The organism is Collimonas sp. OK307 (genome assembly GCF_900113705.1).
Lineage (GTDB): Bacteria > Pseudomonadota > Gammaproteobacteria > Burkholderiales > Burkholderiaceae_D > Collimonas.
Genome location: NZ_FOQI01000023.1, coordinates 1 through 57,671 on the forward strand (window position 1 = coordinate 1; position 57,671 = coordinate 57,671).

The following is a 57,671-nucleotide window of genomic DNA, read 5'->3' on the forward strand; positions in this document are numbered from 1 at the left end:
TAGGTTCTGCCTTTCCGCCGGTAGCTATGATGTCCGTGTATCTCTGAGGACTGAGAGAGATAACCAGCTACGTGCCTTTTGGCTCCAGCCTATCAGCGCCTTTGGCTGGTTCGTGGTGACGACGTTTATCAGCAATTCACTTATGTTAACCAATACCACCAAGCCTAGCGTGAGAGCCGCATTTGCGCTTGCAGCCCTCCATGCATTGTCCTGACCGCTTCAGACCAGATAGTTACCCGTCTTGCCTGGGTCAGTAGGCTACCGTTGACGGCACAACGGGCTTTGTCACCACGATGTTCAGCGGGCAAAGCAATTACCTCATCAGCACCATGTCGCACCAGTCCCCCCCACGCCTGCCCGCCGCGTTAAATGCACTGCTTTTAACGCAGTTCGCAAAAACGCCAGGCTTCCAGGCCACGCGGGATTCGCGGGGAAAATGGTTGCATTAACGTGACGGAAAGTGATGCACTTTTGATCTGAACGCCTGCGACTGGACCAGGCACTACCCCGAGATGTTACCACCTGGGAAATCTCCACCAGAGTCTTGATTTGTATGTCGCGCGGCAAATTAAATAACGGACAATTGGAAAGCTGGATGAAAGTTACACCATTATAGAATTCGTCAACGTTGATAAGTAATTGAGGAAGATCACCGCCGCTATGTTTGGCAGCAGATCACAATCCTCAAATGATGGAGACAAAAATTAATGCATATTTTTTACGGCTCAATGAATTTTGCCGTAATACCGGCGACACCAGCGCGTACCGTCTTGATTGCATCGGCTCCAGTCATGGCTGCCGACTCGTCAAAAAAATCACCTTCATGATTGCGGCATCGCCGAGATAATTCATTTGTCGGCAAAACTGACTGCTCAGCCTCCAATCCGAATGTTCAACGCTCGTGATTGAACACCCGCAAGACAGATGCTGCGCAAACGGGCATGCATAACATGCCTGCCAGCATTGCAACTTAGCCGTAAGGCCACGACCATATGTGTTCATCATGGTTTTAGCACTTAAATTCGCCTCATCGCGGGCCGGGCGTTAAATCTAAAATTAGAATCAAAGGAGAAAGAAATGAAAGCTATACCTGCTGAACAGCTTATGCCGATCACGGAAAAAACATCCGAAAAATTCTGGCCACATGGCTGGTGGAAATTGATGGAAATGCGCATTGGCGTTATACCGTTGCCGGTGTACCTGTTGTTGCTGGCATTGATAACAGGATTTGTCGTCACCGGCAAAGTGCCGTCCGATATCTCGGTATCGATTGCGTTGCTGGCAGTGGGCGGCTTTTCTTGCGCAGAATTGGGCAAGCGACTTCCTGTCATGCGCAACATAGGTGCCGCAGCAATTTTTGCGACCTTCATTCCTTCCTACCTGGCATTCCAGCATCTTTTGCCTGCCATGGTTTTAAAGAACGTAGTCGACTTCACCAAGTCGACCAATTTTCTTTATTTATTCATTGCCTCGATCATTGTCGGCAGTATCTTGAGCATGGATAGAGCGGTTCTCATCAAAGGTTTCATCAAGATTTTTGTGCCGCTTGCCGCCGGTTCGGTCGCAGCGGCTGTTGTCGGCACGGCCGTCGGCACTCTGCTGGGCTTGGGCACCTACCATACCTTCTTTTACATCGTTGTTCCGATCATGGCCGGCGGTGTGGGTGAAGGCGCCATTCCCTTATCCATTGGTTACTCCGGAATATTGCACCAGGCTCAAGGTGATGTCTTTGCGCTGGTCTTGCCCCCTGTAATGCTCGGGAGCCTGACCGCAATCATGCTGGCCGGCGCGTTGAATTTTGTGGGTAAGAAATACCCGCACCTCACTGGCGAGGGTCGGCTACAACCGGGCGAGCATGACGAAATGCATCCTGTGACGGAAGCAGGGCCGGGCCATACGGATGTTGGTAATATTGCGGCCGCAGGCATCACGGCGATCTCGCTGTATATGTTTGGATTGATGTGCTATAAGCTGTTCGACTTTCCGGCGCCGGTCGCCATGCTGTTCATTGCCGTGATTTTCAAGCTGTCACGCGCTGTCTCGCCGCAATTGCAGCAGGGCTCTGTCGTTGTCTACAAATTCTTTTCCACGGCTGTAACTTATCCGTTGCTGTTCGCCATCGGCGTATCCATGACGCCCTGGGACAAACTGGTGTCCGCATTCAACGTGCTCAATCTCATCACCATCGTTTCGACGGTTGCGACGTTGATAGCGACAGGCTTCATGGTCGGGCGATGGCTCAATATGTATCCGATTGAAACGGCAATTGTAAATGCTTGTCACAGCGGCCAGGGCGGGACCGGCGACGTGGCTATTTTGACCGCTGCGAATCGTATGCAAATGATGCCGTTTGCACAGATTGCGACACGCATTGGCGGCGCGATTACCGTAACGCTCACCTTGATTGCCATGTCCCAGCTGAAATAAGTGTCCGAGGCAAATTTCTCAGGTGATTGCATTCAAGGTTGCCGCCAGTCTGCTCTGTTGATGGAAACGGCGCAGAAAATTGCCCGGCAATCGCATTGGTCAAGCTATTCGATTAAAGAGTTCTTTAAAAATATCTCATGAAAAACACAATAACTACCCAAATTCCAGCCACGCTGATCCCCGGCGACGGCATCGGCCCTGAAGTGGTCGAGGCTACGGTCCAAGTGTTGGCCGCTTTGGGATCTCCTTTCTCCTGGGATATACAACAAGCGGGCGTGGCCGGCGTCAATGCCAGCGGCGACCCGCTGCCGGAAGCAACCCTGGCCAGCATCCGCAAGACCAAGCTGGCCCTCAAAGGCCCGCTGACCACACCGATAGGCGAAGGCTTCCGCTCCTCCAACGTCCGTCTGCGCGAAGAATTCCAGCTATATGCCAATGTCCGGCCGGCTAGGACGATTGTGCCTGGCCGCTTTGAAGACATCGACGTCGTGCTGATCCGGGAAAACATCGGCGGCTTCTATGTAGCGCACGAATACTATATTCCGGTCGGCGACGATCCGCGCGCAGTTGCCGTCTCTACCGGTATCAACACGCGCGAAGCCTGCAAGAAGATTGCGCGCTTTGCCTTTGAATACGCGGTAAAGAACGGCCGCAAGAAAATCACCGTAGTACACAAGGCCAACATCCTCAAGGCGCTGACCGGCATCTTCCTCGAAGCCGCCCGGGAAGTCGCGCGCGAGTATGAAGGTAAAGTGCAGATGAACGACATGATCGTCGATGCCTGCGCGATGCAACTGGTGCTCAACCCGTGGCAGTTCGACATGCTCTTATGCACCAATCTGTTCGGCGATATTCTTTCGGATCAGCTGGCAGGACTGGTGGGCGGACTGGGCATGGCGCCCGGCGCGAATGTCGGCGATGACGTCGCAATCTTCGAAGCAGTGCACGGATCGGCGCCGGACATTGCAGGCAAGGGCATCGCCAATCCGATTTCCCTGCTGCTGGCAGCGGGGCAGATGCTGGATCATGTCGGCCACGATGACCTGGCCCTGCGACTGCGCACCGCGATCACCGACACGTTGAACAAGGACAAAATTGCGACGGGCGATCTCAAGGGCACTGCATCCACTCAGGAGTTTACCGATGCGATTGTGCGTCGGCTTGAGTTGATCTAGTTTGCGATCCATCTAACTGTGCAGCGGCGGAATGTGCCACCTTCAAGTTGGCACGATCGAGGTTTCTATTTTTAATATGCCTGGGGAACAAAAATGCCAACGGAACGTTTCGAGTTCTTAGGGGCTGAAAGGCAAAAACTTGCCGCTCGCCTCGATATTCCAGCGGGAGAAACACGCGCGTACGCTTTGTTCGCCCATTGTTTCACCGGCGGCAAAGACATTCTCGCCGCTAGCCGGATTGGACAGGCACTCGCCACGCGCGGCATAGCGGTGTTGCGCTTCGACTTTACCGGCCTGGGTGCAAGTGAGGGAGAGTTTTCCAATACCAATTTCTCCTCGAACCTGGCCGACCTGACCGCAGCTGCAAATTATTTGCGGCAGACATATCGAGCACCGTCCATGCTGATCGGGCATAGTCTGGGCGGCTCGGCGGTCCTTGCCGCAGCTTCGAAGATACCGGAGGTGCGCGGTGTCGTTACCATCGGAGCGCCAAGTGATCCAGCACATGTCAAGAAGCAGTTCCGTGGATATCTGGACGAGATTCAGACTAACGGTGAAGCCGTAGTCAAGCTCAGTGGGCGATCATTCAGGATCAAGAGGCAGTTTCTGATCGATGCAGAGAAACAGCGATTGCTGCACAATATTTCGGAGTTTAATGGAGCGTTGCTGGTAATGCATTCACCGCAAGATGAGACAGTCGCGGTGCAGAATGCGAGCCATATTTTCAGCGTTGCGAAACACCCGAAAAGCTTCGTATCCTTAGATGATGCAGATCATCTTCTTACCCGGAAAAGCGATGCTTTGTATGCAGCAAACGTCATTGCGGCATGGGGTGAGCGTTACATCATCGATGACGTTAAAAAGGTCCAGCGAAGTTAATCCCTTGATTTTCTTGGCGATCGGGGTGGAATCTAAATACTGACATAAGAACCCGTCGGCTGCGCGCACTGGTTTATTTTTCTGAATATGCGCGTACCCGCACCGAGCTAAAACAGCTTGACCCCATATCCGTTGTTGAACTCCTGATTCACCGAGGGCAGAGTTTTTTATTCTTTGCCCCCGGCGGCGACATCAATCAGAAGCGAGTGCGCATGCCCATCGCGAATTCGGTCTGATTGTTGAAACCGTTGGCCGATCCTACACGATAGCCGTCGCTAAGTTTCATATAGTCGGCAGCCAGATACAGTTCGGTACGTTTCGACAGATGGTAGAAAACGGAACCGTACAGTGTTTTCTTTTTGCCGCTACCGGCCGCGGTGGCGCCGCTGGCATCAGCATAGGCATTCAAGGTGTTGGTGCCGGCCGCGTTGTAGGCGGCATTGTTGGCTTTCATCACTTGATAACCGAGTTCATAGTCGAACGAACCTTGAGGCGTGAACTTGGCCGATACGGTATATGCATTGTCCTTACGCTTGCCGAGCGCGCCTTGCTCTGCCGTGTAATGGAAGTAACCGGCGTTCAAACGCACCAGATCGAAAATGTAGCTGCCGCCCAGTGAATAGGATTTGTGCTTTTCGAGACTGCTGTCGATTCCGTTGCCGACGTCAGCCTGATTGATGAAACCGGAAACGAGGAAGTTGGAACCGTTGTAGCCGATCGCCGCGGACTTGGTGGTATTGCGTGCGAACTGGCCAGCGGTCTCGCCGAACTGATAGCCAAGGCCGGCGACCACGCCGTTACTGAATACTTTTTTCCACGTCACGCCATTGTCGTAGCGTGTGCCGGTAGCGCTGCCCGAGTAGAAAATCAGTTGCTTGAAGTTGTTGTTGTTGGTGTAGCCGCCTTCTTCCAGGCCGAGCTTGGAACCGTATGCGTCGCCGTAGATCTGGGAAAAATCACGTGCCAGAGTATTTTGGCGGCCCAGAACGACCTGGCCGAAAGTCGTGTCTTGCAAACCGACCCAGGCGTCGCGGTTGAACAATACGCCCGGTGTATCCATTTCGCCGGTGCCGACTACGAATTCAGCTTCCAGTTTGAAAATTGCCTTGAGTCCGCTGCCGAGGTCTTCTGCACCACGGAAACCGATGCGATTGCCGCTAAACCAGGCTACCGGGATGCCGGTCAGGCGGTCGCCGGCCTTGTCAGCATGATTGACGGTGCTGATGGTGGCATCGATCAGGCCGTATACGGTGACATTGGATTGCGCGGATGCTGTATTGATACAGCCGATCGTCCCCAGAACAGCTAGCGCTAATAGCGACTTTTTCATTTTTATCTCCTGACACTTATATGTTGAATTCATCGGTCAATCTCGATTGACCGTCAAGAGATAATAATCCCAAGTTTGCGAACCGCCGTCGGCATATATGCATTTGTTGCTTTTTGGGTACAGTTGAAGAGTTTGAATTTTTGTTCTGAAAATGAGGTGCGCACTTTGTTGGTTGTCGTAGGAATTCGCGACAACATAGGAAATGACTGTTGACGTATCCAAAATTGGCCTAAAGCCGCATGAAATCACCATTGTTGTGAGTTTTTGTGGTGCGTTTCGGCACATAAGCTTCGACATCGCGAAGGACGCACGCAGACGGAAAAATCTCAGCCAGCCTTGTCAACTTATCGAGGTGCACAATCGTTCCTGCCTTGACATGCATTTACATTAATCGTCTGACTTAGGTCCAAAATTCTGTCGGCAGCCGGACTTTGCATATGTTCGCCGTCTCCAACAAGGAACGCCACGGCATCACTCAAGTGCTTCTCGATACTTGATGACATATTGAAGATGCGATCACTCATCCACACGGAGTTGGAAAAATTGACTTTCACATTCAAAAGCATCAATAGTTTGATTGGCGTCGCGATAGTGATCACGCTTGGTGCTGCATCCGCAAGGGCAGATTCCTTTACGCATCCTGGCGCCTTGCACACCCAGGCTGATCTTGAGCGGATGAAAACCAAAGTCGCGCAAAGCGCACAGCCTTGGCTGGATGGATGGAATATTCTTATCAAGAATCCTCACGCATCATTAAGCTGGACGCCTCGTCCCGTTGATGTCGTTTATCGAGGCAAGGACGGCGCCGGTCATCCAGAGAATTACAGCGTTCTGTTTAATGATGCTGCGGCAGCATACGCGCTTGCTTTGCGCTGGAAGATCAGTGGCGACGATGCCTATGCCGACAAAGCTGTTTCCATTCTGGACGTATGGTCGGCACCGCTGACTGGGATCAGCGGGAGCTCGGACAAATTCCTGGCGTCCGGAATCTATGGTTATCAGCTCGCCAATGCGGCAGAGATCCTGCGCGCATACAAGAAGTGGCCCGAGAATAATTTCAACCGTTTCAAAATGATGATGCTCAACGTCTTCTATCCGATGAACCATGATTTCCTGACGAGGCATAACGGCGCAAAAATAGACCACTACTGGGCCAACTGGGACCTCGCCAACATGGACTCCATGATTGCCATCGGCATACTCACTGATCGCAGAGACATATATAACGAGGCGCTCGAATACTTCAAGCATGGTGAGGGCAATGGCGCCATCAATCACCTAGTATGGAAAATATATCCGGAGGGGTTAGGGCAGACGCAGGAGAGCGGGCGTGACCAGGGCCACAATACGCTGAACGTTTCCTTGCTGGGCGCGTTTTGCCAGATGGCGTGGAATCAGCGTGACGACCTTTTCGGTTATGAAGACAACCGCGTTCTGAAGGGTATTGAATACATTGCCAAATACAACCTGGGCGAGGACGTCCCTTACACACCGTACCGTAACAGCGACGTGACCCAGGACGTCATTGCAAGCGCTGGTCGCGGCGACAGCCGTCCGGTTTGGGAATTGTTCTACAATCACTATGTGGTTCTCAAGGGGCAAGATGCGCCGTATACAAAGGCGTTCGCGGAGAAAGTGCGCCCCGAAGGCGGTGGCGGCAATTACGGCCCTAACAGCGGCGGCTTCGATCAGCTCGGTTATGGCACTCTGACTTATACGTTGAGATGAATCGAAATACGCTCCGCAAAAATTATACGATCCACGTAATCATTGGGATTTGAGCCGCAATCTTGATGATGTTTGCGGAGCGGAAACCGGCTGCAAAGCCACGTCATATATAGAAAACTAGAGAAGCTTGGGAAGCTTGCTGTTGCGATCTTTTGGTATGAATGACATTTTACTTTTTGCGTAAATTTAATACTCTCTTCCAAAACGCCACCTCGAACAGAATACCTATTGCAAAGAGAATTGCTGCCCCCGATTCTAAACCAAGAACGTACATGACTACGGCGCCAGCTAAGCATCCTAGAGTAATGAAGTGTTTCATTGGCAGATCCTCTCTGTTTGGTTCGCGAAATACGGCATAGTTGACTTCAAGTCTAGCAAACATTTTGTTGTGATTGTGTAATTGATTCTTCGACCAGATACCTACGGTGCGGCGGCAATTCCTGAATCTTCGCTGCAAGACTGATCAGTTCTGGTAGCTGCCGCTTTGCGCATTTTGTGGCGACATCTTTTACGACTAGCAGACCAACAGGTCATTCAGCTTGCGGCGTATATCTAGCGACGCCTAATTTTTGCCGATGATAACGGCAATGTGGCGGTAATTCTTGAATCTTCGCAGCCAGATTGAATAATTCCGGCGGTAGCTTGTTGATGTGCATCCAAATTTTGCCCACTTTGCAGTATGACCGGGACAACTCAGCAAGCAAACGAACAAACCAGCGGCCTGGCCTCAACTTCCACAGCGATTCCGTATTTTTACCGCAGTTTGCAGCAAGCTGACCACATTTAATTTCCAATTTGCAATTTTTCTGCCATTTCGGTTATATTTACGTGGCAAAAATTATAATTAACCAGGGGAAATACATGCTTAAAGGCATCATTATAATGATGGCGCTAGCCATTGGTTTAGCCGGTTGCGCTGCGCCACAGTACATTCCGTTAAGCCAGGAAAACGCAAAGAAGATCCAAACCGTCAACGTACGCAGCCTGGTGGTCCAGGACGAGGTGCTTGCCAAGGCCGATCCGTCGACAGTTTCCGCCGCCCTTGGTGGAGGATTGATTCCGGCATTGATCGATGCATCTGTTACAAATGCAAGGCAGGCGCGTTTGCAGACGGCGATGGACGCAATGTACGAATCCCTGGAGGATTACGACTTTCGTACGATTTATTGGCCGGAGCTGACGCGGCAACTGCATGAACAGTATCCGTTCAAGGTGATGAATGTTGTTACGACTGCGCGCGCAATGCCCGCCAAAGATGTTCTGCAGCACGTCCAGAATCTGAAGGATGGCGAAGCTGAGCTGTTCATTTCGACAGATTATTATCTGTCGACGGATCTGCGCTCATTGAACATCATTACTGCTTGCAGTTTGTGGACAAATGGTGCGCAGGAGCCGGTCTATAAAAATTCCCTGAAGTATCAGTCGGCCGCGTTGGGAAGCGGCGGAGAGCAATCCGCGAAAGCCTGGGCTGCCGACGGCGGCAAGCCTTTTTTTGACAAATTGAAAGAGGGCATAGACGAAACGCTGGCCATGCTGTCGATCGATGTCAAAAACAATGTTACCGCTACAGCCAAGACCGACAAGATGGATGTTAAATTCAATTTTGGCGAGAATGCATCGGCTAAGCAGAAAGCCGTCAACGGCACGCTCGTGGACAAGCGAGGTGAACGCGTCATCATCCGCGGCGCCAGCGGTAGTCTGTATTCACTTTTGCCTTGATTAGGAGACTACCTGATGAAAAAGATCACTTGCATCGCGCTCATGTTCGCGGCCCTGGCTGCCCGGTCCGCACTGGCTGCCGAAGGTGAACGGCAGCCTTTGAGCATGACTTATGATCCTGTCGCTGCCGATGTACGGCCGGTTCCGGTAGCGCATACCTGTATGCTCAAAGTGCTTCCTGTTGCTGATGAACGTTTAAACAAGGACACCTTGGGAGTCAATTTGACCAATCCCCTGATCAGCGGCGATGCTGCCGGCTGGGCGACTGCCGGCCTGCAGAATTTGAGCGACTTTGGTTTTCGGATCGAGAAAACCGGCGCCACGGACGGACAGGCTCGCATTACGCTGTCACCGAAGATTATCCGCGCTTATACCTGGCAAATCGGCTTGAAGCTGTTCGGTACGGTTGTGATTAAAATGGATTACACGCGGCCCGACGGCAAGATAGAAAGCAAGACATACCGTGCTTCAGGCGACAAGACCAACATGTGGGGAGCGGATGCCGAATACGTTACTACGCTCAACTATGCACTGAATAATTTGTTGAAGAAGGTTGCGGTCGATCTGGATAAGCAATGCGGCCTGACAGCTTGATTTGACAGGTTTTCATTTGCGTTAAAAAAAAACCGTTAACTTGTGTTGACGGTTTTTTTAATAGACCAGCCAGTTGCTGAGCCTTTGTCAAAGCAGCTCCATCACAATTTCTAGATTAATTGGAGCGTACTTCCTGGGATTTTTGGGCCGTCAATTGAAAGAAATTGCCAAGAATACCTAAAAATTTCAGATGCCGCCCTCCCAGGTTAGAGTCGTAAGTGCTAAACAGAACATAATTATTTCTCACCGTGCTGCTAGTGATCAGGCTGCTAGCCACTCCGCCAAATAACGTTCCCAGTGTTCGAGTTACGTCATCCCGTTTATTGGCTTCTTGAGTGATTAGCTGATGAATGTACTGCTCGTAGCTGTCTAGTTTGGGATTTGTGAATGCCAGCAACCCGACAATCGACAGCACTACGATGGTTGATGATAATTTCATTCTTCGCGCCTACCTTTGCAGATTAAAATCCATGGCTCCAGGCGCGACTAGCTCGTTTCATCGCCGGAACCATATGGTAACCGCCTCGCCGATAATAGCGATACAAATGTATGAATGTTCTCATGTCAACGATCATGTAGTCAGTGTTAATAAAAATCAATTGTCGTGGCCATGTTGCTCATCACGGTCATGGTCACGGCGTCCGTGGTCGTCATGCTCGCGGCGATCGTGTCCACGCTCTTCTTGCCACCGACGCGCCCGCAGCTGACGCTCACGCCAATCTTGTTCACGTTCCGGCTGAATATAGACCGGGCGCGTTTGCACATAAACCTCTTCTGGCTGCACATACACCGGACGAGGCTGTACATAGACGCCCGGGAGTCCAATATTCACACCAACGTCTACGCCTCCAGCCATGGCGGGGACCGTTAGCATCATTAGTGTAGCGCCGACTATTATTCCTGCTGCAACGGTGAAAGATTTCTTCATTTTTTACTCCTGAAAAATTTATTCGGGGCCAAAGACCGGCCGAAATGACTCAGCCGATCTTTGAGATTTCTGCTTTTACGGCGCAGGCACGTTAATGATGGTGTTGGTCATTGTCACGGAAGCATTCAGTCCGACGGCCCTGCCGTTCAGTACCACTGTTTGTACGTTGCCGACAGTAGAGAACGAAACTGCAGATGAAGCGAGGATGGTTCCTACCATGGTGCCGCCGCCCGCGCCGTTAATCGTGGCGGACGTGCCGACCTGCCAAAACACGTTCTTGGCCTGCGCGCCGTTGATCAGGATGACGCTACGCGGTGCTCCCGGACCACCCACGGTGAGCGTACTCGCAGTCTGGAAAACCCAAACGGCATTCGCGTCGCCTTGTGCATCCAAGGTCAGATCCGATCCCGTTATCTTGAATGATCCCCCTGCCGCTTGATAGGTGCCAGGGAATAGAGTGAGGCCGCCTAGTTGTCCGGCGCCTGGATCCGTCCCGCCAGGCAATGACGCAGGAGACAGGTTGTTAAAGGCGGTCTGGGCGTCGCTTCTGGCCTGGGTTGCGATTGCGCATGACTGGACATTGATTGCAGCAGACGTTGGTCCAAGGGTGGAGACGGTGCAAGTGTAGATCTTGCCGTTCACCGTGCCTTTATTGGACCCGGTTTCCGTATAAATATCTCCCGCCAGATCGTGGAATCCAGTCACTGTCGAAGTCGTCGTCGACGTGCTTCCGATATCGCCGTTAATCACTGTCAGCGTCCCGGCATTGGTGGTGCCTGCGGTGCCTCCTAGATTACCGAAAGGGGTGGCCGCGCCAAGTGCTACCGGCCCTGTCGGACCACAGCTGGTGGTGCCGGTTGTAAAAGTCCATATCTTGTCACTGGCCAGAGCATTACCCGCGAGGTCTTTGACGCCGCCGGATCCTCCGTGAATTGTAGCTGTATAGGTGGCGCTAGCTGCAAGGGCGGCTGCCGGCGTAAAGGTCGCAATATTGATCGCCGGGTTGTAGGTTGCGGTTCCTGCGATAGCCGCTGCGCCAGGTCCTGTCACCGTAAAGGCTGCGGTGCTGACGGTTAATGGATCGATAGTTTTGCTGAAGGTGGCATTGATAGATTTGTTGGTGCATACACCAGAGGCGGCATCAGCCGGGTTGGTGGAAACCACTGTGGGGGATGTGGTGTCCGCGCTCGCCCCCGTCGTAAAGGTCCATACGAAGTTGCTAGCGAGCCCAACGCCTCCTGCATCCAGAGCCGCGGTAGTAATCGTGGCGGTAAACGTGGTGTTCATCGCGAGATTGCCGGTTGGCGTGAAGGTTGCGTTGTTGCCTGTGGGATTAACCACCACGCTTCCCGCCACTACAGCTGCACCCGGAGCCGCCAACGTGAAAGTCGTCGCATTGATCGATGCCGGGGTCATCGCCTTGCTGAAGCTGACGAGGATCTTGGCGTTGATCGCAACACCTGTAGCGCCGGCGGCGGGATCGGTGAACGTCACCGCGGGCCGGGTCGTCTGCGGCGTAACATCAGGTCCTCCCAGGACCGGATCGCGTCCACCCCCACCCCCACCGCATCCTGCTGCCAGACAGCACAGTAGCAATGTCATGAGCCATCTCTGGCACTTGCCGTAACTGTTGAATTTGTTCATATACTTCCCGATAAGCTAGAGTCTGATTTTGGATGATAAGAAACGCGAGTCGCGATGCAGATCGTGACGTACCTCGTTATAGGCTTGATTTTTGGCAAGATCCGTGCGGCCGCGCACATAGCGCCGGAAAGTTGGCTGATCACGCGTGGAGGGAGATGACCGGGAGGTAAGGGGATGGTGCAGCCGTGAGCGGGCGGGCGCATCTGGCTCCTGCCAATCGGGGCAGCCGTCACACAATCACGTCAGCTGTTTCTCGTTAGACAGGTGGGGTAGAAAATGTGATGGCTGCTTTATCTGAAGTATGATCGTTTATTACAGGTATCGATAACTGCGCTATGCCAAAACACAAGTGTGCACTGTAATTTTGTTTACCGGACTAAGAATATAGACACTAATGAATAGCCAATGCCCGCACTCGCCGATGGTTTCCATAATTGTTCCGGTATACAACGGATATGAATTCTTGAAGGAGTGCCTGCAGTCCTTGCTTAATCAATCCTTCACGGACATTGAAATCATTGTAGTAAATGACGGCTCAACCGATGAGACACCGGCCTTACTGAAACAATATGAAAATTTCAAAAATATAGTCATCTGTCATTTATCCCGCAATCGCGGTGAAGCCGCCGCTACCAACGTCGGGATACAGATTGCAAAAGGGAAGTACATCGCCCGGATGGACGCTGACGATATATCGTTACCCGATCGTCTGTTTCTGCAGGTAGCAGCGCTGGAGAGCGATCCGGATCTGGTCCTGGTTGGCGCCCAAACCCAAGTATTTGGACGCGATGGAGAATCGACGACTAATTTATTTCTAGCTGATGGGGACATCAAGTGCGCGCTTCTGGTTGGTAGCGGTCATCTCATCACAACCAGCGTAATTTGGCGCCGTGACTGGTTTATACAGAGAGGAATATGGTGGAACACGTCTTTGCCAAGTGCACGCGATCTCCGGTTCTGGTCAGAGGCAATGCTGGCGGGGGCAAAATTCCGCAATTTGCCGGAAACGCTGGTCCGATACCGGATTCACGGTGCCAATGCCAGCCATCAGGTGGAGGCGGTACGCCAGTCAAGTAGAAGCACTCGGGCCATGCTGCTTCGAGCGCTTTATCCTTCCCTGGACGAAAACGCCATATCAAACCTGGTTCCGGTCCTTGAAATTCAATTTGGCGATGTACATTTAAACGATGCAGATGCTTTGCTGACGGCCGAAAAAAGCCTCTTGCAGATGCGCTCGGAAGCCGTTTCGCTCTACGGTGAGAATCGGCACATTTTGCGTGATTACATAGATCAGTGGATCAGCCGCGTGCAAAAACGAATAAATGTACTTGAGGGGAAAAACTAGTGCCAAGCCCATCAATGCAGCCCATGTATGGTAGCGGCGGTCCGGTGCAGTTGCGCTCGGCCTGGTTTGTCGCCCAGGCGCCGCGCCGTCCTGGACCAGCTCGTGGCGATCCCGCATCGGAGGAAAATGGCGCTGCCTATACGCAGCGCATAGGGGCGTTGTTCGGCAGCCACTGACATGACTGCTAGCTTGAGGAATTGATAAATGTGATTCCGAAAGCGTAACAGCGTTTGATTACATCTTCTCCCACAACCAGTTCCAGAACCCGGGTAGGCGCACAGCTTGCGCGCTGTCACGTATGCTTCGTGCCAGGGCCGCACGCTCCAGCGCGGCCTTGTCGTCATAAAACGGCTTGGTGGCAGTCGGTAGCTGGACCGCACGCGCGCAATCCATCAGTATTTGCAAATATTCCGCCATGTGATCGGCGGTGTAACTGTTTATATCGTGAAAAGTTACCACTACCGGGATACTTCCATCCACCGTCGGCAACTCGCCTGCGGCAATCCGCTCGCGTACGTCAGTCAACATATGCAACATGTTGGAGCGTCTCCTCAGGCTGGCCTTGAAGCCATATATCTTGCCGTCGTTGGCGCTCAAATCCGTCAGCAAAATGTGCATGCCATGCTGTTGGTAAGCGTCAAAAGTACGCTTGTCAAAGTTCCAGAACGGCGGGCGAACCAGTTTAGGTGCGCGCCCTTGTATGGCAACAATGTCGGCAATGCCATCGTTTAGCGATTGCTCGAATATGTCGGGGCTAAGGAAGCGATGGTTGGCATGATGTGGTGTGGCGGTGTGAAAGCCAAGCAAATGCCCTTCGTCAATTTCGCGCCGTAGTATGTTTCGCCCAAAGTCCGTCTCACCAGCATCGGACGAACGGGTTTGCACAAAAAAGAGGGCTTTGATGCCGGGTTGTAGAGGATTGTGCGCGAGCGTATCCAGTATGGACAAGGTCGGATTGTCAGTCCTTGGACGGGCCGGACCATCGTCGAAAGTCAGCAGGAAGCGAATCGGCGCTTGAGATTTCAATCGCTCGGCAGTTTGAGGCGACATGGGAACCGGCTGGATAGCGCAACCCGTAGCGCCGAGCGTCACGAAAATCACCATCAGGCCGAAAATGATCTTTTTGATATGTCGGATTGAGATTACGTTACGCGATGGCATTAATGTTGCGAGTAATGAAGCGGAAAACGAAGGCATACGGTGACTGGCAATAGGGTTGTGGTTGATTTTTTTTGCGACGCAGCAGCAATGTTAAACCCTCGACCTGCGTTGCACGCTGGCTGTTACAAACTACCACAGTTGCGTTGGCCGAATAATTTCGGGTTTTGAAAAAACATTTGCTCCTCTGTTCGGCAACACACAGAGAAATTTGATGCGCTCACTTAATCTGCAATCAGAAAACGGATGATATCTGCTTGTTTGAAGGCGATATCCCGCGTTTTTTTTTATTACATAAAAGGATCGATATGAAATATTCTCTGCTGTTGGCAGCACTGGTCGTCACGGTTGGACTTGCTGCTTGCGAAAAAACTACGACCAATAATCCTGCACCACCTGTGGCGGCGGTTCCTGGCCCGGCGGGAGCGCCCGGTCCTGCCGGGGCGACAGGCTCTGAGGGCGCCACCGGTGCGACAGGTTCCACTGGTGCAGGAGTGGCCGTTCCCGGGCCGACAGGCGCCACAGGGGCTACGGGAGCTACGGGAGCCACAGGAGACGAGGGAGCGCCTGGTGCTGAAGGTAGCAAAGGCGATACCGGAAAAACCGGAGGCGGCACGGTGGTCGTCGTACCAGCCCAGAAGTAACGGACTTTGATTTAACGAATGCGTTGTCACATAGCTCGTACGTGAATCGAGCTATGTGGCGCTGCCATCGATTTAGTCCTTGTCGCTGCCCAGATGTTTCTCTTCCTGATCGCGACGCATGCGGTCGGTGATGTCCATGCCGATTCCTCGATAGCCGATAAAAAGGCTGCTTGAATCGAACATCGGTTCCCCGCTGACTTGAAGATATTGCAGGGTGCCGTCGGCATTGGTGCGACTGTAGACGAAATCGAGGAATGGACGCCGGTTTGCAATGTTGTCGTTCAGTTGCGCACGTTCGGCCTCATTCCATCGTCCGGTCGCCGCGATGCCGGCGGCATCTGGCGTGCTGTCCGCGTCGATTCCGAGCATTTCAAAGACCGGGCCGGAGACCTTGGTAAATGTTCCTTGCGAATCCTGTTCCCAATACCAGTCCGATGACAGTTCCGTCAAACTCTTGAAGCGCGCCTCGCTCTCGCGCAATTCGGCCGTGCGTACCAGCACTGTCTGTTCCAGTACCTTGTTGTAATTGTCCAGTTTCTGATACAGCAGCCGCACTTCCAGCATGTTGTGGATGCGTGTCTGCACTTCTACCAAATCGAATGGCTTGCTGACAAAATCTTTGGCGCCGGCTTGCAGCGCGCGCAGTTTGTGAGCAGGTTGCGCCGTGATGACCAACACCGGCAAATAGCCCGTCGTTTCGATTTCCTTCAAGCCTTCCATGACTTGGAAACCGTCCATGTCCGGCATTTGCAAATCGAGCAAAATCAAGTCGTAGCGATGCTCCAGATGCAAAGGACAGACTGTACGTGGATCCATCGTAGAAGTGATGCGTTCGTAACCGGCATTGCGCAGCATTTTTTCCAACAGCAGCACATTAGCTTCCTGATCATCGACGATCAAGATGCTGGCCTTTAGAATTTCGGATGCTTCAAGCATTACGTTATTCCCAAAAAAGTCGTTCACCTGCTAGCAAATCAAGTGGCATTTCGTCACTGCCTACGTTCCAAGCGACAAACCAATTTTTTCTGCGTGGCGCAACGCGACGTCGAGGGCGTCCATAAATTCGATGACCTCGATTGGTTTTGTCAAATAACGGAAGAAACCGGCATCCATACCCTTTTGAATATCGCGCGGAACGGCGTTGGCTGACAGCGCCATGATCGGTATGTGCGCCGTTGCCGCATCTTCGAGCAGAATTTTCAAGGCGCCATAACCGCTGATACCGGGCAAATTTATATCCATCAGAATCACGTCGGGCCGATGAACGCGCGCCATCTGGATACCCAGATGGCCATTGATGGCAGTCAACAGCTTTAAATCGCCGCGCCGGGCAATCAATTGCTCGACCAGGATCAGGTTTGCCGGATTATCTTCGACATAGAGCAGTGTGCGTTGGGATTGCGGCGCGTGCATCGCCGCATGATCCAGTTTATCCAGGTGGTGCATGCCGAGGCTGTCAAGCGCCAGTTCCGGCGCGCTTGATGCGGGCAATTCGACCCAAAATACACTGCCGACACCGACGTTGCTTTCAACGCCGATAACGCCGCCCATCAACTCGACCAGTTGTTTGGTGACCACCAGGCCGATGCCCGTACCTTCTTCGATGCTACTCTCTTGCCCGAGCCGGTTGAACGGCTGGAATAGTTGCGTCAACTGTTCCGGTGTCAGGCCGGCCCCGGTATCCGTAACGCTTACGCGAACCCGATCTTTACCGCTCATTGCGCATTTGACAACCACCTTGCCATCTGCCTGATTGTATTTAATCGCATTCGACAGCAAGTTGACCATCACTTGCTTGACCCTGGTCCGATCGGCATGAACATAAAAGAGATCATCAAGAAGCGGGAAGGTCATCTGCACTCCGCGCTTTTGCGCCTGCGGCTCGATCATTGCCTGGCAATCTTGTATTACCTCGGTGAGCGACATCGACTCTTGCGACAACGTCACTTTGCCCGATTCGATCATCGCCAGGTCGAGGATTTCATTGATCAGACGCAGCAGATACCATCCGGCTTGCAAAATCTGGTCGATCGACAGCTTCTGCGTCGATGACGGCGGCGGCGTATCGGATGCCATCAACTGCGCAAATCCCAGCACTGCATTGAGCGGGGTGCGCAATTCATGGCTCATGCTGGACAAGAAGTCGGATTTCGCCAAATTGGCTTTTTCCGCAGCCGCTTTCGCATTTTCCAGTTCGACGTTATTTTCTTGCAGCTTAGCTTCAAATTGCTTGCGATCGGTGACATCGCGCGCCGCAGCGAATACGCCTTGCAACTTGTTGTCGCGGTTATGAAAGGTAGTCGCGTTGTACGAGACTACTGTTTCCGTGCCGTCCCTGGCGTGGGCGGTCAACTCGTAATTGGTCACCTTACCCTCTTGCAGAACGCGTGTGATGGCGGCCTCTGCACGTTCGGGATCGGTAAAATAATTCTTGAACGGCGCGCCGATCAATTCATCGCGGGTGCAGCCGGTAAGTGCTTCCATCTGCTGGTTGACGTCGCTGATGATGCCGCGCGGATCGGTCGTCATCAAGGCGTCGATATTCGATTCGATCAAAGAGCGTGTGTAGAATTGCTGGTCGCGCAGGCGCTGATCGAGCAGCGCCTGCTCAGCTTCGACTTGTTTGCGCGCTGTGTTGTCGGTGCCGATCAAGAGGTAGCCGATCACTTTCTCTTGCGCATCGCGCAGTGCAGTGACTGACACCATCGCCGGGAAGCGGCTGCCATCCTTGCGGATGTAGGTCAGTTCATAGATGTCTTCAATACCGCGCGAGGCTTTGAACACCAGCGCTTCAAAGCCCGGAGTGATCTGGGTGTCCAGCTCAAGGCTCAGGGATGCTGCACGGGCAATCAATTCCTGCGCATCCGAAATGCCGGCCGGCGTGATTTTGTCTACCACGTCCTCTGCCTTGTAGCCGAGCATACGTTCAGCGCCGACGTTGAAAATCTGAATCACTCCTTGGGCGTCGGTGGCGATACAAGAGAAGTTGGCGCTGTTGAAAATGGCATCTTGCAGGGCTCCGGCCTTCAGCAATGGTTGCTGTACAGCTCGCGGTACTTGTCCGGCAGACGGGTTTTCTATGGTGGGCATAAATTCAGATTCTGGTGGGCTTACAACTGAGCGCTAGCCTCGGCTCAAACAAGGTAATGGTGAATCTGTAATGTCAGGGCGCCGGCTTGCCTTGACGCTGGTGCACATCCGACAACAAGCGCGCAAATTCTTTCTTGACGACGTCATAGCACTCGCAAACGTTGCTGGTCAGGCCAGCCCGGTCCAGCACGGTGATATGGCCGCGCCGATAACTGATAAAGCCACGGCTCTGCAACTTGCCTGCCGCCTCGGTGACCCCCTCGCGCCGCACACCGAGCATATTGGCAATCAACTCCTGGGTCATCGTCAATTCATTCGTGGGCAGGCGATCCAGTGTCAGCAAGAGCCAGCGACACAATTGCTGGTCTACCGAATGATGGCGGTTGCACACGGCGGTCTGGGACATTTGCGTGAGCAGAGCCTGGGTGTAGCGCAGCAGCAGGCGCATCACCGGTCCGGCGCGATTGAACTCTTCCATCAATATGTGCGACTTGAGGCGATAGCCATGGCCGCCGGTCTGCACCACGGCGCGGCTGGGCGTGGTATCGCCGCCCATGAAAAGAGAAATTCCTAATATTCCCTCGTTGCCAACTCCGGCAATTTCGGAGGAGCCGCCGTTTTCCAGAACGTAATGCAGCGAGACAATCGAGGTGGTTGGAAAATAGACGTGCTGCAGTTTGCCGCCGGAATCGTAGAGAAGGTCGCCCAGCCGCATGGGAATCAACTCAAGATGCGGCGCCAGGCGATCAAATTCAGCGTCAAGCAACGCTGCCAGGAGGTGATTCTGGTTTGGATCGTGTGTGCTGAACATATTCTTCTTCCTGCCCCCAGTCTATACCTGAGTGAATGTAAAAGGCGGAAATCGAAAGAATGCCCGAATCAGGCAAGGTAACATACCCAACCTGTCCGTCCGGAAAGATTGGCTCTTAGCACTGCGGAATATGCGTTATTACCCGTAACGGCTTCGAATGGTGCCAAATAACAACGTTTCGACGCGTTGAGCGAATTAAAGATATCAATGGGAATCGTCAGTTCGAGACGTCAAATATATTGGTCACCATGATTTCTGCCTCCGTCGCATCAAGCGTGAGTTCCTGATCGGGAGCCGTGAGCAGAACTGCATCACCTGGGGCTAGTTGCACGACACCTGATTTCGGCTGCCGGATGTGGGGTGAGCCTTTAACGATATATACCGCGCTGGTATGGCCACGATGAGGAACGCACAAGGTACCGGTAAACGCGAAACGGTGAAGCGTGTGCGTGTGCAGGCGTCGCCGGGTCATCACGTTGAAATCGGTGACGGGCCCGGCGAGCAGGGATGAACCTACCTGCTCTTCGCCGGCAAATTCAAAGATGGGTGCTTCAGACGTCAACGTAAAATGCCTGGCGTCCTGGCTGATCAATAATTCTCCGCCTTCAGTAAGAGCCAGCGATCGGTCAATTCCCGGAAAAATCGAAAACCGGCCGGCGGTACTGACAGTTGCCACGCTGATGCGCCACTCGAAATTATCGAGACTGCTATTGGCCGGACAACGAATGATCTCTCGTGTAATGCCGCCGTCGTTCTTCCATGGCATGACGGTTTGGGCTGCTTTCGATATGACTATCAGCAATTCTGATCTGCTCCGGTATCAATTGCCTGGGACGGCGTTATGCACACGTTTTAGGTGAAAATGTGAATTCAACAAGGTTGAAGTAACGTATGTGCCAGGCGCGCTGCCACTTTCGCGGTGAGCCCGTCGCGATCATAGGTTGGATTGCATTCCGCAATGTCGGCGGCGATCAGCTTGCCGGAATCCTTGGCGATCCGTATCAGGTATTCCACTTTTTCGAGTTGCATGCCCAAGGCCGCAGGCGCGGAAACTCCTGGCGCTTTCTCGGCAGGTAAGACATCCAGGTCAATCGTCAGGTAGACAAGGGTCGCAGCTGCGAGTTGCTCCTGCAGTTCTCGTCCGAAATCGGCGAGGTTGCCAAATGCGATTTCACTATCCAGCTTGAAATGCACACCAAGTTCCCGGGCGCGGGAAAATAGTGCGGGTGTGTTGCCCAACTGGCTGATGCCATAGCAAAGATAGTTGAACTCAACGCCGGCCTGACGACACCATTCGGACATTTGTTTAAATGGGGTGCCTGAACTCGCCTGATCGGATTCCCGCAAATCAAAATGTGCGTCAAAATTAATAATAAGCAACCGTTCAGTGCGCAACGTTTGATCCAGATGGCTCGCGATGCCAAGGAAGGTGCCGTATGCGACCTCGTGCCCGCCACCCAATACCAAAGGGAATACGCGCTGTGAAAGCGCCTGCTTGACGTGATCAGCCAGCCGCAGTTGCGCTTGCTCCAGTTTGCCATCAATGCAACTGATGTTGCCTGCATCGAACAGGCAATCAATGCCATGCGCCGGAAGATTAGCCAGCATGCGCCGGATCGCATCCGGGCCTTGTGCGGCGCCGATGCGTCCATGATTGCGACGCACTCCTTCGTCGCAGGAAAAACCGATCAAGGTAGCGTTGTTTTCGGATGAGGCATTAAACGGCATGACGACCTGATGCAGGCGACGTGTGTCGCCTGCGCTGTCGGTATCTTGCCGGCCGGCCCAAATGAATTGATCTGTCATGCGGCGCTGCTTTGCTGATTCCTGGACAATACCGCCTGCAGGAAGCTGCGGGTGCGGTCTTCGCGCGGGTTGACGAAAATCTGGTCTGGCGGCCCCGATTCGACGATGCGGCCGTGATCCATCACTACGACAATATCCGCGACTTCTCTCGCAAATCCCATTTCATGCGTGACGACCAGCATTGTCATGCCTTCGTTGGCCAGGGCCTTCATCACTTGCAGCACTTCGCCGACAAGTTCCGGATCTAGCGCAGAAGTCGGCTCGTCGAACAGCATGACTTGGGGTTTCATCGCTAATGCACGGGCGATGGCGACTCGCTGCTTTTGTCCGCCGGACAGGGTGGCAGGCATCGCGTCTGCCTTGTGCGCCAATCCGACTTTAGCCAATAGTTCACGTGCCAGGGTTTCAGCGCTTTGCTTATCCATGCCCTGGATCTTGCGCGGTCCGACGGTGACGTTCCCCAATACCGATAAATGCGGGAACAGGTTGAACGATTGAAACACCATGCCGACTTGTTCTCGCAGATGGTTCAAATCATGATCGGACAACATGCGGCCGTCGGTCAGCAATTTCTTTTCACAAATTTCGATATCGCCTTCTTCAGCTACTTCCAAGCCGTTACAGCAACGTAATAGCGTGCTCTTCCCCGAGCCGCTGGGACCGATGATGACGATCACTTGCGACGGGTGGACTTCCAGGTCGATGCCGTGCAGGATGCGGTTACCTGAAAACGATTTTCCCAGTCCGTTTAATTTGATGATGGATTTCATTGCACTGCTCCTCCGGCTCTCAAGTGACGCTCTATTCTTTGCAACGCCATGCTGGTAAGACTCGTTAATACCAGGTACACCAGAGCGATAGCCAAATACACTTCGAGTGACCGATACGACACACTGATGATTTTTTGACCTTCGTGCATCAGGTCGGCGATGGTCAACAAGGAAACCAGTGCAGAATTCTTGATCAGTGCGATGAATTCATTCCCCAAGGGAGGAATCATCCGCACCACAGCTTGCGGCAGGATGATGGTGCGCATGGCTGTTCCAGCGGACATGCCGAGCGAACGCGCAGCTTCCATCTGTCCCTTCTCAATCGACTGAATCGCACCTCGGACAATTTCCGAGACGTAGGCGCCGGAATAAATCCCCAGTCCTAAAATGCCGCATACAAAAGCTGGCAGCAGGATGTTCAGTTCGGGCAGGCCGAAAAACAGCAGGAACAATTGCACCAGCAGCGGTGTTCCTCGAATAAAGGTTACGTAGGTTGTGCAAAGTCCGTAGCGTACCCGTTTGCTTGGGTCAAGCCGGCCCATCCCGACCAGCAACCCAAGCACGCACCCCATCAGCAGCGACGCCGAGGTAATTTCTACCGTCACCAACGCGCCACGTGCCAAATCAGTCCAGCCGCTGAGGACTGGTAAAAAATCAAGGCTCAATTGTATTTCTCCTCGTTCAACATCAATATTGTTATCGCCGACTGTGATTATTTCGCAGACGAATCAAGCCATTTTTTTACTAGTTTGTCGTAGCTGCCATCGAGTTTCGATTTCTTCAGCGCAGCGTTCAATGCCTGGGTTACTTCAGGTAAATCCTTCCTGACCGCGAAGCCGTACAGTTCGACGCTGACTGGCTTATCGATAACTTTCAGGCCAGGCCGCGCTTTCACATATTCCAAGGCGGCCGGCTTTCCGGTTACCGCTGCATCGGCGCGTCCAATTTCGACCAGGTTAAACATCTCCTGGTTTTTTTCGACTTCCACGCGGTCGACCTGCGGGAAATATTCCTTGAGATAGTTCACTGATTTGGTGCCCACCTGAACTGCGATACGTTTGCCATTCAGATCGGCTGGTTTAAGGATGGTGTTGTTGCCGCTCTTCACGACGATCACCAGGCCGCCGGGGTAATAAGGATCGGTGAAATCCACTACCTTGCGCCGATCTTCGGTGACATAGATTGCCGAGGCGGCGACGTCGAACCGTTTCGAAATCAACCCTGGGATCAGGCCTTTGAAGTCGATGTCAGTCCATTCGATTTTCTTGCCCATCGATTTGGCCAGCGTCTCCATCAGTTCGATGTCGAATCCGGTTCTTTTCCCATCTTTGAAAAACTCGAAGGGCGGGAAAGTCGAATCGGTTACAACCCGAATGACTCCTGCGGACTGGGCGTTAGCCAGTGTTGGCACTATAAAACTGACTGCGACGGCCAGTGCAATGAAAAAGCGGCGATGATTCATTTTTGTCTCCTGAAAAAATACTTGCTAATATAGTTTTAAGCACTCACTGATGACGAGTGCAGTCTTGACCGTCAATCCAATCAATTCTTGTTGCCTGTCTTCGGCTCTGATAGCTGGCGACATCAAGGTGATGGCACCTACCATGTGATTCGATTTACTAAAAATCGGAGCACTGATGCCCCATACGCCCATGTCTACTTCGCCCTCGCTCACCGCATATCCTTGAGCGCGTATCTTCGCCAATTCTTCGCGCAGGAGTTGCTGCTCTTTTGGTTGCCCGGGCAGTGATCCTGCAATCACGTCATCAACCATTGGTGCAGATAAGTGCGCCAGCAGCGCTTTAGCGGAAGCACCGCGCAGCAATGGCTGCGAACGCCCCTTTGAAAACGAGCAACGCAAGGAATGGTGGCTCTCCACCATATCGAGACACATCACCTGATTGTTGACGGCGACCATCAGCCCGACGCTTTCCCCGCACCGCATCATCAATTTTTCCATTTCCGGGCGAGCATGGGCGACCAGATAGGAGGTGTGATCAAAGCCCCAGGCGAGTTGCACACTGAATGGACCTGGTGCGTAGAGATTATCTTGTTCCTGTATCAGCCCCCATTTCTTAAGGGGAAGCAAATGCCGATATAAAGTGCTTTGGGGCAATTTAGTTGCATCCTTAAGTTGCTTGGCCGTGATCGGCTTGCCATGCCGGGCGATAACGGAAAGCACCATTAGTGACCGTTCGCTGGTGGGAGTAGCCGAAAGCGGGCTCTCCAAATCTGATGAATTGATCTTGTTCATGGACTTATCATCGGACACAATTCCCATAATTACAAATTTAATTCCCAAATTATGGGATTGCTGTTTTCTAGCCGATCAGGCTCTCTGGGAAAGGGAAGATCAAGCACGTTAAACCGGCGGCCGTAACGGCGAAGAATCATCACGCATTTACAATGATGTATTTTTACCAGATTCGAAAAACTACAAAGGTCAGCTTGATGAACTTCTTTCTTTGCAAAGAAAGAGCATCGACCAGATTGGGCGCGAGATTGCGCAGTTATATTGCCGCAGCTTCAATCTCATGGTGTTGTTAGGTGTGTTGATGGTTGTATTGGGGCGGTGTGTGCATTCCTGATCTCACGCTCCATCACGCGGCCATTGGGTGAGGCAATCAAAGTTGCGCAAACCGTCGCCTCCGGCAATCTGAGCAGCCGCATCGAAGTGAAGACCGCTGATGAAACCGGTCAGTTGATGCAGGCGTTGAAAGACATGAACGACAGTCTGTTGACCGTCGTCGGCGACGTGCGCACCGGTACCGATACTATCGCTACCGCATCGAGTCAGATTGCATCTGGTAATCAAGACCTGTCGGCACGTACCGAGCAACAAGCCAGTTCGCTGGAGGAAACCGCAGCGTCAATGGAGCAATTGACCAGTACCGTGAAACAGAATGCCGACAATGCGCGGCAAACCAATCAACTGGCTGTTTCCGCATCCGGCGTCGCGATCAAGGGCGGTGGCGTGGTGTCGCAAGTGGTTGAGACAATGGGTTCGATCAATACATCGGCCAAGATGATCGTCGACATTATCGGCGTCATTGACAGTATCGCGTTCCAGACCAATATCCTGGCGCTGAATGCAGCGGTGGAAGCGGCGCGCGCTGGCGAACAGGGACGTGGTTTCGCGGTCGTTGCCAGTGAGGTGCGCAGCCTGGCGCAGCGCTCCGCTGCGGCCGCTAAAGAGATTAAAACCTTGATTGGCGATTCTGTCGAAAAAGTTGATATCGGGGTCAAGCTGGTTGATCAGGCCGGCATCACCATGGACGAGATCGTCGACAGCGTCAAACGGGTCACCGACATCATGAGCGAGATTGCCGCGGCGAGCGAGGAACAAACCGCAGGGATTGAACAGGTGAACCAGGCGATCATGCAGATGGACCAGGTCACGCAGCAGAATGCCGCGTTGGTCGAGGAGGCTGCCGCCGCTGCCGAATCTTTGCAGGACCAGGCCGCTAACCTGGTGAATGTGGTCAGCGTGTTCAATACTGGTGAGATGTCGACCTCCGGCAGCACGTCTTTAAAGACGATAAGTCGCTCGTCTCCGGCCGCGGCGACCGCTGGCCGTATTGCCATTGCGCGACGCAGCATCAAGCAACCGGCGGCGACGAACGTGAAGCCCTTGAAGCGTGTGACGAAAGTTGCTGCAGTTGCCACCGCCGCCGACGGCGAGTGGGCGACATTCTAGAGGAAACAGGTTTGCCGTCAGTTTTGAGGATGTCCGGTTTCAATGAAATGAGATCTTACGATCCGGCTTTTTTCAGTAACGGGATATCCTCGAACAGCCATGCCAGCGCAAACGCCAGCGCGATCAGGCACCCTGCGCTGATATAGACCGTGCTCAGTGCTCCGCCAAACGCTTGCAGATAATCGTCACGCAGTACGGCGGGTAGATGATGCACCGTTGCGGGACCGAAGGTCTGAGGCAGTTCTGTGCCGGCTGGAATGAGCGCAGCAAGCCGTGTATGTAATCCGTGCGTGAACAACGCACCGAACGCGGCGACGCCGATCGAACCGCCAATCGAACGGAACATCATCGCACCGGATGTCGCAACACCCATGTGTTTGAAGGACACGCTGTTCTGCACCGCAAGCACAAGCACTTGCATCACCATGCCGAGTCCGGCGCCGAGCAGACCCATGTACAAATACATTACGTGGATCGGCGTGGTGTTATCCATGGAGGCGAGCAGGAACATCCCGATACAGGCAATGAATGTGCCGATGATCGGAAAGTAGCGGTATCTGCCGATCTTGCTGATGATCTGTCCACCGATGATCGATGTGGTTAACAAGCCGCCCATCAGCGGCAGCAATTGCATGCCGGCTTCCGATGGAGTCGAATTTTTGACGACTTGAAGATAGAGCGGAAGGAAGGTTACCGACCCGAACAACGACATGCCCACGATGAATCCGATCAGACTGCTCAACACGAAGGTACGCTGGCGAAAGAGTTCGAGCGGTATGATTGGTTCAGCCGCGAGACGTTCTTCATAGATGAAACCGCCGATCGACAAGAAACCAAGTGCCAGCGTGAACCATAGTTGTGGCGAAGACCATGGCAGGATCGTGCCGCCCTGGCTGGTAAACAGGATGATGCAAGTCAGCGCGGATGCGAGAAATGCCGCCCCCATATAGTCGATCTGGTGCTTTATGCGCACGATGTGCGGCTTGAATACGGCGCCGATCACTAGCAGCGCGATGATGCCGAGCGGCAGGTTGATATAGAAGATCCAGCGCCAGGACAAATGCTCGACCAGAAAGCCGCCGATGAGTGGGCCGACCACAGTCGCCAGCCCGAACACGCCGCCAAACATGCCTTGATAGCGGCCGCGCTCGGCAGGCGGAATGATGTCGCCGATTGCGGCCATCGTCACCACCATCAGGCCGCCGCCGCCAAGCCCCTGGATCGCACGCAGGATCACCAGCTGTGGCATGTTCTGCGCAACCCCGCACAGAGCAGAGCCGAGAAGGAATAACACGATTGCCGCCTGCAAGACGATCTTGCGGCCGAACAGGTCGCCGAATTTTCCATAGAGCGGTACGACGATGGTCGATGCCAGCAGGTAGGAGGTAACTACCCATGACAGGCTTTCAAGGCCGCCCAGGTCGCTGACAATCGTCGGCAATGCGGTCGATACGATCGTCTGGTCGAGGGCCGCGAGCAGCATCACAAGCAGTAGCGCCGAAAAGATGAGGCGAATCGGCGGATGATTTTGCGCGTGATCGTTTGTCGAGCCGGCGTTTTCAATAAGCGCAGGATTGTCAGCGTTCATAAGAAGGAAGGGGGAGGGGAAATCTGGTTGAGATTAATTAAACGATCATTTAATATATGTTAAATTCCTTGCATAGTCAAATGCTCGAATGGTTAAATTGTCGAATGGTTAAATTGTCAAATCGCAGATGGTAAAAAGAAAATCCACCGAGCCCGCAGCATTCGCGCCGGAGGCAGCGGTGGCCCCACGCGCTGCGGCAAAGCGGCCCGGGCGGCCGGCGGGCAGCGTGCGCGGGCCCGAGCAACGCAACCGCCTGCTCGATACGGCGCTGGTATTGTTTGCGCGGCAAGGCATCGCCGATACGACGCTCGCCTCCATTGCGCGCGAAGCCAAGGTGACGCCGGCGATGGTGAATTACTACTTCACCAGTCGCGATCAGTTGATCGACGTGCTGGTCGAAGAGCGTTTTCTACCGGTAAAAGCGGCATTGGGCGGCGTGTTCCAGGCCCACCCGAGCGATCCCGTGGCTGCCATCACGGAACTGACGCGACGGTTTGTCGATATCACAACAACTTATCCGTGGTTTGCGCCGCTATGGCTGCGCGGAATAATCACGCATGACGGCCTGATCAAGCAACGGATGCACGAGCGCGTCGGCGATGAAGACCAGAAGGCCGCGCTTCAATGCATCAAACGATGGCAACGCGAAGGGTTGCTCAATTCCGATCTGGAACCAGCGCTGATATTCATGTCGCTGATGGGGGTGACGATTCTGCCACTCGCAGCAATCATGACGCGGCAGATCGGCCCGGCAGGGCGTCCAGTTGATGCCGGGGCAATTGCCCGGCATGCGATCTCTCTGCTGGTGCATGGGGTGGGGCCGCATTAAGCGCAGCCGCCTAAGGCGATTCATATGGACATGCTATTCTTATGAGCAGCAATTTCATCATCATATGGAGCCGCCCATGAGCCCGCTAGCCGCAATTACCGCCATCCTCGCCGCGTTATTGATCGGCGCGATGAGCCCGGGACCAAGCTTTGTCATGGTTGCCCGTAATTCCATCGGCCTGTCGCGTCGTGATGGACTGGCGACCGCTCTTGGCATGGGAGTTGGCGGCGTTTTTTTTAGTGGAATTGCATTGGTTGGACTGTATTCATTGCTGGCGTCTGTCACCTGGCTTTATGTGGGCCTGAAAGTTGCCGGCGGGGTGTACCTGGTTTATATCGCCTCTAAAATCTGGCGCGGCGCGTCAGCGCAACTCACAGTTGATAACGGCTCGTCCGCAGACCCGGCGAATGTACGGAAGTCCTTCGTGATGGGACTCAGTACACAGTTGAGCAATCCGAAGACAGCCATCTACTATGGCAGCATCTTTGCAGCCTTGCTGCCACAGCATCCTCCCCTGTGGTGTTACCTGGCGCTTCCACCTATGGTTTTCGCGATTGAAGCAGGGTGGTATACGATTGTCGCACTGTGTTTTTCCAGCAGGCGTCCGCGCGAATATTATTTGAAAGTCAAAGTATGGGTTGATCGCGTAGCTGCCGGTGCAATCGCAGCTCTCGGACTTCGGCTGATATTCACGGCGCACAAGGTTGGACTTTAATGGCGGAATTTAACGCTGGCGCATCGACATCCGATCAAACGTTTTGTGGAGTGAGTGTGACATCAGAAATACAGGTACGAATCAGGAATTTTGATCCTATCGAGAGAGATTCTGTTGATGCGGTGGTCCGCGGAGCGTGGACAGAGTTGATCGATCTGATGCCGCAGGGAGACCAGCTTGCCGCCCGGCTCGGGTCGCTGACGGAACATGCCGATCAAAGCGAAATTATCGTAGCCGAGTTGAACAGCCAGATCGTCGGGGCAGTCGGTTATGTCGGCGCGCATCAACCTAAACCTGGTTTTTTTCAAGCCGATTGGCCAATGGTCCGCATGTTGTCTGTTGCGCCCGGATATCGTGGACTCGGGTTGGGTAAGCAATTGCTGGAAGAGTGCGTCGCAAGGGCAAAGCGCGATGATGCTCCGGTCCTCGCATTGCATACTACCTCTGTCATGAAGGCCGCCCAGCGTTTGTATGTCGAATGTGGGTTTGAGAAAATAAAAGAGCTGCCTCTTCTGTTTGGGGTGCCGTGCGCGCTGTACACGAAAACGCTGTAGATAAGAGTTCCGGCTGTGATCCTGCAACAGCGATGGAGACTCCGGGAGCGGTCGCTCTCGGAGCTTCAATGCAGGGTAGCGCTTTGCACGCTATCGCTTCTCGGCTGGAATGGACTTGATTGCTGCCGCGAACAAGGCGTGGGCGTCCAGATCAACTGGCCGATACTTGATCTTGGTGCTGGCTGGATTTTTTCCAAGGAAATTGTCGTTCTTTAAATTTTTTGCCGGTCTGACCGGCCTTGGAACAAAGCCGCCACCGCAGTTCGGACAAACGTTTTCCAAAATATCATTGACGCAATTCGCGCAAAACGTGCATTCGTAGCTGCAAATTCGTGCTTCCAGGGATTCGGGCGGCAATCCCTTATTGCAGTGCTCGCAAGTAGGTCTGAGTTCCAGCATTTTGTCCTTTCGTGACGGCGTATAACGTTGCATAAATCGCGGCTCGGGCTAACACTATCGAGTAGGTGATCCTGGCTCAGGCATACTGAGCCTCTCCGAAGCCGAACGACCAGTTTTCCTTCGCTACTTCCACCAGGCTTATAAAAACGTCTTCAGGTCTGACGCCGGGTTTGTCTGCAAGCCGCTCGGCGATAGCTTTATACAAGGCTCTCTTCTGATCTAAGGTACGCGTGTTGTTTGCGGTGATCTGGATAATCACAAGTCGATCTGAACGATGGATGCCCAGATAGTCGGCGCCAAAATCGAACTCGCCATCTCCGTGCTGATGTACCGTCATGAATCGGTCGTTCTCCGGAACGTTGAACGTCTCCCGCATGGCTTCATATATACCCGACATGATTGCCTCGCGGTATTCAACGGATGTTCCGTGTTTCAGGGAAATGCGGGTAAGCGGCATGTTTGCTCCTGGCTAGAAGGTTAAATCGAACGATTCTGATTGATTGCAGTTTTCACAGATGGCGGCATCCTATTTTATCTTTAAGATTCCGGTTGTTTATGCAAATATGTGCTGACGCTATAAACAGGGCAGCCTTGGCGTCATATCAGCATTACTGACATCCTAATTGTGCGCTAACTATTCTTGATTAGTCTGAGTCCGGCTCATATGTAAAAAATATCGTCCGTCACCGGACATTCATCTAACCAATTATCGAGTACATGAAAAACTTCAGCCTCAGCAGGTCGACTATCGTTACCATCGGCGCCCTCATGTTAATGCAGGCTGCGCTGGTCCCGGCGGTTCTGGCCGCCACACCAGATAACTACAAGATAGTGGCGCGTTTTCCCGTCACAGGAACTGAAGGATGGGATTACCTGGCTATCGACAGCAAACGGGATCACCTGTTTGTCAGCCGTTCTGATCATGTCCAGGTGCTCGATACCAAGTCAGGGGAAGTGGTTGCCAACATAGTCGATACCGCTGGCGTCCACGGCGTGGCGATCGCGCAGGACTTGAATCTTGGATTTACCAGTAATGGCAAGTCAGACACGATAACTGTTTTTGAACTCGATAGCCTTCATACGATCGATACGGTGAAGACGACCGGCGCCGGACCCGATTCGATACTTTATTATCCTCAGTTAAAGCAGATTTACAGCTTCAACAGGCGCGGTGAAAGTGTCACGATAATCGATGCTGTTACGCGCAAGGTCATCGATACGCTACCCATTGCCGGTCATCCGGAGTTCGCGGTCAGCGACAGCCAAGGGCATGTTTTTTTCAATGTGGAAGACAAGAACGAAATTGCCGTTATTGATGCGCAATCTTCAAAAATTGTGAAGCACTGGAAAATGGCTGCATGCGATGGACCGAGCGGGCTGGCGATCGATGACAAACATCACAGATTGTTTTCGGTATGCGGCAACAAGAAAATGACGGTTGTCGATTCCTTGTCGGGAAAGGTCGTTACCACCGTGGCGATCGGGGAGGGGCCGGACGCTGCTGCTTTTGATCCTGATTCGGGACTCGTATTTGTTTCCAATGGCGGTGGCACGTTGACAATGGTGCATCAGGATACAGCGGATAAATATACGGTAAAGGCCAACCTTGCCACGCAAAAAGGAGCGAGGACATTGGTCCTCAACCCGGACAGTCATCTTGTCTACCTGGTGACCGGAAAATTCGGCCCGGCGCTGGCACCCACTTCGAAGGTTCCTCGTCCGCGTCCTCCGCTGTTGCCTGAAACCGTGAATGTATTGGTTGCCGCGCCAAATTAAGCGCCAGTTAAAAAGTAAATTCAGAAAAAAATGATGATTAACCGTGGCATCGAGACCGATCTGATGTTCAATCGTGTCGTTGGCAGCGTGATTCAGCAGGGTGGCTACACGGTTGTGCGGACACCCAATTCTCCGGATTACTATTTCGGAAACCTGCTCGTGCTGAGCCGTGCTCCGCAGGACGGAGAGCGCGAACAGCTCGAGTCTGATTTTGCCCAATTCGTCGGCACGCCGCCGCATATCAAACATCGTACGTTTTTGTGGCCGGTTGTCGGAGATGAAGAACCTGAATTGAATTCATTCATCGGTGCCGGATATGAATTTAATGAAAACATCGTTCTTATCGCCACTCCGGCAGATCTGGTTTGGCCGGCACAAGAAAACCGGACTGTCACGATCCGTCGCTATAGAGATAGAGACGATTGGTCGAATTGGACAGAGATGCAAGTCGCCGACAACTCAGGTAAATTTCCTGAGCCGGAGTTCCTCAATTATTTGGCTGGGAAACAAGCGGTGTACGAGCGAATGATTGCCGATAATCGTGGCGATTGGTGGGGCGCATTTATTGAGGACAAGCAGGTGGCCAATCTTGGATTATTCTTCGACGGTGAAACCGCTCGTTTTCAATCGGTGCATACCGCGCCGTCTCATCGCAATCAAGGCGTCTGTCGTACGCTGGTGCATCATGTTGCCCTGGAGGGTTTCCAACGCGCCGTGCGATTGGTGATGGTTGCAGACGAAAATTATCATGCTGCACGCGTCTACGAGTCGCTGGGATTCCAGCGCAGCGAGCGCATGGCTAGTCTTTGCTGGTGGCCGAAAGAAAGTCGATAGCCCCCCCCAAAAAAAAAGCAGCACCCGGAGGCGCTGCCATAAATCGACAATTCAAGGAGACCCGAAAAGTCGAAGTTACTTTGAAAATGTATAACCTTAGATCGCCCAGCCGCCAGCATAGAAGGCTGCCAGTGCGATAGCAATGGCGACGGTACCAACGTTCAGTTTGCGGAACTCGCCAGACACGATACGGCCGATCACCAGTGTGCAGAAACCCAGCATGATGCCCGTTACGATATTGCATGTCAGCACAATGAACACCGCGCACAGCAGACCGGACAAGGCATCGACCGTGTCATCCATATGCATGCGGCTCACACTGCCCAGCATCAGCAAACCGACATACATCAGTGCAGGAGCTGTCGCATAGGAAGGCACCAGGCCAGCCAGCGGCGAAAAGAAAATGACCGCGAGAAACAGCAGGCCGACTACGACTGCCGTCAGGCCGGTGCGGGCGCCAGCGGCTGTACCTACCGTCGATTCAATATAAGCAGCAGCAGGTGCGCCACCGACCAGAGAAGCAAAAATCGAACTGAGCGAATCGGCTGTCAACGCTTTACCGCCATTGTTGATATAGCCCTTTTCATTGACCTGGCCGGCTTGGCCGGCGACAGCGCGAATCGTGCCGGTAGCATCGAACACCGCCGTCATCACCAGCGCCAGCACACTTGGCAACACTGTCATGCTCAGCGCGCCCTTGATATCCATCGAACCGATCAATGAAGCGTGGCCTGGGGAGCTCAGCGCCGGCATAGCAAACACGCCGGTAAATTTGACTGCAGGATCGAAGATCAGGCCGATGACGGACAAGGTGACAACTACCAGCAGGATGCCGCCAGGTACGCGGCGCCGTTCAAGGCCGAAGATGGCTGCCAGGCCGAGGATGCTCATCACCACAGGGAACGCGGTAATGTGGCCGAGTGCTACCGGCAAGCCGGGACCGGCATTTTTTACCACCATGCCGACTTCGCTGGAGGCGATCAGCAGCAAGAACAAACCGATGCCGACGCCGGTGCCATGCGCAACGCCGGACGGCAGGTTTTGCAGGATCCAGGAACGGATGCCGGTCACGGAAATGGCGGTGAACACCAGGCCCATCAGGAATACCGCGCCAAGGGCTACGGAGGGCGACAACCCTTTGCCGAGCACCAGGCCGAAGGCGGTGAACGCGGTCAGCGAAATCGCGCACCCGACGGCGATCGGCAAACGTGCCCACAGGCCCATCAGCAACGAGCCGAAAGCGGTCGTCAGGCAAACCGCAACGAACACGCCGCTGACATCGAAGCCGGCGCGGCCCAACATGCCGGGCACGACGAAAACGGAATAGACCATCGCCAGGAAAGTGGTGATGCCAGCCACCACTTCACGACGCGTGGTACTGCCGCGGGCGGTGATCTGAAAGTATTGATCGAGTTTGCCTTCGCCGACGGCGATAGGATCTCCCAGGCCCACGACAGGCTGGGGCTGGAGTTGTTGTTCCATCATGATCGAGCTGCTCCTTATATGTCCTTGAAGCGGCCGTGACTCGACCGTCATCAGGGTGTCTCGTGTTATGTTTTGACTAGCCAGCCCGAACCCAGGTAGCTGGACTGCTCGTCATTTGAAGGGGTGATGAGTTCGGTGAATACAGCTTAGGGTATTGATGTAGCCAACCCATCATGAAGGCTTAATAGCCGCCATTTGCATTTCCATATGCGGAGAACGGACGGCAGAGCCGCGAAGCCGCTTGCGTCTGCCTCGGGAAGTCTCGGTTCCAATCAGCACGGAATATATCAGCTTGACCGCATCCGGACGGCTCGGGCTGGTTCGTCACGCTGATTTAATGTATATAATTATATTATATTGCCACACGGAAACAATTATGTCATTGTCGTTTTGCACACATATGTGTGTAACTTAACGTGGAGATGACATGACAACAACCGTCGAATCACTGCAACTTATCCTTAAAGACAAGCACGAGTTATTGACCAGCCATGCGGTGTTTTCCGCTATACGAACCGAGGCAGATCTGCGCCTGTTCATGGAGTGGCATGTTTTTGCAGTGTGGGATTTCATGTCGCTGGTCAAGCGCTTGCAAGCGGATCTGACGACGACTTCGGTCCCGTGGTATCCGCCCGCCAATCCGCATGCAGCGCGGTTGATCAACGAGATAGTGCTGGGAGAAGAGTCGGATCTGACGCCCAAGGGCGCCATGACGCATTTTGATCTTTACCTGTCGGCGATGCAGGAGATAGGCGCCTCGACCCGCCAGATCAGTCAGTTTTTAACCATGATCAAGAAAGGCGACACGCTTGCCTCCGCCTTGAATCGGGCGGAAGCGTTACCGGCGATCCAGCGCTTCGTAACTTCCACCATCACCATGTGCAAGGACGGCCAGACCCATCAGGTGGTGGGAAGTTTTTTCTATGGGCGGGAAAATGTCATCCCCGATATGTTCCATGCCTTGCTCAAGACCTGGCGCATAGATCCGGCGACAGTGCCCGAACTTACCTTCTATCTGGAACGGCATATCGAGGTCGACTCAGGCGATCACGGTCCCGCCGCGCAGCGCATGATCGATGAGATTACCGGCAACGATCCAGCCCAGATCCGCGAAGTGCTGGAGGCGGGTATCCGAGCCATCGACGAGCGGCATCAGCTGTGGGACAGCCTCCTGATAGCTTTGCAGCAGTGTTCTTCCTGATGACTGGCTAGTAGCCGACCGTCCAGGCCAGATGCGATTGTCTGGTTTGGACAGTCAAGCTGTGAAAAGTATTAAAAAAATTACATTCGAGAAATTTATTTCCTCATGGAATTTAATGTACTATTGTTATGGGAAGGCAATTATAAAAATCAGCAAGTGCACCTTTTACGTGGGAACTGGGGAGAATAAAAATGTGGCTGAAATCAATTTTCAACAAACCCGCAACCAGTAAGCAAGACGAGGAGGCGCGCGAAGTTGTCAGGAATTCAGTCAGCCCCCAGCCGCCGGCCAGAAGAGCAGTGCCGTTAATGGAGCGCGCGGAACTGCTGCAACCGGCGAAAAGCGCCAACAATCAGATTCAATACGATGAAAAGCTGATTCCCCAGCTTAAGAGCGATCATGCGGCCCTGCTGTTGATGTATTCCTCGGTGGCGAACAAGATGAGCGCCGGCGCCTGGGATGCTGTGCCAACGTCATTGCGCGAAATGCGCATGGCGATGTACGGCCATCTGCTGACCGAGGGCGTCAAGTTGTATTCGTATATGCGGCGCAGCCTGGCGGAGGAGCAGAATCTGCTCGAAGTCTATCGCTCATATAAAAAAGAAATGGATGGCATAGGCCGCGTCGCCTTTGATTTTTTCGACAAATATCAAGGCAAGGATTGGCTGGCGTCGCCGGATGCGCGCTCGTCGTTCAAGGCTGAATTCGCTAACCTCGGCACTGTGCTGGTCGACCGCATCACACGCGAGGAAAATATTCTCTATCCTTTGTACATGCCGTCGTAGGTGGTGCCAACCGGGTACTAACCGGTTTGCCAGACGGCCACGCCTGGCCTTGGTTCAGATCTGCCAGGCGCCGTTGCGATAAACCTGTTCGTCATCAAGGTAGACGGCTTCAGTTACCGCAAAAACATCGATGTGATATCTGGCGCTTGCGCGTTTGATATTGGCCTTGTTGTAGACGCCGTGTTTGGCGCCGAGTGACAGGTGGATGCCGCACATGCGTTCGTAGGTACCGATATCGCTGACCATCCGGTCCCGCGAAAACGCGCGATTCATGCCGAAACCCAGCTCCCGCAGCCATACTTCACCTTCGTCGGCGCGGATATTGGCTAGTACCTGATCGAAATCGGGAGTTGAATCCAGCACGTCGGTGACGCGGCCCTTGTTGATCACCAGGGTGATGGGATGCGCCGGCTGGTTAACCCGGAACGAGGTGTCGCCAAAAACAAAGATACGTACGCGTCCGTTCACCGCTTCCAGGTCTTGCGCTTCGGTGAACACTTCACCGATGGGAAACTGGCCGCCGACATTGTTCATTTCGCTGTAGTCGCCGATGTTCAGTTTGGCCGGCTCGAACGGCGACGCAAACACCAGGCGCTCGCCACCGCTGTCGACGACGCCCATGCGGGCGTTGTCGATCCGCGCTTTCAGCGCATAGCCGACGCCGCGGTAGTAGCCGGGGTCATACGCCAGCGACTCGATGTAGTAGAGCGCTTGCGCCCCCGGCATGCGCGACAGATGCGGATGTTCTATCACCTTGAGTGCACGCTTGAACAGTTCGACGCGGATCCGGAACGCCTCCAAACGGAAGTTGGTCGATTGAATCAGCACCACCAGGTCGTTCGCCCCAAGTACCGCAAAAGCGGCGAGCACTGCATCCGGTGTGACGGCATCGAAGTCGATGAATGTCGCATCCGGCAAGCAGCGCCGGTAGGCTTCGGTAAGCGCGATGGCGAGTTCGCAGCGCGTGTCCGATACAACCACGGCAGCACGCGGCGGCGCGTGCTGGATTGTCATTGAAAGGATGTCGCGCAGATGCTTTTCTGCCGCGTCAATCGCTTCCTCTGGGATCGTTTCCGCGTTTGCCGTGCCGACGCCTTCTTCGTTTGCTGTTGGATTGATCATCAATTTACCGTATCGGGAAGCTGGGGAGCACAGTGTCATAAGACCAAGTCTTGGTGACCGGGCAACTCCTGCTGGATCGGTATTTTAATCGACAACCGCCGTCGGGGCTGGTTTTTGGCGGATTGCGGGCTGATTACGAACAGATTGCGAGGCGATCATGGCCAAGGTTAGAGCGGAGAAAAACCGTAAGCTGCAAAGGTTTTCTGTGCTTCCGGACTAAGCAGGAACAGGGCAAAGCGATAGGCTGCGTCGTGCGTGCCAGCTGGCTTGTTCAGCACGGTCAAGCCGAAATCGGCTGCAATCGCGAGCTCCGGGGGCAGCACAACTTTAGTGAGCGTACTGTCGGCGACAGTTTGACGCGAGCTGCAATAGCCGATAAAGGCATCAACTCGTTTTTCTTCAAGAAAATACTTTACCGGCTCCCGCCCGGCCGGGACTGCCGGGCTGTGGCGGCCGCCCACCAGTTGCTGCGCTTTGGATTCGAGCAGTTCTTTGGCGCCTGGCCGGATTGCGCCGGCTTTGGCAAATAACTGCCAGGCGTAGTCGCCGCCGGGATCAGCCTGGGGTGTCGAGGTGCCGAATTTGACATTCGCGTCCAGCAGTTTACTCAGAAGGTTTTGCGCGCTTAACGCCAGCTCCGGCCGTGCCAGGACGCACACGCTATTACGAGCAAACACCAGTGCCGGAATCGCCTTGCCTTCGCGGGCCAGCTGCTGCGGATGCGCCATGTTCGCGGATGCAAAAACATCTACTTTTTCACCGCGCTCTATGCGCTCCAGCAACAGGCCGGAAGGGCCGAATACCGTCTCAACCGACTCACCGGTGCTGGCGCCGAACTGTTTCGCCAGCACGGTTAGCGGGCCGGTCAGGCTGCCGGCAGCAAATACCTTGATTGGATCTTGAGCCTGGGCTTGGCTGGCGACGGCGCCCAGCAAGGCGAGTGCAATCAGTGTGCGGTTGAATAATGTGGACATGGGTGGGATTTGTTTCGCTTGAGGAGATGGAGTTTTAATTTCGATATATTTTACGGTATACAGCGAAAGATAGGAAAACAGCCATCGTTTCGGTTGTTTCGACTCCTGCTCAAGATGCGCACCTTTGACGTGCGCATCTATCTGCTTCTATCCGCCTCGTTCTTACACCATCAGGCTGAGAGGCCCTTGGCAAGCAGTTCGGCTACCAATTGATTGAGATCCAGTTCGCGTTCTTTAGCCAGGGTTTGCAGCTGCTGCACCAGATCGCCGTTCAGTTTGACCGCAAACGGCACCAGCCCCGCTGCCTGATCACGCTTACGCTGCTCGCGGCGGTCGACCACTGTGGTATCGCTGCCGCCAAAAGCGGAAGCCCCTGGGGCCGCCATCTTTCCCATCAGTTTTTTGGCATCGCTCTTTGCCATTCCGGTTTTTTTCACTATTGATATCCTGGTTGATAAACGTTATTCGATTGCGCACAGTATAAGCTCGGCTTCACTGTGGCGGTGTTTTCCCTGTTCCGGGCCAGGGAGAATCTATCGAAGCGACTGCTCGCAGTGACGATTTATTCACGCCGCTTCCAGCTCATGGCCCAGGAATAGAAGCCGACCAATGCGCCGAACTGGACCAGGCTTGATCCAAGCAGGTAGATAACGGGATGCCAAAGCAGCGAATACTGCAGCATCACCCAGGCCGCGAACGTATATTGAAAAGGCGTCAACACAATCAGGTAGATCATCGCCATCAGCGACAGCAGGATCTTGCGTGGAATACCGAAATCGAAAATATTATAGAGCAGCCCATATATCCATGGCGTGAGCAAAATCAACACCATCGATGCCTGCGACAAAGCGGAAATGGAAGACGCCGACTGGTAGGGAAATTCCGCTGCCCAGAAATAAAAATAGAACTGGCTGGCCACCTGGATCATGGCCAGAACACGCAACGCATAAGACATCGGCAGCATGCGGACCGGCAGCAACGTGGTGCCAAGCAGGATTGTGATCGCAATCAACATGCCGGCCCACCACTGCAAAGGATTCGGTAGGGCCGCTTGAACGTAGGCGTAGGGGATAGATTGAATCCCGGGAAAAGATGCCTTATCCGATTTAAGCAATATTTCACCGCCAAGGCCACCGGCCCAGAATCTTATGATGCCGGCCCACAATTCGGCAATCAAAGGCCATGCGAGCAAGGTGCAAAAGAAAATAACAGTCGGCACCAGCAACACATCTGCCCATCGGCTGCGCGGGAAAGACAATCGTCGCAAGGCACGGTGAGTCTGTATCAATTGACCGCCGAAGCCGGAAAAACGGGGATTGACGCCGATGTGGCTGCGCGCTTCCGCAGGCAATCCGGTTGCGGCGTTTTTTTTCGGTTTCATCTGAAACTCCAGCGCCAGCCGAGAGTAAGCGAGAGCCGATCGTAGAGCGGGCTTTGGTAGTACTCCAGCAATGCAAGTAACAGACTGTCGCGGGTGATTCTCTGGCGCCACTGGATGCTGGCGGTATTGCTCTTGAAATTAACCAGTTCCGGGCCGCCAGGCAGTACCTTGTAGGTTTCCTTGGCGTGCTCATAGCGGACGATGATTGCGCGGTGATCATCATTGCCGAAAGTCGCGGCTATGTATTGGCTGGGGCCCAGTATCGTGCCAGGGTTAGCCCAGTTCAGGCGCACGCCACCCTCCATCACCAATCCGGTAAAGTAGCCGATGCCGGTAAACAGTAATCCCTGGTCGGCGCGCGCGCTTTCATTGCCTTTTGCGTAGTAGGCGCCGACGCCGGCGACATACTGCCGTTCACTGCCGAATTTCCGATAACCGGTTGTATCGACACGCCAGCTTGGAAACAAGGGACTGTTCCCGGTCCCGACGGCGACGGTACTGTAATAGTCTTCAGAGAAATCGTGGGTGAGCGAGACGTTCCCGTAGTTTCCCGAATAGCCGAAACGCGATTGTTGCGTCAATTCTCCCTGCACTACACCCGCGGATGTGACCATCATGCCGCGCAACGCTACCAAACGGGCATGGCCGTAGCCGTGCGTCATGTTGCCGTCGCCGCCGACCAGTTCCAGCGCGCCACGCTCGGGACCTAATTCCGAGTCTTTGCCTGCGAGGATGTCGGCCGATGCCCCCGGACCGGGGTTTTGGTCGAGTGCCACGGCCAGGGGAGCGGGGGCGACCGGTGCTGCTGCCGCTACCGGCATATTAGCGCCCGCAACTGCTGGCGCCATAGCAGGTGCGTTGCCGGCAGTTGGGGCTGGTTCGGCCGGTGCACCATACTGCGACAACAAGCGAGGGTGCAGGAAGCCAGACGATGGTATGGCGGCATCGATGCCAGTCGCTGCATGGGAAGAATAGGCGGCGGCGCCAAAAGATAGCCCTAATGCCGTCAGGGCCGTTTTCGCCCTCAGCGTCCTGTGGCGAGCTGATATCCGGATATCATCGTTACTAGTTGCAGTATTCAATGTTGGGCCTTCTTCATCAACGGTGTTGAAATGCGAAGTTGTTGTACGTCGCCGGCGATCACAGCCCAACTGTCGCCACGGCGTTCTATTTTTGCGTTGCCACTGGTTACCCGCGGCTCGGCATACAGCGATGCGGAAAATAACCAGGTCAGCTGATTCAATGAGGCGGTATTGGCAGCATCGATCACTACCGCATTATTGTCACTGGAAATATTCCATACAGTCTGTTCCCTGCGAGTCATGAAGTTAGCAAGATCTGTCATGGTGCGCCAGCGAAATACGCCTTTTTTTTCAGCTTTGTCGGCGGCCAGCATCAACTGGTTGATCGCATCGGGATACAGGACCGCGCCTGGCGGATGGAAATAAATCAGCCGTATCTGCCCGGTATTCTCTGTAAATCGCACCAGCGAGGTCAGCCAGCTGCTGATTTCACTTTCCGGAATATGCTCCGTGTAGGCCTCTTCGATGGTACTGATGTGGCCGTAAGTCTGTACCGGAAATGACCAGATGCGCTGGTCCCGGCGGCCGTCGCGATAGGTGTGGGTCGGCCCTTGCCCGATATTGCCGGTGAAATAGTAGGCCTGGACATTTTGCGCCTCCAGCCAATCGGTGACCCAGACCGGCTGGTTTCCGTTGGGTGCGGAATACTCGGTTTGCTCGTGTCCGGTCAAACGCCTGACGGCATCGGCATTTTGTTCCAGATAGGGAGTCATTTGCTGTTCATTACTGTCGGACACGTGTTTACCAAACCAGTCGTGTATCCAGCCGCCGTGACTGCCGATTTCATTCCCCTGTTCCAGCAGGGTCTGCAGTAATTCCCGGAATGCCTTGTTGTTGTTCAGGTCAACACCAAGGCCGTCGCCGAATTCGCGCTGATCCGGTCCGGCAGTGACGTGGATGCTGAACGGTCCGCGCGTGAATACGCCGGCCTTGATCAGCTGATCCATTGCAGGAATGCAGATCTTGGCGTCGCAGTGCCAATTCAAGACCAGGCCGCCGATTCCTTCCGGAGCTGCAGACAATTGCGGTTGTCCCATGATCCGGTGTGCAAAATAATGCAGGAAACCATGCATCAATATGCCGTCGGTTCGCAGCTTTAAATAACCCAGCGGCAAATTGACGAAGAGAACCTGCCCTTTGCCGACAGCGTGTTCGCCGGCAATCACGGTTTTTCCTGCCGCTTGCATGCGCACCGTGCCGGCATAGGAGCCTGCGGTGCGCAGGACAGGATAGCGCAAAGTATCCTCGCCGTAACCTGACAGGACCGCCTGGCCGGCGGTATCGATCCAACGGCCTGGCGGCAGGTATAGTGCTTCCATTATCTCCGCACTGCCAGAGATGGTTGGATGGAAAGACATCTTTTCGTGTAGCGTCTGATACATCGCGTAGTCTGTCCCGGCTAGCTTGGAAAAGCGCGATGCCGGCTCGGCATAATAGCCGTTTTCGTCCAATATGCCGGCATCGCCGACCAGCATCAAGGCTCCGCCATTTTCTACAAACTGGCTTATCTGGTTAACAAAAGCCGTGTTGATCTGGCGATGAATGGTGTCCGGTAAAATCACGCCGGCAAATGGCCGCTCGCCTTGCAGTCCGCGCCGCGAAAATTCCGACGCTGTAATTGTTTCCAGGCGAATCCCTTCTTCTGCGGCGCCATCAAGCCATGCTGCGGCATACAGCCGATTTGCATCGGATAACGTGTCCGGCAAGACCAAGGCAATCGCGTCGCTTTGCCATTGCGCCGGACTAATCCGATTGATGCGCACCATCCAGGTCGCGGCAGCACCAATGATCGCTGCCACCAGCAGTGTCAGCCCTATCTTGGACAGTTTGGGGAGATGTAATGCATTCATGATGGCGGCGGGGTTAGTGCTGGCTTTAGCGCATTTGTCAAACCGATGCGAACGCCTTCCTCGACAATGTTCCAGCGGCCGCCGGCGCGCCAGGCGTCGGAATTTTCAAGCCAGGTGCGGGCGGTTGCCAAATCACCGGTTTGGTATGCCGCCCAGGCGATTAGTCCCCACGGGAAATGATCGCTTGCACCGGCCAGCCATTTTTGACCGTAGCGTTCCATCCACACGCGCCAGTAACGTTCCCCGCTGGTTCCGGTGCGCAGGCCATACAGCCACAGGTAAACCGGCGCCACGGCATTGGGATAGAAACCGTAGGGTGTGGGCGGTACGCTGGCGCGCTCCGGTTCCAGGGCGCCATTTTGGTCGTAGCCATAATTGCGCTGCAGTCCTTGCAACATGCTGGCGCCAATCGGCAAGGCTGCCAGCTGTACTGCAAAGCGTGCTGTCGCCGAGCGATCCCGACGCAGGGTGTTCAGTGCGCCGATCACTTCGACATTGTCAGCAAAATAGGCAGGGCTGCCGCCGGACCGGGCGTGAAAAGTCTGTTGGGCAGGATTCCACAAGGTTGCCAGATGATCGAGAGATCGGGCGCAACTGGCAGCCAGCACCCTGTCTCCTGACAAAACTTCTGCCGCCAGCAGGCACCATAATGCATCGAGGGAATCGTCGGCGTCGGCAGGTCCGCAGGCGACCCAATCTGTCGCACCGCTGCGACAGATCCGAGGGAACGGGCCGTTCGCCTGCTGGAATGGCAGCAGCCAATGGGCAAAGGACGAGGTCAGGTCTGTTACGTCGACGCCCAGCCGATGCGCGGCCAGCAGCGCTTTGAGTGCAAAATAAGGTTCGACATAATCGCCTTTGGGGAAGACGGTGATAGCACCATCCGGCAAAATAAAATCGGCAAACAGGATTGCGCTCTGCATGGGCTGAGCTTGGTCCGCAGCTGTTGCCGTAGCCAGTGTCGGATAGCCGATACTCAAAGCACCGGCGAGCGCGCAGCACATTGATGCCAGCGCCTGTCTTGCCTTCCCCGTATCAAGCCGCATCAGGTATCTCCCCCGGTGCGACCGTTGCACCGTCTTGCGTGGTGATCACGCCGTGCACGATGCAGCCGGCGGCGATGGTCAATGTACGGCAGATCATGGTGGTAGGCGCATCGGGCGTGCCAATGCGACAATCGGGACCGATCATGATATCGTTTTGACTGATTACAGGGCCGAGCACCGAACAACCCTTTTCAAGCACGATGTCTTTGTTGGAAACAATGCTGCCGGCAACGCGGGATCGCTGTTCCAGGCGCAGGTCGCCATAGGTCTTGATGCTGCCGAATACCGTTGTGCCGGGAAGCACTCTATATGCTCCTCGAACTACAAAGTCGCCATTCCGGCTGGCATCCGGGGATGGTTCGGCGCCATCGTCCAGGACATGGCGCGTACGTACTGGCGGCGCTGAAGGCGCCGCCTCAGCGGTGTCGCCAGAAGTGCTGGAAGCGCCGAAGTACATGCTCGGCGCTCCTGCGCGCACAAATCGACTGCCGTCGGCAAAGTTTATTTCCTTGGTTGCGGTAATGCGGCCGTCAATCGATGCGTTGTTGCCGACCCGAATGTAGCGGGCATCTATCCAGCGATGGACCACCGTATTTGCGCCGAGATAGATCATGCCCTGCGCCGAGCAGGCGCGCAGGCTTGCTCCGACGCCAACCGCCAGATCGCCGACGGCAAACAGATCGGCCTGGTTATGGCTGCCGGGCGGCAAACGCGCATCGTGTACGAGAATCACGATGCCGTTGCTTTTCCGAAGTGCCTCCAATGTCTCGGGATGATAGTTGGCGTCGGTGTCATCGCCGAGACGTTGATGCACGATGCAGATATTGTTGCCTATGCTGTAGGTCAGTTCGGTTGGCAAGTCCTGCAAGTTCAGCAATTTGACGCCTGGCATGCTGGTAATGCGCGAGCGGAAGCTGTCCGCGAGATAGTGTAAATTATTTATTTCATTCCGGTGCACCGGCAACGGCGCGATGTCGGTAGGGCGCAGCCACTCGTTTACAGCAGGAATATACGGCACGAAAACGATCAGGATCACGCAGATTAACAGTAGCGTCGGGAAAGCCATGGTCAGGGTATTTTTTTGCTGAGTTCGACAGGAGAATTTGTCTGGGCGTTTTCAGATCCTGGGATGGATTCGTGGTTAAGTGCTGCCGACGCCATCCTGAATCGTTCTGTTTTGTGCCATATCAATTCGCGTTTCTGTATCAAATCCAAAATTTGGCTGATTGCAGCGCGTGTGATGGAGAACAGGCTGACCAGGAATCCGAATATATTCAACGGCAACAGGCGAATACGATTGCGATTGCCATCCAGGTAAGTGGCGGCCGCTATTTCAAAAAAAGCGGCGTTGGTGCCAAATGCGCCGTAAGCGACCATGCCGCTCAACGCCAGCCAGCCGAACAGCCATTGGTGCGAGGTCATGAAAAACTGGATGACGGTCAATGTCCAGCCGATGAGCAGCAACGGCGGCATGAGGAATACGCACAGCAGGAGCGCGCCGTCGATTCTTTCGCGCAAGCTGATCCGTTTGTTTTTAAGCAGCCCCGTCAGGTTGCGGCCCATTACCTGATTGTGGCCGCGCGACCACCTGCTGATTTGCCTGATCCGGACCGGCCAGACCTCAGGGACTTCTTCATAACATTCCGACCGGTTTTGGTAGACTGTCTTCCAGCCGTTTTGCAGCAGGCGGAAGGTGACGTCGGTGTCCTCTGCCAGCATGTCGATGTTCCAGCCGCCGATTTCCTCCAGCGCGCAGCGCCTGACGCCGCCGACAGTGCCGCCATATTGCGGCACCAGGCCCAGATTCATGCGTGCGGCCTGGTCGACCTGATAGCCGCCGGCCCGTTCCAGATCCAGCAAGCGGGTCAGCAGATTGGCGCCGGCATTGATGGGCACCACGCGGCCCATGATGGCGCCGACTTCAGGGTCGAAAAATGGCGCAACGAGTTGTTTTATCAAGCCGCGCGCGGGAATGTAATCGGCATCAAAGACAATGATGATTTCGGCCTGGATTTTCTCCGTTGCGTCGCGCAAGGCAGCCGCTTTTCCGGGGCGTCCTGCGCTGCGATGGAAAAGCATGAAACGATCAGGGTGGGCGGCGGCGATGCGATCGATGATGCCGCGCGTGCCGTCCGTAGAGCGATCATTCATGGGCATGATGATCAGCTTGTCGCGCGGATAGTCGACCTCGAGCAAGGCATTCAACGCATCCGCGATTACCCGCTCTTCATTGTGGGCGGCAACGCACACAACTACTTGCGGCCACGTCGCTTGTTCGATATCCAGATAGGGCTGGCGTTGCCGGCCAAACAGGCGATTAAGGGTGAACAGGTAATGCCGGATCGTGTAGATGACCAGTAAAAATATGATGCATCCGAGGATGGCTGTCATCAAATCCAGTTCGATCACGCGGGCGTCGAATCCGAGAGGCGCCGATCGTGCCTCGGTGGATATGGCGACAAGAGGAAGAAATGACCAGCGAGCAGTTGCGTGGGCGCGCCAGCCACGCAAAACTGTCTTGTAAAGAGTATGAGGTGAGTAACACATACACTATCCCTTGGAATGAGATCGGCTGTCTGGCTTACTGAAGGATCTTTGCTGCAAGGTGCGTTGCTTCTGCCGGCTTAAAATGTTCCGCGCCAAATTCCTTGATGGATCTCCCGCACAGGACATCGACTATCCGCTCCGATGCCCGGCCATCGCCGTAGGGATTGACCCGCCGGGTCGCCTGCTCCCAGGCGGCATCGTCGTCGTATAGTCGCGCAACCGCAGCGACGATGCGTGCCGAGTCGGTGCCGACCAATTGCACCGTGCCGGCGGTGACGGCTTCCGGACGCTCCGTGACGTTGCGCATCACCAGCACCGGCTTACCCAGCGATGGCGCCTCCTCTTGCACACCGCCGGAATCGGTCAAGATCACATGGGAGCGCTGCATCAGGCGCACAAACAGCAGATAGTCCAGCGGTTCAATCAGATGGATATTCGGCAGACGCGACAGTGCTGCCAGCACCGGTACTTGCACGTTTGGATTCAGATGCAACGGATAGACGATCTGTATATCCGAGCGGCGCGACAATTTCGCCAGCGCATCGCAGATCTCTGCAAATCCTGCGCCGAAGTTTTCACGGCGATGGCCGGTCACGAGCAACGTTTTCCGACCTGGCATCAGGTAAGGAAAATGTGTATCGAGTCGCTGGCGCAACTGCTCATCCAGCGCAAGCAGGCTGGTTGTCAGGCGCAACGCGTCAATCACGGTGTTGCCGGTGACTATGGCCCGGCCGGCGAGATGTTCCGCTGCGAGGTTGGTTTTCGCCTGCATGGTAGGAGCAAATAGCAGGTCGCTCACGACGTCGACATAACGGCGATTCATTTCTTCCGGCCACGGTTGTGTCAGGTCGCCAGTACGCAGACCGGCTTCAACATGTGCCACTGGTATATGCCGGTGAAATGCCGTCAATGCGGCCATCATGGCAGTAGTGGTGTCGCCATGCACGAGGATCCGGTCGGGCTTGACGGTATCAAGCACCGGGTCGAGCAAGGCAATCAGCCGTGCACCTAAATCGTTCAAGGTTTGGTTTGGCTGCATGACATCGAGACTGTAGTCAGCCTTGATTTCAAACAGGTCAAGTACTTGTTTCAGCATGAGCCGATGCTGGCCTGTGACGCAGACCACCGACTGGATAGCCGTTTCACGGCAAAGCGCCTTGACTACCGGAGCCATTTTTACCGCTTCCGGGCGGGTACCAAAGATAGAGAGAACTTTCAATTTGTACCCTCGACTAGTCGAGTTAACTTTCGCTCTGTCGAGATACATCTCGCCAGGTCCTTTGTTCTTCGTTTTTGATACCAATGCCGATCCGGCTCGGGGCGCCCCGAATGTGCAGGGAAAGTCACTGTCCGCAGTGGTTGCGGGAGCAATGACGAGTACAGAATTTTTATTTAGTTATCGATGCTATAAATTTCTTTTGGGAAATGTTTTTCCATTCTGAGAGACACTGTCAGATAATGCAAATTTTATGATGAAAATGATATTAATCATTGTTAAAGATTGTTAATTATCAATAACTCATTGAGTGAAGTGGCGTCGAGCAACTTCGGATCAAGCAGAGCTGTTGTTTCGCGGCTATCATGGCTGGCAATGCGCCGCTGGCGCAAATTGCCTTAAACACTTTTGCGCCGATTTTCGCCTATACCCCCATGCTTCCCACTCTTCTTGTTCTCAATCATTTTTCCGACCAAAATCTGCAACGCATCTCGCAAGATTTTCAGATCGTGTATGCCCCCACCGCCGAGCAGCGCAGCGCTGCTATCGCCAGCCACGCCGAGGCGATACGGGCTGTACTGACGAATGGCTCAGTCGGACTGCGCGCCGGGGAAATCGCAGCCTTGCCGAAACTGGAACTGGTTTGCGCGCTGGGAGCGGGTTTCGAAAACATCGATGTTGCGGCTGCGCGTGAGCGTGGCATTACCGTTTCCAACGGCGCCGGCACCAACGACGCTTGTGTTGCCGATCACGCCATGGGTTTGTTGCTGGCGACTGTACGCGGCATTCCGCAACTGGGTGTCGCGCTGCATCAAGGTATCTGGCGTGATGCCTTGCCTTTGCCGCCCAGCGTATCCGGCAAGCGCCTCGGGATTATCGGACTCGGCACCATCGGCAAGCAGATTGCGCGCCGTGCCGCGGGTTTCGACATGACGATCGGCTATCACAATCGTTCTGCGCGCGATGATGTGCCGTTCGCGTATTTCGCTTCGCCGCTGGAGTTGGCGCAATGGGCCGATTTTCTGATCGTCGCCACACCGGGTGGTGCAACCACCCGCCACATGATCAATCGTCCGGTGCTGGACGCTTTGGGGCCGCAGGGCTTTGTTGTCAATATTGCGCGTGGCAGCGTGATTGATACTGCGGCACTGGCGCAGGCATTGCGCGATGGCCGGGTGGCCGGCGCTGGTCTCGATGTCTACGAGAGTGAGCCGTTGCCGCCGGCTGAATTACTGGATTTGCCGAATGCGGTTCTGACGCCGCATGTAGCCGGATGGTCGCCCGAATCTGTGGCCGAGACGGTCCGCCTGTTTCTGCAGAATGCCAAGCTGCATTTTTCGGGACAGGCGGTATTGACGCCGGTTTGATCCTGACCGTCAATTCAAGAATTTCTTATCCTTGGTAATCATGGTCATCTCGACAAATTTCGAGCCGCTGTGATTGCTGCCGGTGAAATTGACATCGAAACCGCCGCCGTTGTAGTTCTTCACGTTGATCGTTTCCAGAGCCTTGACCAGTTTTGCGCGCGTCAGGTCCTTGCCCGCGCGTTTCAAACCTTCGACGAATACCTTGGCCGCTATGAACCCCTCCAGGCTGGAGAAATTGGGTTCTTTGACACCGTTTTTTTCCATCAGTTTGGTATATTCGGCAACCACCGGGATTGACGAACTCCAGGGAAACGGCACTACCTGCGAAATGACGACGCCTTCGCCATCCTTGCCCAGCGCATCGGACAATGCCTGGCTACCGACGAACGATACATTGTAGAACTGGCCGGTATAGCCGGCTTTGCGCATTTCTTTAATGTAAGCGGCGCATGATGTATAGGCGCTGATCTGGATGATCGCGGCAGGGCGTTTCGGCAAGATCTTGCTGACGGCCAGCTTGACGTCGCTGCTGTTACGTTCCACCGTGGCGGACTCGACCAGTTCCACATTCATCTTCTTCAAGGCACGCTGTACGCCTTCCAGTCCAGCGCGGCCATAGGCGTCGTTCTGGTAGAACACGGCAATATTCTTGATGCCGACGTTAACCAGCTTTTCCACCAGATGCTCGGTTTCATCGAAGTAGCCGGCGCGGATATTGAAGACCTGGCGATTCAGCGGATCGCGCAGCGACTGGGCGCCGGTGACCGGTGCAAAGAACGGTACGCCGGCTTGCGTGAAAATCGGCAAGGCGGCATTGCTGGTTGGTGTACCGACGTAGCCGAACAAGGCAAATACATCGTCCTTTTCAATCAGGAGCTTGGTATTGGCTGCGGCCAGGTCGGCTTCGTATTTGTCGTCGGCCTTGATGATTTCAATACGCCTTCCGTAGACGCCGCCTTGTTCATTGACAGAGTCGAAATACGCTTTGGCGCCGGCATTCATCTGAATCCCCAACTGTGCGGCGGGGCCGGAGAATGCGGCCGATTGTCCCAGCACGATTTTCTGGTCGGTGACGCCGGATTCCGCAAAACTGGCGGAGAACGGGCTGAAGACGCCGATTATCAAAGGAATTGCGAAGGATAGTACGGAGGATAAAAGATGACGTTGGAGTCGCATGTGCCACTTTCTTATGTTGATCAGGGGTTGCAACACCGAGCCGAGCATCAAGCCAGCACTACGGCGTTGCAACCATGCGTATTATAGATTTATTACCCGAGGAAAACAAAAGAAGAAGTGATTTTGACGGTAGTTGGCGTTTTTTCATCAGTGTTACTACGTAGTTACTTGCTCAAATATCCATGCGGTAGCATCCGACTGTGAGCGCACGGCCGAATTTGCGGTTGAATCTGACATAAAATCAGGAATAGATGCGCATCGTCACATTTACAAAAGGAGCTGCAATGCCGCACATCTCAATGCACATTAGCGAAAAATCGGGCCCATGCTGAGTTCTTCAGATGCGCAAGCGCAGGGCATGCAAGACGATCGCCATATCAGTTTTGAGGCAATCCGGAATATTCGCGACCTGGGCGGCTACCCGGCTGCCGGCGGACGCCGGATCGTGCCGGGAAGATTACTGCGCGGCGCCAATCCCGGGATGGCGTCTGCCGCGGATATCGACAAGCTCAAGAGTTACCGGCTGGATATCGTACTCGATTTCCGCACGGAGGCAGAAAAGCATTCGGCAGAGACGGCATTCGCCTCGTCTTTCAACTGGATTGCGGAGCCGGTCATGGTCGGCAATTTGTCGCAGGAGGTAATGCTGACTTTACTGCAGAGCGGTAATCCGGAAAACAGCCGGCAGTTCATGATCGATTTCTATCGCACCTTCCCGGTGCGCTATCAAGCGCAGTTCAGGCGCTTCCTGAAACTCGCGGAGCAGAACAACACCATGCTGTATCACTGCACCGCCGGCAAGGACCGTACCGGGTTTGCCAGTGCCTTGCTGATGGCCGCGCTGGGTGTCGAACGCGCTGCCATCATCGACAACTATCTGGAGTCGAACCGGTACAACGCTGCCGCCAATGCGCAGGTGCTGGCCAAGCTTTTCAAGGCGGAACTGGCGCCGGAGCTGATCGCGCCGCTGCTGAGCGTTGAGGCGGCTTACATGGAAGCGTCGTTTGTGTTGATCGATGAAGAGTATGGGGGCATGGATCAATACCTGCGTCAGGTGCTCGATATCGATGTTGAAAGAATCCGGGAAAATTATCTGGTGTAGGGTGGTACGTACTCGTGCCCGCGCGGACTTCTACGATCCAATAAAAAAGCCACCGACTATATCGGTGGCTTTTTAGTCATAACGATTACTTCTGTTACCACATAAGAACGCGTTGCTCCGGCGACAGATACATCTTGTCGCCCGGCTTGACGTCAAATGCACTGTAGAAGCCAGGCTGGTTGCTCAGCGTGCCGTTGCCGCGGAAGCGTGGCGGCGAGTGCGGATCGGTTTTTACATAAACGATAGCCTGCGCATCGCGCACCTTGCCGCGCCATACTTGCGCCCAGCCCAGGTACAAGCGCTGATCGCCGGTGAGGCCGTCGATTACCGCCGGTGTCTTGCCACCCAGGGACAGGTGATAAGCCTTGTAGGCGATGGTCAGGCCGGAGTTGTCCGCAATGTTTTCGCCTAAGGTCAGTTCACCGTTAACCTTGTAACCGGAAACCGGACTGTAAGCGCCGTATTGCGCTACCAGGGCCTTGGTCTTGACCGCGAATTTTTCGTGATCTTCCTTGGTCCACCAGTCGCGCAAATTACCGATCTCATCGTACTGGCTACCTTGGTCGTCGAAACCGTGGCTGATTTCGTGGCCGATCACCGCGCCGATGCCGCCGTAATTGACGGCGTCGTCAGCGTTGGCGTTGAAGAACGGTGGTTGCAGAATCGCAGCCGGGAACACGATTTCGTTGAACTCAGGGTTGTAGTAAGCGTTCACGGTTTGCGGCGTCATGCCCCATTCGGTGCGGTCGACCGGTTTGCCGAGCTTATCGATATTGCGCTTGAATTCAAACTGGTTGGCGCGCATCACATTGCCGACCAGGTCGTCGCGTTTGATCTCCAGGCTGGAGTAGTCGCGCCATTTGTCCGGGTAACCGATCTTCAGCATCAATGTCGACAATTTCTTTTGCGCCTGCTTCTTGGTATCGGCGCCCATCCAGTCCAGGCCGTCGATGCTTTGATGGTAGGCGGCGATCAGGTTGGCCACCAGTTTTTCCATCTTCGCTTTGTTCTCAGGCGGGAAAAACTGCTCCACGTAGAGTTGGCCTAAACCTTCGCCGATGCTGCCTTCCACCACATTGATGCCGCGCTTCCAGCGTGGTTCATTTTGCGGTACGCCACGCAGCACGGTACCCTTGAAGCCGAAATTCTGATCGACGTATTCCTTGGACAGGTCAGAGGCGTAGCTGCTCAGTACATGCCATTTGAAATACGCTTTCCAGACCGGCAGCGGGGTCTTTTCCAAGATCTTGTCGAGGCCCTTGATGTAGCTAGGCTGGCTGATCACCAGATACGACACCTTGTCTTTCAAACCGGCGCCGGCCAGGTAGCCGTTCCATTCGAAATGCGGTGCCAGCGTGTGCAGTTGCGCCAGTTCGACCCGATTGTAGGTCTTGACTGGATCACGATTCTGAACCTTTGTCCATTGCACCTTGGCCAGTTCGGTTTCCAGAGCGACGATGCTGGCGGCGTTTTTGCTGGCAGCCTTATCGCCGGACAAAGTCAGCATGGCTTCCACATGCGCCCGGTATTTGGCCAGCGTGTCTTTCAGCTTGGCGTCGTCGGCTTTCAGGTAATAATCGCGATCCGGCAGGCCGAGGCCGCTTTGACCGAGATCGGCGATGACTTTGCTTGAGTCTTTAGCGTCCTGGTGAATACCCAGATCGTAAGGCGCACTGACGCCGATGCTGTTCAGGTGGGCGATCAGGCCCGGGATCTGTTTCTTGTCTTTCAGGGTGTCGATCCTGGCGAATTCCGCGTTCAGCGGCTTGACGCCAAGTGCTTCCAACGCCGGTTCATCCATGAAGCTGGCGTACAGATCGGCGATTTTTTGCTGGTTGGAGCCGGGCACGATGTTCTTTTCGGCGCTGACAGCGTCGACGATTGTGTGCAGCTGGTTCAATGAATTTTCGCGCAACTCATAGAACGCACCCCATGACGACTTGTCGGCAGGGATTTCGGTTTTCTTGAGCCAGCTACCATTGACGTAGCTATAGAAGTCGTCCTGAGGGCGTACCGTCAGGTCGGCATTCTGCATGTCGATACCGCTGACTGGCTTCGCGGCGGTGACCGCAGCAGCAACGGTGCGGGGAGTTTGAGCGAAACTGGCGGTGGAGACGGTATAGCCGGCCACCATGGTCAGCACTGCTGCACAAATGAGAGAGCGTTTCACGAGTAAATAATCCTTATGAGAAGTCATCGGAAAAAACAGCCTTGTAAGGCATTCTATAAAACTACTTGAGTTCTGTTATACGCGGGACTTAGCATAGCTGCATTGTTCCATTATTCTGTCATCAGCGCAGAATCGCTTCCGGATTTTGCTTATCGCGTAATGCGGTGCATAACAAAGTCTGTTCGCGGGTTTGCGCCAGGCCGCGTTCGGCGCCAGGCAGATGTTCGAGCAAAGGCTGGAAAAAGGCTGTCAAGCGATCTGCTTCACCTTGCGAGCAGCTGTCGCCGGCAACCAGCCCGGGCAATCTGCTGCCGGACATTTCACCGCTGCGCTTGATCAGCTGCACGTAGTTGGCGGTAAACCACTTCCACATCGCATCGCGGCCTTCGCCATCTTCCCGGCTGGCGCGCAACAAGGTACTCATCTCGCCGATTTTGACGCGTGGATCCAGCGCCAGGTTGCGGGCACGTTCAGCGTTGCCGGCAGCCGTGGCAGAGCCCAGGCCTGCCAGCATCGCCATGCGTTGCGCCGGTTCGCTGGTGGCGCCGAGCGCCTTGATTAATACGTCGATGGCGTTGCTGTCGTCATCTTGCATGCTGACCGCCAGTACCGAACGCAACAGGTCCGGGTTGGCGGCATCCAGATTGAGCCGGCCATCGGCATTAGGCAACAACGCCTGTTTACCTTGTACCAGCAGAGCATGCCGTACCTCGGGCAATTTGATGTCGAGCGCCAGGAAATCTGCCAGTGCAGCGCGTAACAGGGCATCGTCCTGGCTTTCATTGACGCGCCGTTGATAGCCGAGTTTTTGCAGCTGTGGCAGATACAGCTTGCGTGCCAATTCAGTCAGGCGGACGCGCTGGGTGTCGCTGCGCACTTCGTATTTGGATAGCCATTTGAGTGTCGGAATCAGCGCTGTCACCACCTCGCGCGTGTCCGATTTAGCCAGGCGCGGCGCCGCTGCCAGCACCGCTGCTGCATCCAGGTCGCCGCGGCCGAAGCCGGCGTTGATGGCGTCAGCGTATGCCAGCTGCTCGGTGTCGGGCAGCTTGTCAATGTTATCGGTCAGGCGCGCCAGATCGTTGTGCGCCATGTTAAAGCGGTAGTAGCCGGCGGCGTCGGCATTCGGCATATACCAGCTGCTGGCAGATGCCCCTTGCAGCACCATCTGGCCTTGTTCCTGATCCAGCAATTCGCATTGTGTCTTGGCGTTGCCGCCGGCGAGGCTGTAACGTACGCACACCGGAATGCCCCACAGGCGCTTGGCTTCACCAGTCGAACCCAGCGGCAGGTAACGTTGCTGTTTCAAATGCAGTACCGCTTTGCCGTTTTCCCAGCTGAGCGCAGTATCCACCAGTGGCACTCCGGCTTGGTCGAGGAAACTTTGCATTGCTTTGGCCAGGCGCTCATCTTTGCCGGAAGCTTTGGTCAGCGCGGCGATCAGGTCATCGGCGGTGGCGCTGGAAAACTGATGTTGCTTGATATATGCCCGCACGCCCTTGCGGAAAGTATCTGCACCAAGGTAACGCTCGAACATGTTCAGTACGGCCGCGCCCTTTTGGTAGGTGATGCCGTCGAATGCCGTTTCGATATCGCCGTTGCCGGTGATCGGCTGGCGGATACGGCGTACGCTAACCAGGCTATCGTTTTGCATGGCGTAGTTGGCGCCGCCGATCAGCTCCAGGTCGGCACGGTATTCCGGATGCAGCTGTTGCGTGATCTTGCTTTGCATCCAGGTGGCAAAGGCTTCGTTCAGCCACAGGTCGTCCCACCATGGCATGGTGACCGTATCGCCGAACCATTGATGCGCCAGCTCGTGAGCGTTGACATTGAACGAGCTGCGCACATTGTGCGCCGGCGAATTGGCGTCGAGCAGCATCAGGTAATCGCGGAAAGTCACCAGTCCCGGATTCTCCATGGCGCCGGCGGCAAAGTCTGGCGCTGCCAGTAAATCCAATTTGTCGAACGGATAGCCGAAGCCGAAATAGTCTTCCAGCGCAGCGATGATGGCTGGCGTCTCCGCCAACGCCGGCTTGATACGTTGGCCTTCACCCTTGGGCGTGATACCGCGCAGCGGTGTCGCGTGAGGGCGCCATTGCGTCGCCGGAATTTCCGGGCCGTTCACTACGTCCCACGGGCCGACGGCAAACGCCACCAGATAAGTCGGTAATGGCTTGGTGGTGGCAAAGCTGAGCTTGCGCCAACCGTCTGCCAGTTTCTGTTCCCGGACTTGCCGGGTGTTGGCGACGGCAACCTGGTTTTCAGGTACGGCCAGGCTGAGCGTGAAAGGCGTCTTGAATGCCGGTTCGTCGAAACCCGGGAAAGCATAGCGTGCGCTGATCGCCTCCATCTGCGTGATCACATACGGCTCGCCTTGGCTGTTGACCTTGTACACACCTTCCAGCTGTTGATTGAACGGCGCGCTGTACTCCAGCATTACGCTATAGCGTCCGGCCGGCAGCGTCTGGCCGAACTCAAGTGTGGCGACGCCTTCCTTTTTTGCCGCTACCTTGTATTCGGCGGTGTAAATTTTCTTACTGCTATCGGTAAGCGTGACTTTGCTGACGCTCAAATCGTGGCCGTGCAGCCAGAGATGGTCGGCAGCTTGTTTCAGTTCGATGTCTATGGTGGCGTTGCCGGAGTATTCAGGCTGATGCGGATCGACGCGAAAATCGAGCTGATAAGCCAGCGGTTGAACCCAGCGCGGTAATTTCCCCAGTGGTGCAGAATCATCCGGAGTCGCCGCTGCAGCGTTGAATGATGCGATGCTGATAGCGAGAGCGGCTAACGTGAAACGACGGATAGTACACATCACAGTTGAAATCCTCCCAAATTTGGTCTTGGGATTCTAGCGTGCGCTAGGCCGATTCGCTAGGAAATAGTATGAATATAAATAGGCAAAAATGATTTTCCCGATGCGCTCGCCGCATATGCGCTTGTTTAGTGCGCGCCAATGCCGGCGCGGCTGTCAGCTTGTCTTATCTGGAATAAGTAAAGGTGATAGAGCGCAAATAAAAAGCCGCCTCGAAAATTGAGGCGGCTTTTATTCAAACTACTATGCAGTCTGACTACGCGGATTTTTTATTTGTTCATGCGCGCTTAATAAGCCGCAGAATGAACAGCAAGATCACAGCGCCTACGGTGGCTGTCACAATCGATGCAATCCAGCCGCCGCCAACATGGATACCCAGGACGCCGGCCAGCCAGCCGCCGATGAAGGCGCCGACAATACCAACGATGATGTCAACCAACACGCCGAAGCCGCCGCCTTTAACCAGGACACCAGCCAGCCATCCGGCAATCGCGCCAATTATCAACCAAGCGATAAAGCCCATGATATTTCCTTTCAAAGTTGACCATCTTTAGACTACCCGGCAAGAGTAGCGTAAACAGCTATAAAGATAGTCGTCCAATTGTTAAAGATAGATAAACCCGGAAGGCGATTTTATCGGTCGCGGTATCGCGGGGTTTTTAAGGGGGGGGTTATAATCGCGGGCCAGAAAAGACAACAGGGCCAGCGATGGCCCTGTTGTGACTGGCTCTTAGCTACAAGCTTTGCCGTGGTCGGCATGCGCGCCCGCTGCCTTGGCAGCGGCTTCTGTCATGTAGGAGCCGACCTTTGTGGTGCCATAGTATTTGCTGCCTTGGCAGTGATATACCTTGCTGCTGGTGTTGACCCAGACTTGGCCTGGGCCGCCGCCGGCTGCAGGAGTTTTTGCTGCAGCGGCTGGTTTGCCCATGGCTGCCGGAGCTGCTGCAGGAGCGGGTTTAGCCATGGCTGCAGGAGCCGCGGCCGGTGCTGTTGCAGCTGGGGCGGCAGCAGCAGCTGCGGGAGCGGCCGCAGCTGCTGCAGGTGCAGCGGCATACCAGTCTTTTACGCCCTTATGACCGGCGCAAGCACCTTTTTTGGTAGCGTTGGAGGAGTAGGTGCCATCTTTGCACATGCCGGTGGTGCCGGCTGGCGCTGCTGCAGGTGCCTGGGCATAGCTGGCGACGGAAGTCAGTAAGGCTGCTGCAACTGCTGCTGAAATAAACAATGCTTTCATTTTTTTCTCCATGGAGTAAGTAATGCCTGTGTGGCCGTCTGACTGGCGCACGCTTTGTTTCGTTATGTCTACTTCAATCTGTCTACCCGCGGCACCAATCAGCAAATAAGCAATATGTTGTGCGCCGCACCTGGCAATCTGACCGAGGTAGGTAATCAACGCGGTCAGATTGATAATGGCTGACATAACTATCGATACAATTGAAAACAATTGTGATATTTCTACTGTATGCCCTTGATTTTTGTCGTTTTGATGCATTCCAGGCAATATTTTGTTTGCAAGATGAATGTCGGGAAATATTGTTGAAAGATTATTTATTAAAAACGCAAGCCGCCGCTAAGCGTCAACTTGCGTTGCAGATTGCGCATGCCTGGCTAGAATGCGTAGCGTGCGCCTACGGTTGCCGTGTAGCGTGGGGCGAGTTGCACACCGTTGACCTTTTGGTAGACCGGTAATTGCATAAAGCCGTACAGCGAGATTTGCTGGTTGAGCGGCACCGTGATTCCAGGACTGAGATAGACCAGGGTGCCGCCGGTGCTGACCATGTCGGCATTGGCGCCGACATCATGCAATACGCGTCGCACGTTCAGCTGGATTTGCGGCGTGAAGCCGGTGCTGCCCATGTAGCGGAGGCCCAGGTTCAGATTGGCGCCGTCACCGGGACGATATTGATCGCTGGAA

The 57,671-nt window shown here is 54.5% G+C and carries 53 protein-coding genes and 1 pseudogene (1 of these 54 running past the window's edge); 20 read left to right on the plus strand and 34 right to left on the minus strand.

What is annotated here, in order from left to right; genetic code table 11:
* The 4 genes from BM205_RS24455 to BM205_RS21870 all read left to right on the plus strand — a co-directional run.
* Positions 1-214: hypothetical protein (locus BM205_RS24455; RefSeq protein WP_217646078.1), on the plus strand; the 214-nt coding region annotated here is incomplete at its 5' end.
* Between the two features lie 863 nt (positions 215-1,077).
* Complete coding sequence (locus tag BM205_RS21860) at positions 1,078-2,427, plus strand: 2-hydroxycarboxylate transporter family protein (RefSeq protein ID WP_305763959.1); 1,350 nt, start codon at positions 1,078-1,080, stop codon at positions 2,425-2,427.
* Positions 2,428-2,564: 137 nt separating this feature from the next.
* Positions 2,565-3,602 (plus strand): isocitrate/isopropylmalate dehydrogenase family protein, encoded by a 1,038-nt coding sequence (locus BM205_RS21865; protein WP_092416979.1) that lies wholly within the window; start codon positions 2,565-2,567, stop codon positions 3,600-3,602.
* Between the two features lie 93 nt (positions 3,603-3,695).
* The gene (locus BM205_RS21870) at positions 3,696-4,481 is read left to right on the plus strand and encodes an alpha/beta hydrolase family protein (protein ID WP_092416980.1); all 786 of its coding nucleotides are present in this window, start codon (positions 3,696-3,698) and stop codon (positions 4,479-4,481) included.
* 196 nt (positions 4,482-4,677) lie between these two features.
* Here the strand turns inward: BM205_RS21870 and BM205_RS21875 are convergent, their stop codons facing one another.
* A complete protein-coding gene (locus tag BM205_RS21875) occupies positions 4,678-5,811 on the minus strand; it encodes a porin (RefSeq protein ID WP_092416981.1) in 1,134 nt (377 codons plus the stop codon).
* A 510-nt stretch (positions 5,812-6,321) separates the two neighbouring features.
* Here BM205_RS21875 and BM205_RS21880 point away from each other — a divergent pair.
* The 3 genes from BM205_RS21880 to BM205_RS21895 all read left to right on the plus strand — a co-directional run bounded on the left by BM205_RS21880 (position 6,322) and on the right by BM205_RS21895 (position 9,852).
* On the plus strand, positions 6,322-7,539 hold the full coding sequence (locus BM205_RS21880) for an alginate lyase family protein (protein WP_175511351.1): 1,218 nt from the start codon (positions 6,322-6,324) through the stop codon (positions 7,537-7,539).
* 795 nt (positions 7,540-8,334) lie between these two features.
* Positions 8,335-9,258 (plus strand): hypothetical protein, encoded by a 924-nt coding sequence (locus BM205_RS21890; protein ID WP_175511352.1) that lies wholly within the window; start codon positions 8,335-8,337, stop codon positions 9,256-9,258.
* A 15-nt stretch (positions 9,259-9,273) separates the two neighbouring features.
* Entirely contained in the window at positions 9,274-9,852 is a 579-nt protein-coding gene (locus BM205_RS21895) for a hypothetical protein (protein WP_092416984.1), read from the plus strand.
* 115 nt (positions 9,853-9,967) lie between these two features.
* Here the strand turns inward: BM205_RS21895 and BM205_RS21900 are convergent, their stop codons facing one another.
* The 3 genes from BM205_RS21900 to BM205_RS21910 all read right to left on the minus strand — a co-directional run bounded on the left by BM205_RS21900 (position 9,968) and on the right by BM205_RS21910 (position 12,382).
* Positions 9,968-10,291, minus strand: coding sequence for a DUF4359 domain-containing protein (locus BM205_RS21900; protein ID WP_092416985.1), 324 nt, complete (start codon positions 10,289-10,291; stop codon positions 9,968-9,970).
* Between the two features lie 156 nt (positions 10,292-10,447).
* The gene (locus tag BM205_RS21905; protein ID WP_092416986.1) at positions 10,448-10,780 is read right to left on the minus strand and encodes a PXPV repeat protein; all 333 of its coding nucleotides are present in this window, start codon (positions 10,778-10,780) and stop codon (positions 10,448-10,450) included.
* A 75-nt stretch (positions 10,781-10,855) separates the two neighbouring features.
* Positions 10,856-12,382 (minus strand): ice-binding family protein, encoded by a 1,527-nt coding sequence (locus BM205_RS21910; protein WP_254784005.1) that lies wholly within the window; start codon positions 12,380-12,382, stop codon positions 10,856-10,858.
* Between the two features lie 463 nt (positions 12,383-12,845).
* Here BM205_RS21910 and BM205_RS21915 point away from each other — a divergent pair, with 463 nt between their 5' ends.
* Positions 12,846-13,769, plus strand: coding sequence for a glycosyltransferase family 2 protein (locus BM205_RS21915; RefSeq protein WP_254784009.1), 924 nt, complete (start codon positions 12,846-12,848; stop codon positions 13,767-13,769).
* On the plus strand, positions 13,769-13,945 hold the full coding sequence (locus BM205_RS24375; RefSeq protein ID WP_175511353.1) for a hypothetical protein: 177 nt from the start codon (positions 13,769-13,771) through the stop codon (positions 13,943-13,945). The genes BM205_RS21915 and BM205_RS24375 overlap by 1 nt, the downstream gene beginning before the upstream one ends.
* Before the next feature lie 58 nt (positions 13,946-14,003).
* On the opposite strand, the gene BM205_RS21920 is transcribed toward BM205_RS24375, so the two are convergent.
* Positions 14,004-14,930: a polysaccharide deacetylase family protein gene (locus BM205_RS21920; protein WP_092416989.1), complete on the minus strand. Its 927-nt coding sequence runs from the start codon at positions 14,928-14,930 to the stop codon at positions 14,004-14,006.
* A 305-nt stretch (positions 14,931-15,235) separates the two neighbouring features.
* Between BM205_RS21920 and BM205_RS24715 the strand changes: the two genes are divergently transcribed.
* Positions 15,236-15,571, plus strand: coding sequence for a hypothetical protein (locus BM205_RS24715; protein ID WP_092417029.1), 336 nt, complete (start codon positions 15,236-15,238; stop codon positions 15,569-15,571).
* Positions 15,572-15,643: 72 nt separating this feature from the next.
* Here BM205_RS24715 and BM205_RS21930 read toward each other — a convergent pair whose 3' ends face one another.
* From BM205_RS21930 to BM205_RS21970, 9 genes are all read right to left on the minus strand, one after another.
* Positions 15,644-16,507, minus strand: coding sequence for a response regulator (locus BM205_RS21930; protein WP_092416990.1), 864 nt, complete (start codon positions 16,505-16,507; stop codon positions 15,644-15,646).
* Positions 16,508-16,567: 60 nt separating this feature from the next.
* Positions 16,568-18,661 carry a hybrid sensor histidine kinase/response regulator gene (locus BM205_RS21935; protein ID WP_092416991.1) on the minus strand — a complete coding sequence of 698 codons (2,094 nt, stop codon included), beginning with the start codon at positions 18,659-18,661 and terminating at the stop codon, positions 16,568-16,570.
* A gap of 73 nt (positions 18,662-18,734) precedes the next feature.
* On the minus strand, positions 18,735-19,472 hold the full coding sequence (locus BM205_RS21940) for a Crp/Fnr family transcriptional regulator (protein ID WP_092416992.1): 738 nt from the start codon (positions 19,470-19,472) through the stop codon (positions 18,735-18,737).
* Positions 19,473-19,689: 217 nt separating this feature from the next.
* Positions 19,690-20,274, minus strand: coding sequence for a HutD/Ves family protein (locus tag BM205_RS21945; protein ID WP_092416993.1), 585 nt, complete (start codon positions 20,272-20,274; stop codon positions 19,690-19,692).
* A 68-nt stretch (positions 20,275-20,342) separates the two neighbouring features.
* Complete coding sequence (hutG, locus tag BM205_RS21950; RefSeq protein WP_092416994.1) at positions 20,343-21,278, minus strand: formimidoylglutamase; 936 nt, start codon at positions 21,276-21,278, stop codon at positions 20,343-20,345.
* Complete coding sequence (locus BM205_RS21955; RefSeq protein WP_092416995.1) at positions 21,275-22,048, minus strand: amino acid ABC transporter ATP-binding protein; 774 nt, start codon at positions 22,046-22,048, stop codon at positions 21,275-21,277. Before BM205_RS21955 ends, hutG begins: the two co-directional genes overlap by 4 nt.
* Positions 22,045-22,713: an amino acid ABC transporter permease gene (locus BM205_RS21960; protein ID WP_092416996.1), complete on the minus strand. Its 669-nt coding sequence runs from the start codon at positions 22,711-22,713 to the stop codon at positions 22,045-22,047. The genes BM205_RS21955 and BM205_RS21960 overlap by 4 nt, the downstream gene beginning before the upstream one ends.
* A 47-nt stretch (positions 22,714-22,760) precedes the next feature.
* Positions 22,761-23,510 carry a transporter substrate-binding domain-containing protein gene (locus BM205_RS21965; RefSeq protein ID WP_092416997.1) on the minus strand — a complete coding sequence of 250 codons (750 nt, stop codon included), beginning with the start codon at positions 23,508-23,510 and terminating at the stop codon, positions 22,761-22,763.
* A gap of 24 nt (positions 23,511-23,534) precedes the next feature.
* Positions 23,535-24,302, minus strand: a complete 768-nt coding sequence (locus BM205_RS21970; protein WP_092417030.1) for an IclR family transcriptional regulator — start codon at positions 24,300-24,302, stop codon at positions 23,535-23,537.
* 330 nt (positions 24,303-24,632) lie between these two features.
* Here BM205_RS21970 and BM205_RS21975 point away from each other — a divergent pair.
* Positions 24,633-25,745, plus strand: a pseudogene (locus BM205_RS21975) (methyl-accepting chemotaxis protein); the annotation flags it as partial.
* A 55-nt stretch (positions 25,746-25,800) separates the two neighbouring features.
* On the opposite strand, the gene BM205_RS21980 reads toward BM205_RS21975, so the two are convergent.
* Positions 25,801-27,333, minus strand: coding sequence for an MDR family MFS transporter (locus BM205_RS21980; RefSeq protein WP_092416998.1), 1,533 nt, complete (start codon positions 27,331-27,333; stop codon positions 25,801-25,803).
* Positions 27,334-27,460: 127 nt separating this feature from the next.
* Between BM205_RS21980 and BM205_RS21985 the strand changes: the two genes are divergently transcribed.
* The 3 genes from BM205_RS21985 to BM205_RS21995 all read left to right on the plus strand — a co-directional run bounded on the left by BM205_RS21985 (position 27,461) and on the right by BM205_RS21995 (position 29,431).
* Entirely contained in the window at positions 27,461-28,162 is a 702-nt protein-coding gene (locus BM205_RS21985) for a TetR/AcrR family transcriptional regulator (protein ID WP_092416999.1), read from the plus strand.
* Between the two features lie 76 nt (positions 28,163-28,238).
* Positions 28,239-28,877, plus strand: coding sequence for a LysE family translocator (locus BM205_RS21990; RefSeq protein WP_092417000.1), 639 nt, complete (start codon positions 28,239-28,241; stop codon positions 28,875-28,877).
* 56 nt (positions 28,878-28,933) lie between these two features.
* Positions 28,934-29,431 carry a GNAT family N-acetyltransferase gene (locus tag BM205_RS21995; RefSeq protein ID WP_175511354.1) on the plus strand — a complete coding sequence of 166 codons (498 nt, stop codon included), beginning with the start codon at positions 28,934-28,936 and terminating at the stop codon, positions 29,429-29,431.
* A 90-nt stretch (positions 29,432-29,521) separates the two neighbouring features.
* On the opposite strand, the gene BM205_RS22000 is transcribed toward BM205_RS21995, so the two are convergent.
* Positions 29,522-29,830 carry a DUF1272 domain-containing protein gene (locus tag BM205_RS22000; protein ID WP_092417031.1) on the minus strand — a complete coding sequence of 103 codons (309 nt, stop codon included), beginning with the start codon at positions 29,828-29,830 and terminating at the stop codon, positions 29,522-29,524.
* A 76-nt stretch (positions 29,831-29,906) separates the two neighbouring features.
* Positions 29,907-30,287, minus strand: a complete 381-nt coding sequence (locus tag BM205_RS22005) for a tautomerase family protein (RefSeq protein WP_092417002.1) — start codon at positions 30,285-30,287, stop codon at positions 29,907-29,909.
* Positions 30,288-30,547: 260 nt separating this feature from the next.
* Between BM205_RS22005 and BM205_RS22010 the strand changes: the two genes are divergently transcribed.
* Positions 30,548-31,606: a YncE family protein gene (locus tag BM205_RS22010; RefSeq protein ID WP_139227357.1), complete on the plus strand. Its 1,059-nt coding sequence runs from the start codon at positions 30,548-30,550 to the stop codon at positions 31,604-31,606.
* 30 nt (positions 31,607-31,636) lie between these two features.
* On the plus strand, positions 31,637-32,440 hold the full coding sequence (locus BM205_RS22015; RefSeq protein WP_092417004.1) for a GNAT family N-acetyltransferase: 804 nt from the start codon (positions 31,637-31,639) through the stop codon (positions 32,438-32,440).
* 96 nt (positions 32,441-32,536) lie between these two features.
* On the opposite strand, the gene BM205_RS22020 is transcribed toward BM205_RS22015, so the two are convergent.
* Positions 32,537-33,922: an NCS2 family permease gene (locus BM205_RS22020; RefSeq protein WP_092417032.1), complete on the minus strand. Its 1,386-nt coding sequence runs from the start codon at positions 33,920-33,922 to the stop codon at positions 32,537-32,539.
* A gap of 430 nt (positions 33,923-34,352) precedes the next feature.
* On the opposite strand from BM205_RS22020, the gene BM205_RS22025 reads away from it, so the two are divergent.
* Both BM205_RS22025 and BM205_RS22030 read left to right on the plus strand, forming a co-directional pair.
* Positions 34,353-35,126: a DUF3050 domain-containing protein gene (locus tag BM205_RS22025; RefSeq protein ID WP_092417005.1), complete on the plus strand. Its 774-nt coding sequence runs from the start codon at positions 34,353-34,355 to the stop codon at positions 35,124-35,126.
* A gap of 191 nt (positions 35,127-35,317) precedes the next feature.
* A complete protein-coding gene (locus BM205_RS22030; protein WP_092417006.1) occupies positions 35,318-35,911 on the plus strand; it encodes a hemerythrin domain-containing protein in 594 nt (197 codons plus the stop codon).
* Between the two features lie 54 nt (positions 35,912-35,965).
* Here the strand turns inward: BM205_RS22030 and BM205_RS22035 are convergent, their stop codons facing one another.
* From BM205_RS22035 to wecB, 10 genes are all read right to left on the minus strand, one after another.
* Positions 35,966-37,033 (minus strand): M29 family metallopeptidase, encoded by a 1,068-nt coding sequence (locus BM205_RS22035; RefSeq protein WP_092417007.1) that lies wholly within the window; start codon positions 37,031-37,033, stop codon positions 35,966-35,968.
* Between the two features lie 167 nt (positions 37,034-37,200).
* Positions 37,201-38,007: a molybdate ABC transporter substrate-binding protein gene (gene modA / locus BM205_RS22040; RefSeq protein WP_092417008.1), complete on the minus strand. Its 807-nt coding sequence runs from the start codon at positions 38,005-38,007 to the stop codon at positions 37,201-37,203.
* A 170-nt stretch (positions 38,008-38,177) separates the two neighbouring features.
* Positions 38,178-38,444, minus strand: coding sequence for a hypothetical protein (locus tag BM205_RS22045; RefSeq protein WP_092417009.1), 267 nt, complete (start codon positions 38,442-38,444; stop codon positions 38,178-38,180).
* A 125-nt stretch (positions 38,445-38,569) separates the two neighbouring features.
* Positions 38,570-39,388, minus strand: coding sequence for a hypothetical protein (locus BM205_RS22050; protein ID WP_175511355.1), 819 nt, complete (start codon positions 39,386-39,388; stop codon positions 38,570-38,572).
* Positions 39,385-40,470: a YaiO family outer membrane beta-barrel protein gene (locus BM205_RS22055; RefSeq protein ID WP_092417010.1), complete on the minus strand. Its 1,086-nt coding sequence runs from the start codon at positions 40,468-40,470 to the stop codon at positions 39,385-39,387. The genes BM205_RS22050 and BM205_RS22055 overlap by 4 nt, the downstream gene beginning before the upstream one ends.
* Complete coding sequence (locus BM205_RS22060; protein ID WP_092417011.1) at positions 40,467-42,320, minus strand: polysaccharide deacetylase family protein; 1,854 nt, start codon at positions 42,318-42,320, stop codon at positions 40,467-40,469. The genes BM205_RS22055 and BM205_RS22060 overlap by 4 nt, the downstream gene beginning before the upstream one ends.
* Positions 42,317-43,366, minus strand: coding sequence for a hypothetical protein (locus tag BM205_RS22065; protein ID WP_254784006.1), 1,050 nt, complete (start codon positions 43,364-43,366; stop codon positions 42,317-42,319). The genes BM205_RS22060 and BM205_RS22065 overlap by 4 nt, the downstream gene beginning before the upstream one ends.
* Positions 43,356-44,432, minus strand: a complete 1,077-nt coding sequence (locus BM205_RS22070; RefSeq protein ID WP_092417013.1) for a bactofilin family protein — start codon at positions 44,430-44,432, stop codon at positions 43,356-43,358. Before BM205_RS22070 ends, BM205_RS22065 begins: the two co-directional genes overlap by 11 nt.
* Positions 44,433-44,434: 2 nt before the next feature.
* Entirely contained in the window at positions 44,435-45,757 is a 1,323-nt protein-coding gene (locus BM205_RS22075) for a glycosyltransferase family 2 protein (protein WP_092417033.1), read from the minus strand.
* 190 nt (positions 45,758-45,947) lie between these two features.
* Entirely contained in the window at positions 45,948-47,132 is a 1,185-nt protein-coding gene (gene wecB, locus BM205_RS22080) for a non-hydrolyzing UDP-N-acetylglucosamine 2-epimerase (protein WP_305763960.1), read from the minus strand.
* Positions 47,133-47,563: 431 nt separating this feature from the next.
* Between wecB and BM205_RS22085 the strand changes: the two genes are divergently transcribed.
* A complete protein-coding gene (locus tag BM205_RS22085; protein WP_092417034.1) occupies positions 47,564-48,496 on the plus strand; it encodes a 2-hydroxyacid dehydrogenase in 933 nt (310 codons plus the stop codon).
* Positions 48,497-48,505: 9 nt separating this feature from the next.
* Here the strand turns inward: BM205_RS22085 and BM205_RS22090 are convergent, their stop codons facing one another.
* Positions 48,506-49,672 carry an ABC transporter substrate-binding protein gene (locus tag BM205_RS22090; RefSeq protein WP_092417015.1) on the minus strand — a complete coding sequence of 389 codons (1,167 nt, stop codon included), beginning with the start codon at positions 49,670-49,672 and terminating at the stop codon, positions 48,506-48,508.
* 325 nt (positions 49,673-49,997) lie between these two features.
* Between BM205_RS22090 and BM205_RS22095 the strand changes: the two genes are divergently transcribed.
* Complete coding sequence (locus tag BM205_RS22095; RefSeq protein WP_092417016.1) at positions 49,998-50,774, plus strand: tyrosine-protein phosphatase; 777 nt, start codon at positions 49,998-50,000, stop codon at positions 50,772-50,774.
* A 94-nt stretch (positions 50,775-50,868) separates the two neighbouring features.
* Here BM205_RS22095 and BM205_RS22100 read toward each other — a convergent pair whose 3' ends face one another.
* The 5 genes from BM205_RS22100 to BM205_RS22120 form a co-directional block, all read right to left on the minus strand.
* A complete protein-coding gene (locus BM205_RS22100) occupies positions 50,869-52,971 on the minus strand; it encodes a M13 family metallopeptidase (protein ID WP_371326522.1) in 2,103 nt (700 codons plus the stop codon).
* 94 nt (positions 52,972-53,065) lie between these two features.
* Positions 53,066-55,756, minus strand: coding sequence for a M1 family metallopeptidase (locus BM205_RS22105; protein WP_092417018.1), 2,691 nt, complete (start codon positions 55,754-55,756; stop codon positions 53,066-53,068).
* Positions 55,757-56,033: 277 nt separating this feature from the next.
* Positions 56,034-56,279 (minus strand): GlsB/YeaQ/YmgE family stress response membrane protein, encoded by a 246-nt coding sequence (locus BM205_RS22110; protein ID WP_092417019.1) that lies wholly within the window; start codon positions 56,277-56,279, stop codon positions 56,034-56,036.
* A gap of 207 nt (positions 56,280-56,486) precedes the next feature.
* Complete coding sequence (locus tag BM205_RS22115) at positions 56,487-56,990, minus strand: DUF3761 domain-containing protein (RefSeq protein ID WP_092417035.1); 504 nt, start codon at positions 56,988-56,990, stop codon at positions 56,487-56,489.
* Between the two features lie 374 nt (positions 56,991-57,364).
* Positions 57,365-57,671, minus strand: the end of a protein-coding gene (locus tag BM205_RS22120; protein WP_092417020.1) for a TonB-dependent receptor. Its footprint extends 731 nt past the window's final position; only the last 307 of its 1,038 coding nucleotides appear in the window; its start codon lies beyond the right edge, outside the window; the stop codon is at positions 57,365-57,367.

What these genes read in the sequence shown, in the direction of transcription:
- BM205_RS24715 (WP_092417029.1), top strand. Translation starts at nt 15,236, where the DNA reads ATGAAATATTCTCTGCTGTTGGCAGCACTGGTCGTCACGGTTGGACTT.
- BM205_RS22060 (WP_092417011.1), bottom strand. Translation starts at nt 42,320, where the DNA reads ATGAATGCATTACATCTCCCCAAACTGTCCAAGATAGGGCTGACACTG.
- BM205_RS21935 (WP_092416991.1), bottom strand. Translation starts at nt 18,661, where the DNA reads ATGCCCACCATAGAAAACCCGTCTGCCGGACAAGTACCGCGAGCTGTA.
- BM205_RS22010 (WP_139227357.1), top strand. Translation starts at nt 30,548, where the DNA reads ATGAAAAACTTCAGCCTCAGCAGGTCGACTATCGTTACCATCGGCGCC.
- BM205_RS21900 (WP_092416985.1), bottom strand. Translation starts at nt 10,291, where the DNA reads ATGAAATTATCATCAACCATCGTAGTGCTGTCGATTGTCGGGTTGCTG.
- BM205_RS21985 (WP_092416999.1), top strand. Translation starts at nt 27,461, where the DNA reads ATGGTAAAAAGAAAATCCACCGAGCCCGCAGCATTCGCGCCGGAGGCA.
- BM205_RS22015 (WP_092417004.1), top strand. Translation starts at nt 31,637, where the DNA reads ATGATGATTAACCGTGGCATCGAGACCGATCTGATGTTCAATCGTGTC.
- BM205_RS21875 (WP_092416981.1), bottom strand. Translation starts at nt 5,811, where the DNA reads ATGAAAAAGTCGCTATTAGCGCTAGCTGTTCTGGGGACGATCGGCTGT.
- BM205_RS22110 (WP_092417019.1), bottom strand. Translation starts at nt 56,279, where the DNA reads ATGGGCTTTATCGCTTGGTTGATAATTGGCGCGATTGCCGGATGGCTG.
- BM205_RS22025 (WP_092417005.1), top strand. Translation starts at nt 34,353, where the DNA reads ATGACAACAACCGTCGAATCACTGCAACTTATCCTTAAAGACAAGCAC.
- BM205_RS22035 (WP_092417007.1), bottom strand. Translation starts at nt 37,033, where the DNA reads ATGATCAATCCAACAGCAAACGAAGAAGGCGTCGGCACGGCAAACGCG.
- BM205_RS21930 (WP_092416990.1), bottom strand. Translation starts at nt 16,507, where the DNA reads ATGCTTGAAGCATCCGAAATTCTAAAGGCCAGCATCTTGATCGTCGAT.
- BM205_RS22065 (WP_254784006.1), bottom strand. Translation starts at nt 43,366, where the DNA reads ATGCGGCTTGATACGGGGAAGGCAAGACAGGCGCTGGCATCAATGTGC.
- BM205_RS21965 (WP_092416997.1), bottom strand. Translation starts at nt 23,510, where the DNA reads ATGAATCATCGCCGCTTTTTCATTGCACTGGCCGTCGCAGTCAGTTTT.
- BM205_RS21955 (WP_092416995.1), bottom strand. Translation starts at nt 22,048, where the DNA reads ATGAAATCCATCATCAAATTAAACGGACTGGGAAAATCGTTTTCAGGT.
- BM205_RS22115 (WP_092417035.1), bottom strand. Translation starts at nt 56,990, where the DNA reads ATGAAAGCATTGTTTATTTCAGCAGCAGTTGCAGCAGCCTTACTGACT.
- BM205_RS22020 (WP_092417032.1), bottom strand. Translation starts at nt 33,922, where the DNA reads ATGGAACAACAACTCCAGCCCCAGCCTGTCGTGGGCCTGGGAGATCCT.
- BM205_RS22085 (WP_092417034.1), top strand. Translation starts at nt 47,564, where the DNA reads ATGCTTCCCACTCTTCTTGTTCTCAATCATTTTTCCGACCAAAATCTG.
- BM205_RS22090 (WP_092417015.1), bottom strand. Translation starts at nt 49,672, where the DNA reads ATGCGACTCCAACGTCATCTTTTATCCTCCGTACTATCCTTCGCAATT.
- BM205_RS21895 (WP_092416984.1), top strand. Translation starts at nt 9,274, where the DNA reads ATGAAAAAGATCACTTGCATCGCGCTCATGTTCGCGGCCCTGGCTGCC.
- hutG (WP_092416994.1), bottom strand. Translation starts at nt 21,278, where the DNA reads ATGACAGATCAATTCATTTGGGCCGGCCGGCAAGATACCGACAGCGCA.
- BM205_RS21870 (WP_092416980.1), top strand. Translation starts at nt 3,696, where the DNA reads ATGCCAACGGAACGTTTCGAGTTCTTAGGGGCTGAAAGGCAAAAACTT.
- BM205_RS21915 (WP_254784009.1), top strand. Translation starts at nt 12,846, where the DNA reads ATGGTTTCCATAATTGTTCCGGTATACAACGGATATGAATTCTTGAAG.
- BM205_RS22030 (WP_092417006.1), top strand. Translation starts at nt 35,318, where the DNA reads ATGTGGCTGAAATCAATTTTCAACAAACCCGCAACCAGTAAGCAAGAC.
- BM205_RS21880 (WP_175511351.1), top strand. Translation starts at nt 6,322, where the DNA reads ATGCGATCACTCATCCACACGGAGTTGGAAAAATTGACTTTCACATTC.
- BM205_RS21940 (WP_092416992.1), bottom strand. Translation starts at nt 19,472, where the DNA reads ATGTTCAGCACACACGATCCAAACCAGAATCACCTCCTGGCAGCGTTG.
- BM205_RS22000 (WP_092417031.1), bottom strand. Translation starts at nt 29,830, where the DNA reads ATGCTGGAACTCAGACCTACTTGCGAGCACTGCAATAAGGGATTGCCG.
- modA (WP_092417008.1), bottom strand. Translation starts at nt 38,007, where the DNA reads ATGTCCACATTATTCAACCGCACACTGATTGCACTCGCCTTGCTGGGC.
- BM205_RS22095 (WP_092417016.1), top strand. Translation starts at nt 49,998, where the DNA reads ATGCTGAGTTCTTCAGATGCGCAAGCGCAGGGCATGCAAGACGATCGC.
- BM205_RS22050 (WP_175511355.1), bottom strand. Translation starts at nt 39,388, where the DNA reads ATGAAACCGAAAAAAAACGCCGCAACCGGATTGCCTGCGGAAGCGCGC.
- BM205_RS21865 (WP_092416979.1), top strand. Translation starts at nt 2,565, where the DNA reads ATGAAAAACACAATAACTACCCAAATTCCAGCCACGCTGATCCCCGGC.
- BM205_RS21970 (WP_092417030.1), bottom strand. Translation starts at nt 24,302, where the DNA reads ATGAACAAGATCAATTCATCAGATTTGGAGAGCCCGCTTTCGGCTACT.
- BM205_RS22100 (WP_371326522.1), bottom strand. Translation starts at nt 52,971, where the DNA reads ATGACTTCTCATAAGGATTATTTACTCGTGAAACGCTCTCTCATTTGT.
- BM205_RS21905 (WP_092416986.1), bottom strand. Translation starts at nt 10,780, where the DNA reads ATGAAGAAATCTTTCACCGTTGCAGCAGGAATAATAGTCGGCGCTACA.
- BM205_RS21910 (WP_254784005.1), bottom strand. Translation starts at nt 12,382, where the DNA reads ATGACATTGCTACTGTGCTGTCTGGCAGCAGGATGCGGTGGGGGTGGG.
- BM205_RS22075 (WP_092417033.1), bottom strand. Translation starts at nt 45,757, where the DNA reads ATGACAGCCATCCTCGGATGCATCATATTTTTACTGGTCATCTACACG.
- BM205_RS21860 (WP_305763959.1), top strand. Translation starts at nt 1,078, where the DNA reads ATGAAAGCTATACCTGCTGAACAGCTTATGCCGATCACGGAAAAAACA.
- BM205_RS21920 (WP_092416989.1), bottom strand. Translation starts at nt 14,930, where the DNA reads ATGCCATCGCGTAACGTAATCTCAATCCGACATATCAAAAAGATCATT.
- BM205_RS22005 (WP_092417002.1), bottom strand. Translation starts at nt 30,287, where the DNA reads ATGCCGCTTACCCGCATTTCCCTGAAACACGGAACATCCGTTGAATAC.
- BM205_RS21980 (WP_092416998.1), bottom strand. Translation starts at nt 27,333, where the DNA reads ATGAACGCTGACAATCCTGCGCTTATTGAAAACGCCGGCTCGACAAAC.
- BM205_RS22105 (WP_092417018.1), bottom strand. Translation starts at nt 55,756, where the DNA reads ATGTGTACTATCCGTCGTTTCACGTTAGCCGCTCTCGCTATCAGCATC.
- BM205_RS21990 (WP_092417000.1), top strand. Translation starts at nt 28,239, where the DNA reads ATGAGCCCGCTAGCCGCAATTACCGCCATCCTCGCCGCGTTATTGATC.
- BM205_RS22070 (WP_092417013.1), bottom strand. Translation starts at nt 44,432, where the DNA reads ATGGCTTTCCCGACGCTACTGTTAATCTGCGTGATCCTGATCGTTTTC.